This is a genomic window from Nocardia sp. NPDC050712, assembly GCF_040654295.1.
Lineage (GTDB): Bacteria > Actinomycetota > Actinomycetes > Mycobacteriales > Mycobacteriaceae > Nocardia.
In genome coordinates, this window is sequence record NZ_JBFAHT010000001.1 from 1 (window position 1) to 55,086 (window position 55,086).

A 55,086-nucleotide genomic window follows, 5' to 3' on the forward strand; every position below is an offset into this window, starting at 1 on the left:
TCGAAACCGGCGAGCAGCACGATCGGCGCGCGCTCGAGGCTGTCGTAGTCGACGGTCACGCCCTGCCCGGCAACGCGGGCGGCCAGGAAGTCCGCCCGGCGGGGCTTCGCCCCCCGGACCCCCCTCTTTTGAACCGAGTCACTTCGGCTGTTGTTGTTGGGGTCTGCGGATCGTGGGGTCGTTTTTCGAGGGAATGGAATTGGCCTGGGCAGTGGGGGTCTGCGTGATTTGTGGCGGGTTGCTTGATGAAAAGCGGTTTGGTTAGGCGAGTTCGGCTTCGTTGTAGGGGGTGGTCGGGTTTTTGGGGCGGGTGCGTTTTCCTCGGGCTATCTCGGTGGCGAGGGCGTCGAGGGGGTTGGCCAAATGGTGTAAGGGGTCGGTGAGGGTGGTCAGCCAGGATTGGGCGAGGGCTAGGCCGGTGGGGTCGAGGGTGTAGAGGCGGCGGGTGCCTTCTGGGCGGACCTGGAGGAGGTTTGCTTCTCGCAGGACTTTGAGGTGCTGGGAGACCGCGGGTTGGGAGATGGGCGTGTGGGTGCGGAGGGCGGAGACGATGGCGCCGGCGGGGTGTTCGCCGGTGGCGACTAGTTCGAGGATGTGGCGGCGGATGGGGTCGCCGAGGGCTTCGAAAATGGTGGCGGGGGTGGGCATCAGGGTTCGGGGGTGTCTTCGGGCTCGGTGGTGTAGAAGGTGAAGGTTTGGTCGGCGGCGGTGCGGGCGGCGGTAGGGTCGTCGCCGTCGGTGATGGCGGCTTCGCCCCAGCCGGTGGCGGCGGTGCGGAGGAATTCGCGGCCCTCGGGGGTGGTGTGCAAGGTGAGGGTCAGGGTGGGGTCGAGAGGTTCGTCGGTCGACAGGTGCATGCCCAGGCCGAGGAAGGAGAGGTCCCAGCCAAGGCCGACTGCGCCGGGGCCGTACTGCGTCCAGAAATCGGGGTCCACCGGGGCCTCGTGGATGAGTTCGAGTTCAGTGCCGTCGGCGGTGGGGGTCAGGGTGATCGACAGCCAGGACACCTGCGGGCCCATTTCCCAGGTGACGGCGAAATGTTTTGGCGCGTCACAGGTTTCGACGACGCCGTTGGCGTTGCCTTCGAGCTGGTAGTGGCCGCCGACCTCGAGGGAGCCGGTGACGGGCAGGAACCAGCGGGGGATGCGCTCGATATCGGTCAGCGCGTCCCACAGGTCGGCCTGGTCGGTGGGGTAGACGCGGCGGGCCACGGCGATGCGGGTGGGCGTGCCGGCGCGGGCGCCGGTCCGCACCTCGCGGGTGACGAGTCCGGCGAGGGCGGTGGGATCGGAAAGCAAGGACATGACGGCCTCCTAATATAAGTTGCTACTTATATTAGCGGACGCCGCGCCGGTTAGGGGCTGGGCTGGGGCAGATCGACCTGGCAGTCGTCGACCTTCGGATTCATCCCGAGGTAGTTCAGCGGGCCGGCGACGATGGTGACGGCGATGGTGCCGGTGCTCGCGCAATTGGCCGGGGCGCTGTCGAAATAGTCGCGTTGCGCGGCGGCGACCAGGCCGATGAGCAGCCAGGCCAGGACCAGGACCGCGATCACGCCGCCGAGCCGGGAGCGGCCGCCCCGGCGCATCCGCCGATTGTCGTTCGCATAGGTTCTCATCGTCGTATCTCCTTCTTGCCCGAGCCGGTGCCGGCTCGTGGACTGGTGCGATAGGCGTTGCGGGCGACCAGCGCCAGCACGACATCGGCCGGATCGGCACCGAGTTCGCCCGCGATCTGCGCGGCGGTGGGCATGCGGCCCAGGCGCCGATACAGCACGGCGACGGCCGGGCCGATCGACTGCTGGACGCGGTCCAGCCGCCGCGGCGGCCGCACCGCCCAGTGCAGCTCGCGGAACGAGCGGCGAACCACATCGGTGATCGTGGGTATCGCGCAGCGCAGGAACGGGGCGCCGCGGCGGGGGTCGTAGCGATCGAGGGCCTGCACCAGCCCCGAGCGGGCGGTGTACAGCACGGCCTGCGCGGGCGCCGTGTGGCCGGTGAACTTGCGGGCGATGTGCTCGGCCAGTGGCAGGTAGCACGTGATCAGTTCCTCCCGCAGCACAATTCGGCGCGGATCGTCGCGGCGCAACCCGGTGAGTTCGGCGAACAACGACTCGACGTCGGTGTAGCGGTCCCGGCCCGGCCGGGAAAGGCTTGATGTCGACTGAATGCTCATCGGGGTGCCTCGGATTCGGCGAAGATCGACGGCGATTTCGGCCGGCGGTCACAGCGCGCGGCCGGGGATTCCCTCAGTAGACACCGGTCGCACAGTGATGTCAACGGTGTAGGTCTACACTATGAACATAGCTGGGATCCATTGCGGCAAGGGGGCTTTCCCGTGTTCAGCCCCCGTAGTCCGGGCGGCCCCGTCCGGCACACCCTGGCGGGGCTGGTATGGGCCCTCACCTTCGCCTATCTCCTCGCCGAACTCGTCACCGCCACGGCATGGACGACCGGCTACAGCTTCCGGCGCGACACCATCAGCGATCTCGGGGTCACGGTCTGCGGCCCGCACGAGTGCTCGCCCCTGCACCTGGTCATGAACGCCACCTTTGTGGCGCTCGGGCTGGTAACCATCGTGGGGGCCATCGGTTTTCGCGACTACCTGCCGCACGGGCCCCGGCAGTGGACGATCGTCGCCCTCGCGGTCGTCATCGGCCTGAGCACCGCCGCGACCGGCGTCTTCCCCTCCAACGACGGGATCGTCGTGCACTTCCTGGCGGTGCTGCCGGCCTTCGTCTCCCGGCATATCGTGCTGATCCTGCTCACGGTCTGGCTGTGGCGGCAACGCCGGCTCGTCGCGGTGTGGTCGGCGTTGTGCGCGGCGACCGGAATCACCGGCACCGTGCTGCTGGCCGTCGGTGGGATACAGATCGGTATCACCGAGCGACTCGCCTTCTACCCGCTGCCGGCCTGGATGGCCGTGGTCGGCGCCGCGATCGCGGCCGCGCCGCTGCGGAACGCGTTGCGGCAGCGCCGGGTCAACGTCGTAGCCCTACACTCGCCACCGTGATGGCTGAAACCCCGAGAGCCCGTGCGAATGCCAAGTCCGGCCCGGTCACTCGCGACACGGTGCTCGCGGCCGCGCTGGCGATCGTCGACCGGGACGGCGTCGACGGGCTGTCGATGCGGCGGCTGGCCGAGGCGGTGCGGCGCGATCCGATGGTGGTCTATCGGCACGTGCCGAACAAGGCCGCGGTTCTCGACGGGATCGCCGAGGTGGTGTTCGCCCAGCTGCGGGTGGACGCCACCGACCCGGACTGGATCGCCCAATTGCGCACGGTCGCCCGGGAATTCCGGCTGATGGCGCTGCGGCATCCGAAGGTGGTGCCGCTGTTGGTGACCCGGCCGCTGTCGACGCCGCTGGGGCAGCGCCCGGTAGCGGTGCTGCGGCCCCTGGAAGATGTGCTGGCGTTGCTGATCGGAGCCGGGTTCGCCGGGCCGGACGCGCTGCACGTCTATCGCGCGCTGTTCGGATTCCTCTACGGCCATGTTCTGAACGAACTCCAGGAGGTCGTGGAGCGGCCGGAGGAAACCGACGACGTGCTGCGGCTCGGCCTGCACCGCTTGCCGCTCGCGGACTTCCCGCTGCTGCGCGGTCTGGCCTCGGACCTGGCCTCCTACGACGGCGCCGCCGAACTCGAACGCGGCCTGGACATTCTGCTGGCCGGGTTGGCCGCCACCTTGCCGCATCGCGGCCGGTAGTCGCGCTCAACGGGGCTCGAATCCACCTTCGGATTCCCCAATCGACTCTGCCGCAACTTCTTCCGTGCGCCCCGCGCTGTCGCTCGATGGCATGGTCGTGGCCAGACCGGTGAGCAGGGTGTCGAGTCCGCGTTCGAGTTCGGCGACACCGTCGTAGGCCGCCAGATCGGCGGCGAGACCGCGCAGCAGCGGGAATTCGCCGATCGGCAAGCGGTACAGGCCCAGGCGCAGTAGATCGGTCGACTCCTCGGGACGTTCCACGATTTCCTGGAGCTCGGTGAGGACGTGGCCGTAGAGAAACCCGAACAGCGCGCGATAGATGTGCAGGGCGTCGGTATCGCTGAAATCGGCGCGGGTGAGCAGGGTCAGGATGTGCTCCAGCGGCCGCAGTGTCCCCAGCGGCCGCAGCCCCAGCGGGGTAGCCAGTGGGTGAGTCACCAACAGCGGCACCACATTCGGGTGATCCACGGCCAGCCGCCGGAAGTCGCGCGCGATGAGCCGCAACTGGTGGCGCCAATCGGGGTCGGTGGTGTCCACCGTCAGCTGTTCCAGCACCACCTCCGCGACGCCGTCGAGCACGGCCGCCTTGTTCGCGGCATGCCGATACAGCACCATCGGGTCGCGCCCGAGCGCTTGGCCGAGCCGTCGCATCGAGAGCTGGTCGACGCTGTCGCGGTCGATGATCTCGAGTGCGGCCGCCAGAATCGCGGCGCGGGTGAGCGGGCTGTTCCGGGCGGCCCCAGCCATAGCGGTCCCTACCTGGTTTCCTGCGCGGTATCGCGCTGGAACTCCAGTACACGCTCCCGGCGGAGCCGTGTCAACGATGTAGGTCTACAAGTCTCGAGCGCCGCTACTGGTCGGCCTCCGCCGCGAAGCGGGCGGCGATCTCGGTGGCGCTCACCCGGGCGAGCTCGACCAGGAAGGGGACGCGCTCGGGGATCATCAGGGTGGTGGGTCCGCGCAGGCCGAGGGCGAAACGGCACCGGCCGGCGGGGTCGAGGATGGGGACGCCGATGGTGCGGAAGCCGGGGTCGAGTTCCTCGTCGTTGTAGGCGTAGCCGCGTTCGCGGGTGACGGCGAGTTCGCGGCGCAGTTCCTCGGGACCGGACACCGAGCGGTCGGTGCCCTCGTCGTAGGGGAGCGCGTCCAACTCCTCGGGGGTGGCCTCGGAGAAGGCGAGCAGGGCTTTGCCGAGTGCGCTGGCGTGCAACGGAAGCCGGACACCCTGGAGCCGATGGCCGTCGGATTCGCGCCAGCGGCTGGTGCCGAGCAGAACGGCGTGGATGCTGTGCCGCACGGCGATCGAGGCGTTCGCGCCGGTGGTGTTGGCGAGCTGTTCCAGGCAGGGTTCGGCCAGGTAGATCCGGTGCTGGCGATAGGCGATCTGCCCGTATTCGACCAGCGCGCCGCCCATGCGGTAGCGGCTGGATTCCTCGTTCTTCTCCAGGAAGCCGGCGGTCACGAGCGCGTTGAGCAGGCGGTGCGTGGTGCTCACGGCCAGGCCCTGCTGGCGGGCGATCTCCGAGACGCCGCGCTCGTCGCCGGCCCGGAAGCATTCCAGGACCGACAGGGCACGGGCGACGGTCTGCACACCGGAGGCTTCCACGGCAGCGACGGTAACACAGCCGATTCGCCGTGCACCGCCGATCTTTCCACTATCCGGAAAGGTACGTAGCGGTTGGAAGCCATTGCTGTCAAGCCTTCCGATCCTTGGAAAGCATTACCTCGCCGCGGCACCGGCGAATCCCTACTGTCCCAAGTCATCGACCGCCATCGCGTTCGATTCTCGACTCGGAAGAGGTGCCCCCATGTTCCGCACGCGCCGGCCACACCGTTGGCGTCTCGCGCTCGCGCTAGCCCCCATCGTCGCTGTCGTCGCGGCGTGTGGGTCCGGATCCGCCACCGACGCGGCGAATTCCGAGCTGGTGCTCAAGGTGGTCGACCCGGGCAACTCCGGCCCGATCGCCGTCGGCAAGCGCGACGGCACCTTCGACAAGGCACTCGCCCCGCTGGGCGCGCGCATCGAATGGGTGACCACCACACCGGGCTTCAGCTCGATGCTGAAGCTGTTCAACACCGAGGAACTCGACGTCTCGGGCGCGGCCTTCAGCCCCGTGGTGGGCGCGCTGTCCAAGGACGTGGGCGTGCGCATCGTGGCCGTCCAGGATCCGGCCGGCAAGGATCAGAGCGGCCTCATCGCCCACCCGAACTCCGGCGTGCGCACGGTCGCGGACCTGGTGGGCAAGCGGGTCGCGGTGAATCCGGCGGGCAAGGGCGAGTACATCCTGCTCAAGGCGCTCGCCCAGGCGGGAGTCCCGGCGGACAAGGTGACCCGGGTCCCGTTGCAGCAGAAGGAGGCCGCCTCGGCCTTCGCCACCGGCAAGGTCGACGCCTGGGCCTCGTTCCTGGTGCCGTACCAGGAGGCCAAGGCCAACGGTGGCATCGAGCTCGCCACCGAGCAGAGCCTCGGTTCCAAGGACAACTCGGTGGTGGTGTTCCGCACCGAGATCCTCGACAAGCGACCGGATGTCGCGGCCAAGTACCTCGAGGTGCTGCAGGGCCTGACCGCGCAGCAGCGGGCGAACCCGGCCGGCTTCGAGAACGTCTTCGAGCAGACCGGTCCGCGCGCCCTGAGCGGTCAGCGTCTGGCCGACGCCGTGCGGGTCGGCGCGGAGGCGACCCAGCCGCGCCTGCCCAAGGATTCGGACGCCACCGATCTCTCCGATGTGGTGAACCTGTTCGCCGACAACGGCGTCATCGCCCGCAAGATCACCGCCGCGGACATCTTCTACGACCTGAAGTCCAAGCTGAGCCCGGACCAGCTGACCGCGCTGAAGGAGCGCTGACATGGCTGTCCTCGTCGCCGCGCCGCTGCCGGACACCGCGCTGGCCGCACCCCGCGCCCGGGTCGAGAAGTCCAGGCCCGCCTGGCTTTCGGTGCCGCTGCGCTTCCTGCTGCCGACGCTGATCATCGCGGCCTGGTGGATCGGCTCGGCGACGGGGGCACTGGAACCTCAGGTGCTGGCCGGGCCGGGCAAGGTGTGGACGGCGTTCACCGAACTGCTCGGTACCGGGCAGCTGGTGGATTTCGCGCTGGCCTCCTTCACCCGCGCCGCCCTCGGGGTGGCGCTTGGCGTCGGCCTCGGGCTGCTGCTCGGGCTGGTGGCCGGATTGTCCAGCCTCGGTGAGGAACTCGTGGATTCGACCATGCAGATCGTGCGGGCGGTGCCGTTCCTGGCGCTGGTGCCGCTGTTCATCGCGTGGTTCGGTATCGACGAGCTGTACAAGGTACTGCTGATCGCGGTGGCCACGATCGCGCCGATGTACGCCTACACCTACCTGGGTGTGCGCAACGTCGACCGCAAGGTGGTCGAGGCCGCCCGCGGGTTCGGGCTGACCGGGGTGCGCCTGGTGCTCGAGGTGATCCTGCCGTCCGCGCTGCCCGGCGTGCTGATGGCCCTGCGGGTGTGCCTGTCGATCAGCATCACCGGCCTGATCGCCGCCGAGCAGGTGGGCACCACCGAGGGCGTCGGCTACCTGGTGACCCTGGCCCAGGAATACAACCGCACCGACTACATGGTGCTGTGCGTGGTGCTCTACGCGCTGCTCGGCCTGATCTTCGACGGGCTGGTGCGGATCGCGGAGAAGTACGCCATGCCGTGGCGGCGGCAGGTGGCCATCCGATGACCACCGTCGAGAGCCCGGTCGCCGTCTCGATCGGCGGGCTGCGAAAAGCCTTCGGGGACAAGGTCGTGCTGGATGGCATCGACCTGACCATCCGGCGCGGTGAGTTCGTGGTGCTGCTCGGGCCCAGCGGCACCGGCAAGACGACGCTGCTGCGCCTGCTCACCGGCCTGGAGCTGCCCGACGCCGGGCAGGTGCTGGTGCCGGCGGCCCGCACCACCGTCTACCAGGAACCCCGGCTGATCCCGTCCAAGCGGGTCCTGGCCAATGTCATTGTCGGCCAGCGCCGTTCCCGCGAGACGCGGGCGGCCGGCGTGCGCGCGCTGGCCGAGGTGCACCTGGACGGGAAGGCCCGGCAGTGGCCGGCCACCCTGTCCGGCGGTGAAGCCCAGCGCGCCGCCCTGGCCCGCGCGCTCGTCCGGGAACCCGAATTACTGCTGCTCGACGAGCCATTCGCCGCGCTGGACGCGCTGACCCGGTTGCAGATGCAGGACCTGGTCGCCGATCTGGTGGCGCGGCACCGGCCCGCGGTGCTCATGGTGACCCACGACGTGGACGAGGCGGTCCGGCTGGCCGACCGCGTGCTGGTCCTGGACCGCGGGCGCTTCGCCATCGACACCGAGATCGACCTTCCGCACCCGCGCGATCGCACCGATCCGGCGGCGCTGCGCTATCAGGCGGCCTTCCTCGCCCAGCTGGGCGTCGGCCGCACCACCGAAAACCTCAGGAGCACTTCATGACCGACACCCTCTGGTACACGCGCTGCCCCGTCCCCACCGCCAGCGGCCTGGCGCACAGCCTCGGCTGGCTGGACGAGACCGCCGCCGGCAGCGGCCTGAAGTTCGGGGTGCTGCAGGACGCCGGGCCGGAACTGGCGGGCTTCCACTTCTCGCACCAGCTGTCCGGGCTGGTCCGCGAGGGCGGCAATGTGCCCGCGCTGGCGGCGCGCGCGCAGGGTTCGCCGACCCGGCTGATCGGCCTGACCTGGATCGACGAGGCGCAGGCGATCCTGGTCGGCCCGCAGTCGCAGGTGGCCTCGGCCGCGGATCTGGCGGGCCTGCGGATCGGCGTTCCGGCCTGGGCGCAGGATCAGGCGCGCAGTTTCCCGCGCGCCATGGCGCTGCACGGGTTCGCGAACGCGCTGCGGCCGGGTGGGCTGACCCTCGCCGACGTGCGCGTGGTCGAGGTCGGCGTGGAGCGGGATCCGCAGGTGCGCACCGAGATTCAGGAACGCCGGCGCAGCGTCACCTGGGGCGTCGAGGAACTGCTCGACGGCACGGTGGATGCCATCTACGTGAAGGGCGCGCGGGCGCAGGAGGTGGCGCGCGAGCACGGGCTGCGCGTCGCGGTCGATCTGGACGCCGGCGACAGCAAGCGTCTGCGGGTGAACAACGGCACCCCGCGGCCGATCACCGTGCATCAGGAACTGCTCGACACCCGGCCCGAAGTGGTGGTCGGATTCCTGGCGCAGAGCCTGCGCGCCGCGGACTGGGCGGCCGGTGATCTGGACGGCGTCCGCACGGTGTTGCAGCGCGAAACCCTCTCCGGCCCCGAAGGAGTCGTGGCCGCCTACGGCGCGGAGTTCCATCGTGGCCTGCACCCGTCGCTGTCGGAGGAGCGGATCGACCTGCTCGGTGTGCAGAAGCAGTTCCTCTACACCCACGGTTTCCTGGCCGCCGATTTCGATCTCGAATCCTGGGTCGCGCCCGAACCGCTGGCGCAGGCCCGCGCCCTCGTAGCGGCCGGGACGGTGGCCGCATGACCGAATACCTGTGGCGGCTGCCGAGTCATGGCGACGGCCGCCGGGCGAACCCGGACCTGCGGTTGCGCGGCGGCTTCGGTGGACCCGCGCCGGTGACCCCGGCCACCGATCTGCGACCGGAGCGCTTCGGGCCCTTCGACGACCTGCATCAGATCATCGACGCGGTCGAATTGACCGGCTTGGACGGCCTTCTCGTGCCCTACGATCCGCTGGGCGAGGAGTCCTGGATCGTGGCCGGCGGCGCGCTGCGGGCCACCCGGTACGCGCGGGTGGTCGTCGAATTCCACCCGGCCTTCGGCACTCCCGTGTACGCGGCCAAGGTTTCGGCCACCCTGCAACGACTTTCGGCGGGCCGGCTGGGCTGGCGGCTCGCGGTGGACACCGACGCCACCGACGAGCGGGCCCGCGGCGATCGGGTCGGCGGCGACGCGCGGTACGCGCGGGCCGCGGAGTTCCTGACCGTCGCCAAGGGCGTCTGGAACGAGACTCCCATCGCCGGAGCGGGTTTCAAAGGCACCGGCTTCGAGTACTCGGGCGACTTCTACGACGTGATCGACGGCGGATTCCGCGGCATTCTGTCGGGCCTGTCGTTCCCGGAGGTCCAGCTCACCGGGACTTCGGCCGCGGCCCTGGAGCTTTCGGCACAGCACGGCGACCTGCACGTGTTCACCGAGTCCCGGGACGGCTGCACCGCCGCGCTCGCCGACCTGCGCGGCCGGGCCGAGGCGCACGGCCGTCAGGTGCGCGCCGGGCTGGAGTTGCCGGTGATCGCGCGCGAGACCGAGGACGAGGCCTGGGCGCGCGTCGAAAGGCAGTGGCGCGAAATACATCCCGACGGTCCCGACGCGGCCACGCTGAGCCTGGGCGACGGCCGCTGGGCCGGCTTCGCCGAACTCGGCTACCCGCAGGACATCGGCCTGGTCGGCAGCTATGAGCAGGTCGCCCGCCAGCTCCAGGTGTACGCGGCGATCGGCATCGACAGCATCGTGCTGTCCGGTCATCCGCACATCGAAGAGGTGCATCGCGCCGGTGAGCACCTGCTGCATCTCGCCGATCCGGCCGGACGCGTTCTGAAGGAGGTCACCGCATGACCATCGACATCTATTGGCGCATCGGCATGGAAGGCGACCACGCGTCGCTGCGCACCCCGCGCCGCTACAACCGCGGGCATGCCGGGGGCTACGGGCCGGGCAATATCGCCCCCGCCATCCGGGACGGCGAACTCGACGGTTACGGCTATATCGACCACGTCGCCGCGGTGGCCCGCGCCTCGGAGTCGGCCGGATTCCTGGGCGGGCTGCTGCCGTCCTTCCCGGTCACCGAGGACCCGTGGGCGGTCGCGGCGGCCCTGGCCCGCGAAACCACCACCTACCGGTTCATGGTCGCCTTCCAGCCCGGCTTCCTGCACCCGGTGCAGGCCGCCCGGATGTCGGCCAGTCTGCAACGCGCCACCGGCGGCCGCCTGGTCTACAACATCATCAGCGGTGGCGGCGGCCCGGCCCAATTGTGGTGGGGCGACAAGGTTTCCCACGACGATCGCTATGCCCGCACCAGCGAGTTCCTGGATGTGCTGCGCGGCGTATGGGACGGCGAGCCGTACACCCACGACGGGCGCTTCTTCCGCACCGACCAGGCCGCGCTGCCGCCGGGCCTGGCCGGGCAGCCGTTCCCGGAGGTCTACTTCTCCGGTTCCTCGGGTGCCGCGGTGCAGGCCGCCGGCCGCCACGCCGACTACTACCTGTCCTGGCTGGAGCCGTTCGCGGACCTGCGCGCCAAGATCGACGGTGTCCGCGCGCACGCCGAGAAAGTCGGTCGCACACCGAAGTTCGCGGTCCGCATCGATATCGTCGCCCGGCACACCGAGGAGGCCGCCTGGGCCGAAATCGAGAAGGGCTGGGCCTTCGTCGACCGCGACGCCGCCAATCGTGCCGCGCAGGGCGATTCGGTGGGCGCGGCGCGCATTCAAGGCTGGGTGCCCGAAACCATCACCGGGTACCGGGATCTGGAGGTGCAGCCCAATGTGTGGTGCGGCTTCAGCCTGATCCGCGGTGGACCCGCCTTCGGCCTGGTCGGCAGCTACGAGCAGGTCGCCGAACGGCTGGACCAGCTGACCGAACTGGGCGTCGACGCCTTCATCCTCGCGGGCAACCCGCATTTGGAGGAGGCCTACCGCGTGGGCGAAGAGGTGCTGCCGCTGCTCGGCCGCTCCCGCCTGACGACGCCCGAACCCGTCTCCGCGCTGACCCTCGTGCGCTGAGCCGGCCTTCCCCTTCCGTACTCGACCGTGGAGCAGACATGACCACCACCGAAATCCGGCTCTCGGCGGCCGTGACCGATTTCCTCGCCACCGCGACCCGCGACGCCGAGAAGGTGTTCCGGGTGCTGCGTGAGAGCGGCACCGTGACCGGCAACGGCACCGTCAACTTCGTCGAGCGCGTGCCCGGCGAGGACCTGGCCATCGCGCTGAACGAGCCCGGCCCCTGGGCCGACGACCGCACCGTGCGCCCGGTGCTGGCGACCTTCGACGGAGAAGTGCTGTCCGGCACCGGATCCGCGGGCTTCGTCACCGGCTACGCGAAGGTGTTCCGGGCGCATCCGGAGATCACCTCCGTGGTGCACGTGCATTCGCCGTGGCTGGGCGGGTGGGCGCAGACCCACCGCACCTTCCCCATCCGCTACGCGGCCGTGCAGCGCCTCACGCTGTCCCGGGAGATTCCGCCGCACATCGATCGCAGCATCGGTGCGGGCGAATTCATCCTGCGGCAGCTGGCCGCCGACCCGGATCTCATCGCCATCTTCGAGGCCAACGGCGGCGCGAACGTGCTCGGTCGCGGCGGGCTGCTGGAACTGGGCAAGCTCGTCGTCCTGCTGGAGGAGGGCGCGCAGTACCAGGCCATCGCCGAAACCCTGGGCGGGTCCGCCGAATTCGACCCGTCCAACCTGGCGGTGCAGTGGGGCCGGACCGGCCTCGCCGACGAGGCCCGGCGCCGCGGCCTGATCTGACCCACCCACACGTTAGAAGGAACTCTCCATGCCCATTCGTATCGGCTACTTCCCGCACAACAACTCGCTGTTCGTGCTGCGGCACCGCGGCATCGTGGAACGCACCCTCCCGGACGTGGAGTGGGTGGACCTGCGCGCGCTGCCCGAGTCGCCCCGCGTCGACGTGAAAACCGCGCTGCCGTCCCTGCATTCGGATTGGCTGTTCACCGAGGGCGGCTACGACGTCATCGGCACCGGCTTCACCCCGCCCGTCACCGCGCTGGCCAACGACCGCGATGTGGTCTACCTCGGCATCTCCGGACCGCGCATCGAGAACGGCCGCCTGGTCGCCGAGGCCGGCAGCGGAATCGAATCGGTGGCCGATCTGAAGGGCAAGCGGGTCGGCATCGCGCACGGCTCCTGGCAGACCACCCTGCTGCTGTTCGCGCTGGACAAGGCGGGTCTGGGCTGGGCCGACATCGAGCCGGTCGACACCGACGTGAATGGCGGAACCGCGCTGCTGAACGGCGATCTCGACGCCTGGGTGGGCGCCTACCCGGGTCTGGCCGCCATCGAGGCCGCCGCCGAACTGCGCACCCTGGTCGACACCGAATCGGTGTTCAGCCATCCGTCGCTGTGGTTCACCCGCCGCGAGTTCGCCGAGAACAATCGCGCGGCCCTGGAGGCGATCATCGCCGCGCTCCAGGAATCCGACGCCTGGATCACCGAGAACCCGCGTGCCGCGGCGCAGTACTTCGTCGACGATATCGTCGCGCGCGGCGGCACGGCCGACCTCGACGCGTGGGAAGCCGCCCTGCGGGGACGGCCCTTCGGGGTGAACCCGGTCTCCGAGGCCTTCCTGGACGAGCAGCAGCACGCCGCCGATCTGCTGGCGGCCAACGGCCTGATCCCCAAGAGTGTCCCGGTGCGCGCGGCGGTACTGCCGTGGATCAGTGAGTACGTCGCCGCTACCCAGCCGGCTTCCGTCGCGGGTTGAGGGGTTGCCCGGCATCCGAAATCGGATGCCGGGCAACGCGGTCAGCGGACGGGGCGGTCGCCGAGGATGGCGGCGCGCTCCATCACCCGGCGCTGCGGGAAGTAGTCGTTGACGGCGTAGTGCTGGGTGGCGCGGTTGTCCCAGAACGCGATCGAGCCTGCCGCCCAGTGGAATCGGACCTGGTACTCCGGAATACGGGCCTGCTGGAACAGTTCCCGCAGCAGCTGCTCGCCCTCGTCCGGGTCCAGGCCGGCGATATGGGTGGTGAAGACGGCGTTGACGAACAGCGTCTTGCGGCCGGTGCGCGGGTGCGCGCGCACCACCGGGTGCGCCACCGGCGGGAATTCGGCTTGGCGGCGGGCGAGTTCGTCCGCGCTGAGAAAGCGGCCGAAGGGCAGGGTGAAGTCGTGCACCGCGTCCAGGTTCTCGATGCGGGCCTGGAGGTCGGCGGGCAGGTTGTCGTAGGCAGCCGCCATATCGGCGAACAGGGTGTCGCCGCCGGCGGCGGGCACCTCGAGGGCACGCAGCACCGAGCCGAGCGCGGGCCGCTCACGCCAGGTGACATCGGTGTGCCAGGCGTTCTCGACGCCCGGGTTCTCCGCGTCCTTGGCGAAGCGGACGATCTCGGGCACCTCGCCCTGCGGCAGGAAGGGATGCACCTCGAGCTCGCCCCACAGGCGCGCGAAGTCGCGATGCTGTGTGCCGCTGAGGTTCTGGTCGCGGAAGAACAGCACCTTCCACTCCAGCAGCGCGCGGTCGAGTTCGGCGAACAGTTCCGGGCCCACGGGCTCGCGCAGGTCGATACCCGAGATCTCGGCGCCGATCAGATTCGTCTGCGGGGTCAGGGTGAAGAGCTCGTAGGGGGCGCTGTCCGCGCCGCCGGGTAGCCGGTGCAGAGTGCGGGGGCCGGCGGACAGGGCGCGGCCGGTCAGCGTGTCGCCGAGGGCGGCGTAGGCGGCGGTCATAGTGATCCTTGTTTCGTTGGGGGACTGGGGATTCGGGGTGGCCAGGGGGCGTGCAGGATGGCGGTCGCGGCGTCGACCAGGACGTCGAGGCCGAGGTCGGCGAGATGACCGGGCGGGTCGGGTTCCTGCAGGCGGCGTTCCCGGTCGGCCAGCGCGGTGATGACGAGCATCGCGACCAGGCGCATGCGTTCGTCGAAGATCTCCCGGGCCAGGCCGTCGAGCGCGCGCGCCAGGGCGGCGACGACGAGCCGGACGCTCTCGGCCTCGGGGCGTCGCATGGTGTTGATGACGGGGTCGAACTGTGGGCGCCACAGGGTTTCGGCGATGAAGCGCAGATACCAGCTCGGTTCGCCCGCGCGTTCGTGCAGGGTCGCGGCCAAGGGCTCGACCAGGGCACGCACCAGGTCGGTGACCTCGGGGTCCGAGCCGAGCGCGGTCAGCCGCGCCAGGCGCTGCGCGTTGACCGTGGTCATCCGCCACACGTAGACCGCCTCGACCAGCGCTTCCTTGCTGCCGTAGTGATAGGCGACCGCCGAGGTATTGCGCTGCCCCGCGGCGACGGCGATCTGCCGCAGCGACACCGAGTCGATGCCGAACTCGGCGAACAGCCGTTCCGCCGCGGCCAGGATCTGTGCTTTCGCCGCCATGTTCCGAAGTTAACGCGGATGCGTTAAGAAGCGGACGGATTCGTTCACCGGGATCTTTATTCGGCGGCGGCCCTTCGACGTTGGTATACGCGCGCGACAACGGGGGAGCCGAGGCCGTGCAGCAGGACGCTGCCGGCGACGGTGAGGACCATGGCGGTCAGCGCGAGGTCGGCGCCGTCGTCCTGGAGTTTGTTGAAGGCGAGCAGGGCGAACACGATCGAGGTGGTGCCCCGAGGGCCGAGGCAGCCGATGAGCAGGGTCTCGATCCAGGTCAGGCGGGAACCGATCAGCGACAGGGCGATCGGCACGATTCGCAGGACGGTCAGCACGGCGGCACAGAACAGCCACAGCCGCCAGTCGCCGATCTCACCCAGGATGTAGACGGCGACGGCGCCGAAGGCGAACCACATCACGATGGTGAGCAGGAAGCCGACGTCGTCGATGAGTTCGAGTTCGCGGTGGTGCTCGCCGGGTCGGCGCAGGCGGTGGATCGCGAGGCCGCAGAGGAAGGCGGCGACGAAACCGTTGCCGCCGACGCTGGTCGCGAGCGCGTAGGTCAGCAGCGGGGCGGCCACCAGGATCATGCGCTTGGCCTGTGCGTTGGTCAGCCCGGTGCGATCGGCGTTGTCGAGCAGCCAAGCGAGCGCCGCGCCGACCAGCACGCCGACGCCGAAGGCTTTGAGCGCGGCCGGGATCGCGGTCGCCAGGGCCTGCCCCGGCGTCTGGTGCTGGGTCAGATCCCCGGCGAGGATCAGGGCGAAAATGAAGACGGGGGAGATGATGCCGTCGTTGTAGCCACTCTCCACATTGAGTATGTCGCGGACCCGGGTCGGCAGGCGGCGGTCGCGCAGGATGGCGGTGGCGGGCGCGAAATCGATCGGCACGACCACGCAGGCGATGACGAGCAATACCGCCCAGCCGTGGCCTGGCAGCACCCACAGGCCGAGCCCGACGGCGGCGGCCAGACTCAGCGGCAGAGCGATCAGCAGGACGCGCAGCGCCTGCTTCGGATTGCGGCCGAGAAGTCCGCCCCGCACCTCGGTGGCATCGACGAAAAGCAGGATCGCCAGCACGATTTCGGCGGTGTGCAGCGCCACCTCGGTATTCAGGGTGGCGTCGATGCTGTTGCTGGTGGTCGCGCCGACCAGCGCACCGGCGGCCACGATCACCACCGCGGGGCTGACCCGCCAGGTGTCGAGCTTGGCGGCCAGCAGGCCCCAGATGACGATCGTTGCGGTGATAGCTAGGACCGAAGCAACCATCTCGCTATCTTTTCACCCCGGGCGAGTTCGGCGTGCGAGATGACACCCGTCACGCGCAGTTGACTGAAATTTCAGTCAGGATTAGCTTGGTGGTTGCCGAAACGAGGAGGACAGCATGCGGCGGCGCACATTCGTCCAGACATCGATGGCTGCGATCAGCAGTTTTCTACTGACAGGCTGCGGTGACGAGGCCGCGGACGACGACGGGAGACAGTGGATGATGCCCGAGGAGGGGGACCCGCACGCGCGGACCTGGATGGCGTTCGGCGCGAGCGATCGCATCTGGGGCGCGGATCTGGTGCCGGAGGTGCGACGGAATCTGGCCGCCATCGCCACCGCGATCGCGCGGTTCGAGCCGGTGTCCATGCTGGTGCGGCCCGAGGAGCTGGAACTGGCCCGCGGCCTGATGGGCGGTGCGAATATCGACCTGGTGCCCGCGGCGATCGACGATCTGTGGATGCGCGACACCGGCCCGGTGTTCGTCCGCGGCGCGAACGGCCGGGCGGGCGTCGACTTCAACTTCAACGGCTGGGGCGACAAACAGGACCATCGCCGCGACGCGAAGGTCGCGCGGCTCGTCACCGAGCGCGCCGGGGTCGAACGCCTGAGCACCGACCTCGTGCTCGAGGGCGGCGGCATCGAGGTGGACGGCGCGGGCACCGCGATCATCACCGAGAGCTGCGTGCTCAACAACAACCGCAATCCGGGCTGGAAGAAGCCCGATGTCGAGGCCGAGCTGGCCTATCTGCTCGGGATCGAGAAGGTGATCTGGCTGCCCGGCATCGCCGGGGCCGACATCACCGACGGGCACACCGACTTCTACGCGCGGTTCACCAGCCCCGGCGTGGTCGTCGCGGGACTGGACAACGACCCGGAGTCGTTCGACTACGCCGTCACCCGGCGCCACCTCGACATCCTGCAGCAGGCCACCGACGTGCACGGGCGCCCGCTGCGCGTGGAGATCCTCGAGGGGCCGTCCACCGTGCGCGAGACCTTCGCCGACGACGATTTCGCCGCCGGATACATCAACTTCTACGTCTGCAACGGCGCGGTGATCGCCCCCGAGTTCGGCGACCCCGTCACCGATCCGGCCACCCGCGCCACCCTGGCCCGGCTGTTCCCCGACCGGGAGATCGTGCAGCTGAACATCGACGGCATCGCGGCCGGTGGTGGCGGCATCCACTGCACCACCCAGCAGGAACCGGCCGCCTGACCCTACTGTGAGGAATCGTGTCAGAGCGTCGAACCCAGATCCTCGAAGCCGCCGTCGGCGTGATCGCCCAGGACGGCGTCCGCGGCCTGCGCGTGGAGAAACTCGCCGCGGCGGCGGGCGTCTCCACGGCGCTCATCTACTACCACTTCAAGGACCGCGCGGGCATCCTGTCCGCCGCGCTCGAGCACATCAACCACCGGGCGCTGAGCTACACCGAGCCGCCCGGCGCCGGCCCGCGCGAGCGCGTCGAGGCCATGCTGCTGCTCGAATTGCAGGGCGCCGAGCACGTCCGTGAGACCAGCGTCGCCTGGGGCGAGCTGCGCGCGAGCGCCGTCTTCAACCCTGATCTCCGTGCCCCGCTCCGGGCCACCACCGAAGCCTGGAACTCCGACATCGCCGAGCTGATCCGCGCGGCGCGGGCCGCGGGCGCCTGCGCCGCCGGCGTGGACGCCGCGAGCAGCGCCGAACGGCTCACCACCCTGGTCGAAGGCCTGAGCGAACGCTGGCACAGCGGATCGCTCACCCTCGACCGGGCCCGTGAACTCCTCACCGAGGCAATAGCTCTCGAACTCGACCGCTGACGCCGCCGAATTCCGCTTGCAGCTACCTATTGGCTATTTCATGTTTGTATAGCAAGGTGGGTGGGGAGCTCGGCGTGGCCAGTACTTCGACTGTTTCAAAAGAGGAGTCCTATGTACTACAGCAGCGGCAATTACGAGGCGTTCGCGCGACCGCGCAAACCCGAGGGCGTCGAGGACAAAACGGCGTGGTTCGTCGGGGCGGGGCTGGCCTCGATGTCGGGCGCGGCCTTTCTCATCCGGGACGGCCGGATGCCGGGTAACAAGATCACCCTGTTCGAAGAGCTGAAGCTGCCGGGCGGCGCGCTCGACGGCATCAAGGAGCCGAAGAAGGGTTTCGTGATCCGGGGCGGGCGCGAAATGGAGAACCATTTCGAATGCCTGTGGGACCTGTTCCGCTCGATTCCCTCGATGGAGCTCGAGGACGCGAGCGTGCTGGACGAGTTCTACTGGCTGAACAAGGACGACCCGAATTCCTCGCTCCAGCGCGCCACCGTGCGGCGCGGCGAGGACGCGCACACCGACGGCAAATTCACCCTCAGTGATCGCGCCCAGAAGGATGTCGTCAAGGTCTTCCTCGCCACCCGCGAGGAGATGGAGAACAAGCGCATCGACGAGGTGTTCTCGAAGGACTTCCTGGAGAGCAACTTCTGGATGTACTGGCGCACCATGTTCGCCTTCGAGGAATGGCACAGCGCGCTGGAGATGAAGCTCTATCTGCACCGCTTCATCCACCACATCGGCGGCCTGCCGGACTTCTCGGCGCTCAAATTCACCAAGTACAACCAGTACGAATCGCTGGTGCTGCCGCTGTACCGCTGGCTGCTGGACCAGGGCGTGACCTTCCGGTTCGACACCACGGTGACCGATGTCGACTTCGACCTCACCGCCGATCGCAAGCAAGCCACCCGGCTGCACTGGGTCTCCGAGGGTGACGTGGGCGGCATCGATCTGGGCCCGGACGACCTGCTGTTCATGACCATCGGCTCGCTGACCGAGAATTCCGACGAGGGCGATCACCACACCCCGGCGAAACTCGACGAGGGCCCCGCGCCGGCCTGGGACCTGTGGCGCAAGATCTCGGCCAAGGACCCGGCGTTCGGCCGCCCGGAGGTATTCGCGGGCGATATCTCCAAGACCAAATGGGAGTCGGCGACCGTCACCACGCTCGACGAGCGAATTCCGCGCTATATCCAGAAGATCTGTAAGCGCGATCCTTTCAGCGGCAAGGTCGTCACCGGCGGCATCGTCACCGTGCGGGACTCGTCCTGGCTGATGAGCTGGACGGTGAATCGGCAGCCGCATTTCAAGCAGCAGCCCAAGGATCAGATCGTGGTGTGGGTCTACTCGCTGTTCGTCGATGTCCCCGGCGACTACGTGAAGAAGACGATGCAGGAGTGCGCCGGCGAGGAGATCACCCAGGAATGGCTGTATCACCTCGGGGTGCCGGAGGCCGAGATTCCGGAGATGGCCGCGAGCGCCGCCAAGACGGTGCCGTGCATGATGCCCTATGTCACCGCGTTCTTCATGCCCCGCCAGGCCGGTGACCGGCCGGACGTGGTGCCCGAGAATTCGGTGAATTTCGCCTTCATCGGCCAGTTCTCCGAGACCAGCCGCGATTGCATCTTCACCACCGAGTATTCGGTGCGCACCGGGATGGAGGCGGCCTATCGGCTGCTCGATCTCGAACGCGGCGTGCCCGAGGTCTTCAATTCGACCTACGACATCCGCAAACTGCTGGCGGCGACGAGCCGCCTGCGCGACGGCAAGGAACTGCGGCTGCCCGGACCGTCACTCGTGCGCAAGAAGCTCACGGCGAAGCTGGACTCCACCGAGATCGGCGAGATGCTCAAGGAGTACGAGCTGCTGCCGGACGAATAGCGGTTACAGGCCGGCGATCCGGGTGAAGACGGCGCTCGCGCTGTCCTGGCGCAGGTAGACGTCGGCGGGCTGATCGCGGTAGTGCTCGATACCGGAGACCGGCAGGTAGTTGTAGTCGACCACGGTTAGGTCGAGTGGACCGGCCGGCGCGATCAGCTCCACCTCCAGCCCTTCGGGCGGCGGCGCGTAGAACTGGATGCCCTTGTGCGGTACGGGATTCAGTTCACGCCCCGCCACCCGCAAGGCCTGCGGTGCGACGGGGTAGCGCAGGGCGAGGCTGGGCGCGGCCCGCTGCGAGCGCAGCCGCAGGCGCAGTGTTCGTTTACCGGAATCGGTGGTGTCGGAGATGATTTCGGCGGTCGGCGCGGGCAGGGCCTGGGTGGGTGCGGGCGCACTGGCGACGGCATCGGCCCAGAGCGCGGCGAACGGCTGTCCCGGGGCGCTGTCCTCGACGAAGGCATCGGTCCAGCGGTCGGCCGGTGATCGCGAAATCCACTGCGCCTGATCCCGATCAGCGTCCAGCGCGTAGACGAGCTGGGATGTCATGGGGTGCCGCTCGTCGAGGGGATCGAGGGCCAGGCCGGTCGCGGTGAGCGCGGCGGCGAGCAGCAGCGCGGTCGCGGGGACGGCCCAGCCGTGCCGCGCGGGCCAGGTGTGGGTGAGCGTCAGGGTGAGCAGACCGCCGAGCAGGACGATGGTCGGGGTGGCGAGGAACGGTGCGGCGACCAGGCCGGTTTGCAGGGGCGCCCAGACGCCGAGACCGAGGAAGACGGCCGCGGGCAGCAGGAACACGGTCAGGACGGGCAGCCGCCACCGGTGTGGCGTGACGAAGGTGGCCGCGACACCTAAGGCCGCGGCGACTGTCGGAACGACGACCACCTGCGCGGCGGCCGGCGCGGCGAAGGCGAACAGCGCCGCGACCAGGCTCGAGCAGCACAGCAGTCCGGCCGCGGTCGCGGTGGGACCCAGCCAGCGGCGGGACAGCGCGAACCAGGTGGCGAGCACGGCGACCGAGAGCACGATGACGGCCGCGTAGTAGAACTCCGGCCGGTACGGATCGACGAACAGCGGCTGGTACTCGGGCCGCGCGGCCTTCGCCGCCGCCCAGAGCCCGTACACCGCGGCCATGGCGGCCGGGACGGCCACCAACAGCAGTGCCGCGGAACCGAATACCCGCTTGACGCTGGTCTCGCCCGCCTGCCGGACGCGCCAGATCACCCAGCCGGTGCTACCCGCGCCGAGCACCGCCAGCACGACGATCACCCAGATCGGCAGCACCAGCAGGATTCCGAACGGCAGCGGGAAGTAGGCGGGATCGTCCGCGGCGGACGATCCCGCGAGATCCCGGTCGCCGAGCTCGCGGGTCAGTGCGAGGGTGTTCGCGCCCATCTGCTGGAGCGTCGCCCGGTCGACGTGGGCTGGATCGTCGAAAGGGTTGTGGTAGTACGCACTTCGCCCGGCGTAGGCGAAATCCAGCACGCGCGGCCCGGCCGATTCGAAGGCGGCGAAATCGGTATTGCTGGAGGTCTGTTCGCCGGCCAGCGCGGTGGACAGCGAGTCGGCGTTCGGGCGCGGGGCGGCCCCGGCGAGCGTGCGGACCAGGTCGCCGTCGGGCCGGGTGGACCGCCACATGAACACCGGGCCACCGGCGCCGCGCGCCTCGTGATTGATGATCACGCTGCCGCGCAGATCCGGGTGCGCGGTGACGAACGCCTCAGCGCCGAGCAGGCCGGGTTCCTCGGCATCGGTGAGCAGCGCGACCACGTCGTTGCGCAGGGTGGCGCCGCCGGCCCGCAGCGCGCGCAGGGTTTCCAGGACCGTGGCCACGCCGACGCCGTCGTCGTTCGCGCCCGGACTGGAGGCGACGGAATCGTAGTGCGCCGCAAGGTAGATGGTGCCGGTCGAAGCGGTGCCGGGCAGTCGGGCGACGATATTGTCGGCCCGGCCCATCCCGAAGACATCGCGCGCCAGCGCGCCCGGATATCGCCCGATGCCCGTCTGAATCTCGGTTTGCAGGCCCAGTTCTCGCAGCCGGCCGGCGAGATCGTCACGCACCCGGTCGTGTTCGGCCGTGCCGACCGGGTGCGGCCGCTGAGCGATGGCCTGCACCACCTGGAAGGCCCGGCCCGCGCTGAAGACGTCCGCGGCGGCCGATTCGGGGAGATGGCCGTGCGGTTGTTGCTCCCAGGCGGTGGCGGCGGCCACCGCGAGCAGGAACACGAACGCCAGGAAACCGGAAAGCCGCTGTCCTATCCGCACTCTCCCAGCGTAGCCCGCCGCACCGGCGGGCGGCCGGGCTCAGCGCAGGGCCAGCGCGACGAACTGGGTGCTCTGCTTATCGCTGAAGTTGTCGTCGCTGACCAGCAGCAGGGTGCGCTCGCCGGAGGGCAGGCGCGGACCCCAGGTCAGGCCCTCGATGTTGTCGACGGTGCGCAGACCGAGCTCGTTCAGGTCGGCGAGCAGGCGTTTGGCGACGGGACGCGCGCCGGCCAACGGCTGGTCAAGGACATTGGTGGCAGCGCCGAGATCGGCCTCGAAGATCCGGACCCGGTTGCCCGCGCCCTCGACGAAACCGCGTTCCACCACCAGGTATTTCGCCGGATCGAGCGGGTCGGCGGCGAGGATCGAGGTGACGCCGTTGCTGCCGGGGCCCGCGGTGAACACCGGCTCCACCGGATAGGCGTACTGGGCCAGCAACTGACCGGTGCGCGCCTGCACGGTGATCCGGGTCAGGGCGCCGGTCGTGGCGGTGGGCATCGGCCCGTCCGGCAGCAGCGGCGACTCCAGCGCGGTGACGAACAGCGTCCCGCCCGCGGCGAAGGTGGCGGCTTCCAGCGCGCCGTTGCGCTGCGGGCCGGAGTCCGGCCGCATCCGCTCGTTGTCCGGGAGCGGCAACTCGGCCGCGTGCGACCCGTCGGGCCGCGCCACCCGGACCGAGGGATCGAGCAGGCCCTCCGGCGCGCGCTCGCCCTCCTGGGTCCAGAAATAGTCGCCGGTCCAGGGGTCGACCCGGATTTCCTCCGGGTCGACCGTGTTCTGCGGATAGGTCGCACCGGCGCCGTCCCGCAGCGGCCGGGTGCCGGTGAACTCGATCGGGCCGATCCCGTTGCTGTCCACGGTGATCCGCGCGGTGTAGAAGCGCGCGGGCTGCAAGGCCGAACGGTCGTCGCTGATCAGCACGTACTCACCGAGCCGCGGCAAGGCGTCGAGGCCGGAGAGCCCGCCCACCGTGCTGCCCTGGAACTCGAAACCGAACGGGACGACCCGCTCGCCGAGCAGCCGGACCGGGGCGGGCGCGGCGGTGGCGGACGGCGCGAGCACCGCGGTCAGCGCGCACGCGAGAAACAGCAGACGAGTTCGCATGCGCGCCAAACTAACCGGGCTATCGGGCCGGAACGTGAACGCCGGGCAAAACCCCGCTACCGCGCGTCGGCCCGCTTCGGCAGCTTCCAGCCCGGGCGCGGGTAGTGGCAGGTGTAGCCGTTGGGGAACTTCTCCAGGTAGTCCTGGTGCTCCGGTTCGGCCTCCCAGAACGCGCTCGCCGGGGTCACCTCGGTGACGACCTTGCCGGGCCACAGGCCCGAGGCGTCGACGTCGGCGATGGTGTCCTCGGCCACCCGCTTCTGCTCGTCGTCGAGGTAGAAGATGGCGGAGCGGTAGCTGCTGCCCAGGTCGTTGCCCTGGCGGTCCCGGGTGGTCGGGTCGTGGATCTGGAACAGGAACTCCAGCAGCGCCCGGTAGTCGGTCTGTGCCGGGTCGTAGCTGATTTCCACGGCTTCGGCATGACCGGGATGGTTGCGGTAGGTGGCGTGCTCGTTCTGCCCGCCGGTGTAGCCGACCCGTGTCGACAACACTCCGGGCTGCTTGCGGATCAGGTCCTGCATGCCCCAGAAGCAGCCGCCGGCCAGGATCGCTTTGCGCGTGTCGGTCACGCTTCCTCCTCGGTGAAGTGAGTCCGGTACTCCCTATACAACCAGCGGCGGTGCCCCGATAGTTCCGAGACCGGTAGCTTGCCCTTGGTGAGCATTGGTTACGACGCCATCGTCGGTGCGATACACGCCCGGCACGGTCCGCCGCCGGCTGCTGATTGACGATTCCGGCCCGGCCGGTGACCATGAACCATGGGCAACGGCAGGGTGTACGTTCGGCGAACCGCCGGAGTCGGTCGAGCCCGGGTGGTTTGAGCGGTGCGTGACGAATCCGATGTGGCACAGGCCCAGGTCTTCTACGAGCTGCTGAGCGCCGAGGCCGCCACTCTCACCGCGGCGCTCTCGGCCCGGCTGAACCGGCGCGGGCTGCCCCGGGCGAGCACCGAATCGCAGCTGTTGCGGCGGGAACTGCGCGAGGTGCAACGCTGTCTCGACCAGCTGCGCGCGCGGTATCCGGAGGTGCTCAGGCCGTCCGGCTGAACAGCCGGCCCGCCAGATCGACGCCCGTCACCGCGCCCCGCTCGTCGCGGCTGAAGTAGCCGCGGTGCCCGCTGAACGCGCCACTGGTGATCACGTACTCGTCGCCGTCACCGGGGAGCAGGCCGAACTCGAACGGCGCGTGATCGGCCGGTAGTTCCTCCTCGGCGGCGGCCCGGAGCTCCGGCTTGATCAGCACCTCCAGGCTCAGCACCGCGCCGTCGGACCGGATGTCGAAGGTCATGGCGTCGTTCTCGTAGTGCCCGGTCACCTCGGCCGCGCGGACCGCGTCGAACGGGATCGGTTCCGGGTCGCGGTCCAGCAGGCCCAGGTAGTGCTCCAGCGCCCAGCGCACGACGGCCTGGTTGGCGGGAATGCCGTCCGGGCCCGCGTTGGCCACCACGATCAGGGCGAAATCGCGGTCGGGGACGAGCAGCAGTTCGCCGAACTGGCCGATGCTGGAGCCGCCGTGCCCGACGGTCTGCACGCCGTCGATCTCGCGCAGGAACCAGCAGGTGCCGAAGGCGTCCCCGAGCGAGCTGCCGCGCAACGCGACCGTCGGGTCCTGCATCCGGCGTACCGTGCCCGCCGGCAGGATCGGCGCACCGTCACCGAGATGGAAACGGGCCCAGCGCAATTGATCCGACACAGAGGACGCGACGCCGCCACCCGGATTGTTGGCCCGGGTCGGCTTCCACGGGTGCGCGACGCTCAGCGTGCCGTCCGCGCCGATGTCGTGGCCGACGGCGAAGCGGCGGGTCATCGCCTCGCGCTCGGTGAAGACGGTGTTCGCCAGGCCGAGCGGCGCCAGGATGATCGAGGTCACGGCCTGCTCGTAGGTCTGGCCGGTGACCTTCTCGATGAGACGGCCCAGCACATTGAACCCGGCCTGGCTGTAGGAGGCGCGTTCGCCGGGCGCGCCGATCAGCGGTAGTTCGGCCAGCGTCGCCACGAAGTCGGCCAGCGCCCCATCGCCCTCGCCGGTGTCGTTGATGATGCTCCAGTCCAGGCCGGAGGTGTGATTGAGCAACTGCGCCAACGTGATTCGCGCGGCGGCGCGCTCTTCGGCGAGCACGAACTCGGGCAGGTAGCGCCGCACCGGCGCGTCCAGGTCGAGCACCCCGTCGGTGACCAGTCGCATGATCACGGTCGCGGTCAGCGGTTTGGTGATCGAGCCCAGCTGGAACAGCGTGTTCTCGTCCACCGGCAGCGGGTTCTCGACGCTGGTGACGCCGTGGCAGGCGAAGTGCTCGCGGCCGTTCGCCCAGACCCCGATCGCGAGCCCGGGGATCCCGAATTCGGTGGCGGTGGCCGCGGCGATCGCGCGCAATGCGGTGTCCGGCATGGTGTTCTCCTCGGTGTCCGGCGGGCCGTTCGCCCGCTGGACCTCAAGGTGCCGGGGTGCGCTGACAGCGCGCCGACAGCCCGCTGACAGGTCAGACCCAGCCGCGCCGGTTGCCCGGCATCGCCGCCTCGCCCCGCGGGTCCGGCACCACGCCGAGGATCTGGTGCAGCCCGAGGCCGCCGTCCTCGAAACCCAGTGCGGAGGCGGCCATATAGAGCCGCCAGATCCGGGCGCGGCCCGGGCCCACCAGGGAAACCGCACGGTCCCAGTCGTTTTCGAGGTTGGCGACCCACTGCCGCAGCGTCAGGGCGTAGTGCTCGCGCAGCGCGTCCACGTCGCGGACCTCGAAACCGGCGCGCTCCATGGCCAGCACGACCGCGCCGACATCGAGGAGTTCGCCGTCGGGGAAGACATAGCGGCCGATGAAGGAGCGGTTCTGCATGCGGGAGCCGCCGATGGAGGAGATCGCGTGATTGAGCAGGCGGCCCTGCGGCCGCAGCAGCGCGCGCAGCGTGTCGAAGTATTCGGCGCTGCGCTTGGTGCCGACGTGCTCGAACATGCCGATCGAGGAGATCGCGTCGAATTCCTCACCGCGCAGGTCGCGATAGTCCGACAGCCGGATCTCGACCCGGTCCCGCAGCCCGGCCGCGGCGACCCGCTCGCGGGCGAGCTCGGCCTGCTCGTGGCTGATGGTGACGCCGACCACCTGGGCGTCGTAGGTGGCCGCGGCGTGCAGCGCCATCGAACCCCAGCCACAGCCGACGTCGAGCAGCCGCATCCCGGCGCGCAGACCGAGCTTGCGGCAGATCAGATCGTGTTTCGCGCGCTGGGCGTCCACCAGTGGGACAGCCGGATTCGCGGGTGCGGCGCCGTCGTCGCCGGGTGCGACGAAGCGGGCGCAGGAGTAGGTCATGCTCTCGCCGAGCACGAGCCGGTAGAAGTCGTTGCCGACGTCGTAGTGGTGGCTGATCGCCGCCGCGTCGCGCCGCTTGGTGTGCAGACCGCCGCGCAGCGGGCGCACCTCCTCCGGCGGCGGCTTGGGGTGGTGGGTGAGCGCCCCGAGCCGCCCCGCCGCGCCGACCGCGCGCAGCGCCGCGTCCCAGCCCAGGTCGGCATCGCGCGGCGCGGACTGCTGCATGCTGCGCAGGACGGTGAAGACGTCGCCTTCGAATTCGAGTTGGCCCGAGACGTAGGCGCGGGCCAGGCCGAGTTCGCCGGGCGCCCACACCAGGTAGCTCAGCGCGTCCTTGGAACGGATGCGCATGACCCCGCGCGGCTCGGCCGCCGGCGCCATCGTGCTGCCGTCCCAGAACTCGAATCGGATCGGCGGCTGGTCGCCCAAGGCGGTGCGGAGCAGGGGCGCCAAGGTGTCGGCGACGGTCGCGGTGTTGCCCATGGCTCCACTATGGCCGGTGACCTGCGTCGCGGCGGGCAGCGACGCGGGATCAGGCGATCCGCAGCCCGGTGTCCAGGTCGCCGTCGAGCAGGGCCGCGCCGAGCGTGGTCAGCTGGTGCCGCATGGCGTTGCGGTGCCGGTGGCTCGCGATGAGCCCGGCCTCGCGCAGGATCGTGGCGTGCTCGCTCGCGGTAGCGGGGCTGACGCCGAGCCGGCGCGCGAGTTCGGTGGTGCTGCAGCCTTCGGCGATCTCCTGCAATGCGGCGGCGCGGGTGCGGCCGAGCAGGGAATTGAGCGCCTCGTTGGGTGTGCGCGGGCCCCACGCTGTCGCGAAGTCGGCGATATCGCGAATGGCGGGGACGATCAGGGTCAGCGGCGCGGTCTCGTCGACGGAGGAGTGCAGCAGCACCGGTTCCGGCCAGACGAACAGCGCGGGCACCAGCACCAGCCCGCGGCCGCGCAGGTGGCGGTCGCGGCAGGCCTTGCGGGTGGCGACCTCGAGAATCGGCGCGCGCCAGCGCGCGTAGGGGGCGAGCGTGGCGAACAGCCCTTCCACGCCCTCGGTCGCCATGGTGCGGGCCATCCGGTCGACGGCGACCTCGAGGTAGGACTGGACATGGTTCCAGCGATCGGCGAACGCGACCGCGTGGAAGGACTCGAACGCGGCCGCCACCTCGCCCAGCGTGCGGTTGTCGCGATCCGGCAGGTTCGCCGCCCAGCTGGGTATCGGCGTCGACCGGGTGAGGAATTCGTCGCTCGGACCGACCGGGATCTCGCTCACACAGGCGACTTCGCGGCGCAGCTCCTCGCGCGAGGCCAGGTGCAGCGCGGTGATGCCCTCGGCGAGGGTGCGCGCACCCCGGGTCGGGGTGATCAGGTCGAGGAAACAGCCGTCGGCGGGCGCGAGATCGGCGAGCATGCCGAAGTTCTCGGGCATGGCGGTCACCACCTGGGACCGCCAGCCGTCGAAAAGCACTGTGCGACTGCGCTGCACGGTCCGGGTGGCCAGCAGCGTCTCGCCGAGCGCGCCCAGCGGGGCCCCGATCCGCACCCGCAGCAGATCGTCGGGCGTGAAGTGCAGTCGCTTCATCCGAGGCCTCGCAATCTCTTCCCGATCACGCTACTCGGGCTCACCAGCGCCCGTGGCCCGGCGCGGGATTGAACGGATCCAGCGCGATCAGCATCTCGGGCACCGATGGCGGTTCGGCCGGTGCCGGCTCGGTGCGGCGGAACCGCGCGCCCCGCAACCACTCCCGTCCCCGCCGCCACAGTTCGGTGGCACCGTCCGCCAGCACCAGCGGGGCCATCCCGTCGGCACGCACAGCTGCCTGGTTCATCATCTTCAGCCTCCTGGTTAGCTTCCGATCAGCAGCGTATGAACCGGCGGGCGGTGCGCGCACCACCATTCGGCCCTGGCCTAAACACCGAGAATCAGGGTCTTCCCGGAGGCGGTGGGCGGCCCTGGCCTGCGACGATCGGCGCTGTGAAACTTCCTGGTCTGCTTCTGCTCTCCGCGCCGCTGTGCATCGCCGGGTACGGCGTCATCCGGCTCGCGGGGCGGGTCGACGGAGAGTACGGGCCGGGGCCGGATTGGCAGGCGGCGCACCTGTTCGGGCTGCTCGGCATGGTGTTGTTCGTTCCGGTGGTGCTGAACCTGGGGCGCGAGCTGCCGCCGAGCCGGTGGCGCGACGCGACGCTCGTGCTGACGCTGGCCGGGTTGGCGGCCGGCATCGTGCAGTTTCTCGCCGATATCTCGTTCTCCGCGCTGGCCGCGAACAAGGCCGACATGTCGCGGCTGAGCGACCAGTTCTCCGAGCTGCCCGGAGTCCGGCCGCTCGTCTACACCGTGGTCCCGCCGCTGTTCTTCCTGGGACTGGTCGTGCTCACGGTGATGCTGGCCGCGCGCAGGCAGCTGCCGAAGTGGAGCCCACCGCTGGTGCTGGTGGGCGTCCTCCTCGGTGCGGTGGACCTCAATTTTCTCCCGCTCACCGGCGCGGCCATCCTCGTGGCATTGCTGCCCCTGGCCGAACCGAATGTGCTGGGGCGGGTGCGGTTACGCGCCGGACGGTGAGCCGAACCAGTGCGCCAGCGCGGCGCGCAGGGTGGCCGCGGCGGTGCCGGCCGGCTCGCCGATCGGCGCGGCCCAGGCGAGGTGACCGTCCGGGCGGATCAGCAGGGCATCGGCGGGCTGGTCGTCGGCCTCGGCCGCGCGGATGTCGAGGCGGGGCGCCCACTCCCGGGCGACCGCGCGGAGCTCCGGGCGATCGGCGAGATCGAGGAAGACGGGCCGGCCGGCGTGCATGAGTTCGGCGACACTCGTCGTGCCCTGCTCGGTGTGCAGTGTGAGGTCGGGGGCGAAGGCGCCGGTCAGGGCGTGGTGGTCGGCGCCCGGCATGGGATAGCGAATGTCGGAGTGGCCGACCAGGGCACCCATCCGGCGCAGCGCCGGTTCGTCTTGCAGCAGTTCCTGGATGACCTGCCGCAGTGCCTCGTCGGCTTCGTCCCGGCCGCGCCGCAGCGCCACCTGTGCCCGAGTCTGCAGCCGGGCGCGCGCCCCGGCGAAGTGGCGTTCCTCGTGGTAGGTGTCCACCAGGCCGGCCGGCGCCCAGCCCTGCACGTCGGCGGCCAGCTTCCACGCGAGGTTGACCGAATCGAGCATGCCCACATTGAGCGCGGTGCCGGTGGCGGGGAGCAGGTGCGCGGCGTCGCCGGCCAGCAGGATGCGTCCCGCGCGGTAGTTCTCGGCCTGCCGATCCTTGAAGGTGAAGCGCGACAGTCGCTTCGGGTCCGCCATCGGCAGGTCGACGCCGAGCACCCGGCGCACGCTGGCACCGAGCTCTGCCAGGGTCAGCGGCTCCTCGTCGTCGTATTCGGTGGTCTCGTTCTCGGTGGTCATCAGGCTGGTGATTCCGGACTCGGGGTCGGTCGCGAACGCGAACACGCCGGTGTCCAGCCGAGTGAAGCCCGCGTGGACCACGCCCAGCCCGGGCACGTCGATGTCGCCGTTGTCGAGCAACCGCACCGGCGCCGGCAGCGTGACCTGCGCGAGCCGGTTGACTTCCGGATAGGTGGTACCGGGGAATCCGATCCCGGCCAGCTCGCGGACGCGGCTGCGGCCGCCGTCGCATCCCACCAGGTAGCGCGCAGTCACCGCGTAAGTGCCGTCCGGGCCGCGCACTTCCGCGGTCACCGTGTCGTCGTCCTGGCGGACGCCGAGGACCTCGTGGCCGCGGCGGATCTCGGCGCCCAGGTCGCGGGCGTGCGCGTCGAGCAGTCGCTCGATCTCCCACTGCGCGATCGGCATCGCGTGCATCGGGGAATCGGTGAGCTGGGTGAGGTCCAATTGCAGCGTGCCGAACGGGAACCGCGGCGCGATGTGCGGGTCGCTGCTGAGTTCCTCGAACCGGCCCAGCAGCCCACGGAAGCGCAGGTGATCCAGGATCCGGCCGCCGATGCCGCTGGCCTTCTGGGTCTCCCGCGGCACCAGATGCTGCTCCAGCACCAGCGGCCGGACACCGGCCAGGCTGAGCTCGGCCGCCAACGTCAGGCCGGCCGGTCCGGCGCCCACGATGATCACGTCGATGTCGCTCAAGCTCTGCTCCCAAATCTCTACCGGTGTTGCCATCGGCGGGCAATTCTGCGGCAGGACCGGGGTCTTGCCGCAAGCCCCCGGGTGCGCTATATCTTTAGAAGGGGAAACGATCGCTCGGCGATGCCGTTTTCCGGATTCACGCCTCGGTGGTGCCGGGGATTCCGTCTTCCACTACATAGCTCGTCCGGGTTTCGACCGGCGCGCCCGTCCGCGTGACGAACGGAACCACGCGGAAATCGGTGCGGCACAGAGTTTTATCGAGCGTCAGCCGCAGATAGCCGCGCTGAGCATTGAAGAACTTCAGATCTGGATTGGCGGCCAGCAAGCGCCGCCCGTGCTCGGTCATGTCCGCGCCGTTGCCGTTCGTGGTGATCGAGGTGCCGGTGAATTCGGCCCCGACCACGGGCGATTCGGGGCGGGCGAAATCACTGCGGAGGTTGCCCGCGCAGTTCTCGTGCTTGTCGCCGGTGAGCACGACCAGATTCCGCACCTGCCGCCGCGCCGCCGTGCCCAGCACGGTGTTGCGATCGGCGACATAGCCGTCCCAGGCGTCGGTGGACACCCGGACATCCGGGCCGGGGTCGGTATCGACCTCGCCCAAGGCGACCTGGTTGCCGAGCACCTGCCAGCGCGCGGGCGAGGTGGTCAGGCCGTCGACCAGCCACTCCCGTTGCGGCGCACCGAGAATCGTGCGGTCGGCGGCGAAACGCTCGGCGCAGCCGGTGACCGGATTCTGGCTGCACGGGATCGCGCTGCGGTACTGCCGGGTGTCGAGCATGGTGACCTCGGCCAGATCACCGAAACGGTAGCGCCGGTGCAGGCGCATGTCCGGCCCGGCGGGCATTTGCGCCAAGCGCAGCGGCTGATGCTCGTACATCGCTTGGAAGGCAGCGGCGCGGCGGCGCAGGAACAGCGGGCCGAGCAGCGCGATATCGAAGCCGAGGCCCGGGTTGTCACCGGCCCAGTTGTTGTCGATCTCGTGGTCGTCCATGGTGACCAGCCAGGGGAACGCGGCGTGCGCGGCCTGCAACGGCAGTTCGGCCTTTGCCTGCGCGTAGCGCAGGCGATAGCCGCGCAGGTCGACGGCCTCGTCCCGCGGAAAGACATGGGGCGCGGTGCCTTCCCGGCGGTGGTTCCAGGCGCGCTCGTAGATGTAGTCGCCCAGGTGCAGCACCAGGTCGACGTCCTCGCGGCTCATGTGCTCGTAGGCGGTGTAGTAGCCCGACGCCCAGGACTGGCACGAGGCGACCGCCAAACGCAGGCGCGCCGAGGCGGATCCGGCGGCCGGGGCGGTGCGGGTGCGGCCGACCGGGGAGATCGCCGAGCCCGCGCGGAAGCGGTAGAAGTACCAGCGATCCGGTTCCAGGCCACGCACTTCCGGGTGCACGCTGTGCCCGAGTTCGCGTGCCGCGACAGCCGTGCCGCGGGTCACGACCTGCTGGAAGTTCTCGTCGTGGGCCACCTCGTAGTCCACGGTCACCGGGTGCAGCGGCATGCCGCCGTTGCCGTCCGGCGCGAGCGGCTCCGGCGCCAGCCGCGTCCACAGCACCACGCCGTCGGGCAGCGGATCACCCGAGGCGACGCCGAGGGCGAACGGATAGGTGCCACGCCAGCGCGGCGCGGGAAACACCCCGCTACTGGCCGTCGCCGCCCCGGCCAGCCCGGCGATGCCGAACGCCAGCAGGGCGCGCCGTGACAAAGACATACATCAGGGTACGTGCGCGACGGCCGAGGTGCGGCAGGTCACAGGCCGGGTCTCAGTAAGCTGACGGCTCCACTCCAACCCCGGGAAAGAGATCATGGCGCAGTTCGAGAACGTCAGTGTGGCGAAGCAGGCCAATGTGTACTTCGACGGAAAGTGCGTCAGCCATGCCCTGACCCTGGCCGACGGCACCAGCAAGTCGGTCGGCGTCATCCTGCCCGCCACCCTGACCTTCAATACCGGCGTGCCGGAGATCATGGAGCTCGTCGCGGGCGAGGCCAAGGTCACCCTGGCCGGTGCGACCGAGCCGGTCACCTACCGCGGCGGCGAATCGTTCGAGGTGCCGGGCGACAGCTCGTTCCAGATCGAGGTCCTCGACACCGTGCACTACGTCTGCCACTACGGCGGGTAGGTTTAGCCGCCGCCGATCGCGGCATGCTCGTAGCAAGAGTCATGTCCGCAATCGGAAGGAGCTACTCATGTCGGGTCGGCTGGAAGGCGTGCGAGTTCTGATCGCCACCTCGAATACCGGGGTGGAACGCGACGAACTGGTGGTGCCGCTCGGCGAACTGCGTGCCCTGGGCGCGCAGGTGGTGCATGCCGCACCGAAGAACGAGGCCGTGCAGACCTTCCGGCACGACACCCAGCCCGACGAGGAGTTCCAGCCCGACGCCGCCCTCGACGACGTCGCGGCCGCCGACTTCGAGGTGCTGGTGGTGCCCGGCGGCACGGTGAACGCCGACAAACTGCGGATCGAGGACCGCGCCCTGGCGCTGGTCAAGGACTTCGCGGGCGCGGGCAAACCGATCGCCGCGATCTGCCACGGCCCCTGGCTGCTGGTGGAGGCGGGCCTGCTGCCCCGCAAGACGCTGACCTCCTATCCGTCGCTGCGCACCGACATCACCAACGCGGGCGGCAAGTGGGTGGACGAGCCGGTGGTGCGTTCCCCCGAGGACGGCTGGCAGCTGGTCACCTCGCGTAACCCGGGCGACCTCGGCGCTTTCGTCGAGGGGATCTGCGCCGCGGTGGAATCGAAGAACTGACGGTTCGAGGCCCGGGTCGGGTACCCGGGCCTCGTCGCGTCCGGGCGATCAGCCGGCCTGCGACAGCGCGACGGCCTGACCGACCAGCGCCGCGTCGTCCACGGCGCGGGCCAGGAAACGGCCGACACTGGCACGCGACACCGTGTGCACCACCGGCTGCCGGGCGGTGGCGGGCATCGTGTCCCGCGGGTCGTCGGTCAGGTTGACCGGGCGGGCCAGCACCCAGTCCAGCCCGCTCGCCCGCACCAGCGCTTCCTGGCGCTCGGTGTCGGTGATCTGCGGCGCCAGGACCACCCGGTAGAACAGCCGATTTGCCCGGGTCAGACCGGGTTCGGAGTCACCGGCGCCGAAGGCGCTCAGTACCACCAGTTTCCGGACGCCGTGGCGGCGCATGGCGTCGACGACCGTGCGGGTGCCGCGCGAGCGCACCTGCATCGGGGTGTGCCGCGGGCCGAGAATTCTTACCCGCAGCGGGTTTTCGCTGATGCCGAGGGCGACGACGACGGCGTCGTGCCCGGCCACGGCCCGGTCCACATCGGCGGGGTCCAGCGCGTCGCCGGTCACGTAGCGCAGCCGCGGCCGGTCCGTGTCGTGCGGCGTGCGGGTGAATGCGGTGACGTCGTGGCCGGCCGACAGCAGCTGCTCGACGGCGGCGCGACCGGATCCACCGGTCGAGCCGATGACCAAAACCTTCATGGGGGCTCCTCAGGATTGGAATGGATTGCCTGACATCCAGTCTCGGAGCGGAGAGCTGGACGCACCATGCCCGGACGTCGAGGTTTCCTGCTCGATCGTCCAGCGCTGTGGACGGCCGCTCTTCGCGCGCCACATACTCGGAGCATGTTGGTCGAACCGGTGTGGCGCTCCGCGGACGCGCTCGGACAGGCGCTGCATCTGCTGCGGATGAGCGGCGTGTTCTACGGCCGCTCCGATTTCACCGAACCGTGGGGTGTCGCGCTGCCGGTCTGGCCGGACTGCGTGATGTTCCACTTCGTGGCCGCGGGCACCTGCTGGCTGGAGGTGGAACCCACTGGCGGCCAGTGGCTTTCCGCGGGCGACCTGGCCTTGGTCCCGCACGGCACCGGGCATCTGCTGAGCAGCGCGCCCGGCGTGCACGGCGTCGCCCTGGACGCGCTGCCGCGGGAGCTGGTCAGCGAGCGGTACGAGATCCTGCGCCACGGCGGCGGTGGCGAGCCGGCGACGGTGATCTGCGGCGCGGTGCGCTTCGACGATCCGGCGGCGCGGCATCTGCTGGAGCTGCTGCCGGAGGTGATCCGGGTGCGCCGCGCCGATTCCCCGCAGGGCGCGTGGATCGACGCGACCCTGAGATTCATTGCCGCGGAGGCGAAGCAGCTGCGGCCCGGCGGCGAGACGGTGATCACCCGGCTGGCCGACATCCTGGTGATCCAGGCCATCCGCTCGTGGATCGAGGAGGATCCGGCCGCGCGCACCGGCTGGCTCGGCGCCCTGCGCGACCCACGCGTCGGCCCGGCCATCGCGGCCATCCACCGCGATCCCGCCCGGCCCTGGACCTTGTCGACGCTCGCGGCGGAGGCGGCGATGTCGCGCTCGGCCTTCGCCGCGCGCTTCACCGAGCTGGTCGGCGAGCCCGCCATGCAGTACCTGACGCGCTGGCGCATGCATGTCGCGCGTACCAGCCTGGAGCGCGAGGACATCGGCGTCGGTGAACTCGCGCACCGCCTCGGTTACCAGTCCGAGGCGGCCTTCGGTCGTGCCTTCAAACGGGTGATCGGCACCTCGCCGGGTGCGGTGCGCCGACCCCGCGCGAGCTAGCGCAGTGCGTCGGCCCGCGGGTTGCGGTCCACGCTGAAGTACGTCTTGTCCTGGGGGAGTAGCCAATTCGGTCCGACGAAGAACTGGCGGGCGACGTCGTCGTCGAAGGCCAGGTAGCGCAGGTAGGCCAGCGCCGTGCCCGCGGACAGGTAGGCGTCCAGGCCGTCGACCGGCGAGAAATGGCTGACCCCATGGGCATTGGCGATCCAGGCGGGGCGTTGAAGTGCAGGTTGTACTGCCACCAGCGCACCCAGGCGAAGTCGGGGACCACGAAATCGTTGTAGCCGGTGAGGAACAGCGTCGGTACCTCGATCAGCGCGCCGACCGCCAGCGGCCCGGGCTCGATGGCCAGGACGCCGGCGACCCGCAGCTCCGGATCGATCGCGGCCGCGGCCCGCGGCAGCGCGGCCCCGGCCTGCAACGCGGCCTGACCGCCCGCGGAGTGCCCGCCGAATACCGTGCGGCCCAGGTCGATCCGGCCGTGCAGTGGGGAGCTCGGATCCCGGTTCGCGAGCACGGCCGTCGCCAGCCCGAGCGCGGGCACGTGGGCCAGGGAGTTGACGTAGTCGTACGGGATCACCACCACGAACCCGTGGCTGACCCACTGCCGCGCCAGCGCGTCGTACATGCCGGGGTTGGCGTTGATGCCGGGCACGAAGACCAGCAGCGGGGCGGGTGCGCTCAGGTCGGCCGGGTAGTAGGTGTTCACGCCGATCGGCGACTCCAGTCCGTTCGGGAACGCCTGGGTGCAGGTCGGGTTGTCGCGGTTGCCGAAGGCGTGCACCACGATGTGCTGCACCATCCCGAAGATCGAGTCCTGGCAGGGATTGGTGCGCACCGTCGTCGCGACCGGGTGCGGCCCGGTGTGCTGGAAGTAGCTCTGGGCCGTGGTTCCCGGGGCGATGTCCTCGGCCGCGGCGGCGCCGGCTCCGGCGGCGAGTGCCGCCACCGTCACCGCGAGTGCCGCCGCCGTCCGCAGCCGTGCGCGAAAGCTCATAACCAGGACCACCCTGTCCATTGCTTGTGAAACCATGCAGTCTCGAATCACAGAAGATACGCGGATGTGGCGTGCGACACAATGGCTGCCCGGGTGATCTTCCGGGGAGCACCCTCGGGCAAATCGATAGCCATGAATTTGCTTGCAGGCCATGGGCATTCGCTACCGCAGGTGATCGGCGGGCCCGGCCGCGGTGGTTGCCGGGACGCCGCCAGGGCTTCTGCCGGACATTCGTCCAGTTCAATGCCGGTGTCGGCCCGGCGCGGCGCTGTGCCGGCGAGCCCTGCCGGTCGGTCGGTGTTGATAGCATGGCGTTTCTAGCCGACCGGATGCGGGCAGCGAACCGGAATGCCACCGCGAGAGAGTCCTTTCCATGCAGTTTGAAATCGTCGAGCGGGACGAGACGTGGGTCGCCGGACTGCCGGTCCGCAGCCCCAAGCGCGCGCTCGGGGAACTGCGCGACCATGATCTCGAGGCGGCCTGGGCAGCGGTGCTGCACCAGGATCTCGGTGGTCCCCTGGCCAGTGCCTTCACCGACTACACGGGCGAGCTCGGCACCTACAACACCCAGATCGTCGGGTATCAGTGCAGCTCGTTCGACCAGGTCACCCGTGGTCACCTGGTGGCCCGGATGCCGGGCGGCACCTACGCCCGCTTCGCCTCGGTCGGCAACTTCCCGCGGGTGATGACCGACCTGTGGACCCAGATCGCCTACGCCGAGGAGCACAAGCAGATCCGGCGCACCTACACCGGTGACTTCGAGTGTTATCCGCACGCCTACAAGATCGAGCTCTACCTCGCGGTCGAGGCGTCATGACTTACACCATCGCGGTGCGCAATGCGGCGATCTACGGTGGGCTGGTGGTGCCGCGGGTGCGGCCCAGCTTCAAGGTCAGCAACAGCGATCTGATCGAGTTCCTCAAGGATCGGCTGCGCGAGCGCTCGGGCGACAAGCATCCGATGTACACGGTGTACGTCCCGGATCCGGCGGGCAATTACAACGCCATCGTCAGCTTCGAATATCGTGCGGCGGAAGAGATTCCGGTCGGTGACCTGCTGGTGCATGTGCCCAAGGGTGTGTACGCGCGGTTCGAGCCGAACGGCGATTACCACGACCCGGTCGAGGATGTCTGGGCGCAGGTCGACGACGCCACGGCCTCGGCGGAGATCACCCGGGCCTATCGGGAGGAGATCGAAATCTGGCGGGGGCCGCAGTCGGTCGAGCTCTTCATCTCGATCCTGATCTAGTTGCGGAGAGTTAACCTGATTGGAACCGACTGGTCTCCAGATTCCACCGGTAGGTCAATCATGATCGTTTGACCTGGCGGAATTTCCGATCACCCGAATAGTTTTCGGAAGATTAGCCAGACGCCTGGTCAATTCCTGTCGGATGACGGATACTGCCCTAGGCAAACTCGTTCTGACCTTTTCGAGCGATCTGCAAGCAATCGCTACGGACGCGGATTTACCACGCCCGTCAGCCCTGGATCGGAGGACGTGCGCAGGCATGAACGGTGACGTTGGTCCCGGTGGGGACTATCGGCCGCTGATCCTCGACGAGTCAGCCCCCGCGGATACCGCCATGCTCACACAGCTGCGCAAGTCGCCCCGCGTTCGTATCCACGATCTGCGCGACATGCTGCGCCTGGAACTCGGCAAGATCACCAACCCGGCGCCCGCCGCGCCCGAGGACCGCTGGGTCTACTACCCGTGGCGGCGCACCCTGGTCGGGCTGCTGGACGAGACCTCCTACCGCGCCATCCGGCTGGACCGCAACCGCAACAAGCTCACCCGCGCCGAACAGCGGCGGCTGGGCGAGCTGAGCATCGGCGTCGTCGGCCAGAGCGTCGGCCACGCCTGCGCCTACACAATCGCCCTGGAGGGCGGCTGCGGCATGCTGCGCCTGGCCGACTTCGACGAGATCGAGCTGTCCAACCTGAATCGGGTGCCGGGCAATATCTTCGACATCGGCGTGAACAAGTCCATCGTCACCGCCCGCCGCATCGCCGAACTCGACCCGTACCTGCCGGTCGAGGTGTGCGTCGCCGGCGTCACCGAGGACTCGGTGGACGAATTCCTCACCGGGCTGTCCATCGTCATCGAGGAATGCGATTCGCTCGACATCAAGTTCGCGGTCCGCGAGGGCTCGCGCCGCCAGCGCATCCCGCTGCTCATGGAGACCAGCGACCGCGGCCTGTTCGACGTCGAACGCTACGACCTGGAACCCGGGCGCCTGCCCTTCCACGGACTGCTCGGCACCACCACCGGCGCGGATCTGCGCGGGCTGAGCACCAAGGACAAGGCGCCGCACGTCATGCGCATCCTGGATCCGGCCGAGCTGTCCGTGCGGATGGCCGCCAGCCTGGTGGAAATCGACGAAACCGTCACCACCTGGCCGCAACTCGGCAGCGAAGTGCAGCTGGGCGCGGCCGTCGTGGCGACCGCGGTGCGCCGCATCGGGCTCGGGCAGAAACTGTCCTCCGGACGCGTGCGCGTCGACCTGGAACACGGGCTGGACGCGCTGGCCGAGCCGGAGCCGGTCGAGGAGGCCGCGGCCGAGGGCGGCGAGCCACCGGCCGACGTGCCGGCCACCACACCGTCGGCGCGCGTGCGGGAATGCGCGCAACGGGCACCGTCCGGTGGCAACACTCAGCCGTGGGTGCTGCGCGACAGCGACGGCGGGCTCCGGATGGATCTGGTGCGCACCGAATCCTCGGCGCTCGACATCGGTTACCGCGGCAGCGCCGTCGCGATCGGCGCGGCCCTACACAACGCCCGGGCCGCCGCGGCCGCCCACGGCATGCTCGGCCCGCATCGCGTCGTCCAGGACGACGCCAGCGCCCTGAGCGCGCTGCTGGAGTTCGGGTCCGGCGACGACGCGCTGCTGGCCCGCGACTACCCGGCCGCGCTGGCCCGCGAGACCAACCGGCGCCTGGGCAACGGCGCGGCGCTCTCCGAGCAGGTGCTCGCGAGTCTGGCCGCGGCCGCCGCCGCCGAGGGCGCCACCATCCGCTACGTCACCGGCAGCGCCGATCTCGACCAGGCCGCCGACCTGCTCGGCAACTCCGACCGCATCCGCTATCTCACGCCCCGGCTGCACGAGGAGTTGTTCGCCGAACTGCGCTGGCCCGGGGAGGACCCGCTGACCGGAATCGACGTCCGCAGCCTGGAGCTGACACCGGTCGAACAGGCCAAGATGCGGATGGCCCGGCGCTCGGATGTGATGACCCGGCTGCGCGAGTGGTCGGCCGGCAACGCCCTCGGCGAATACACCCGGGACCGGGTCAATTCCAGCTCCGCGGTGCTCGCGGTGACGCTGCCGTATTCCGGCGGCGCGCCCGGTCTCGCCGACTACGCGACCGCCGGCGCGGCCACTCAGCGGGTGTGGCTGGAAGCAGGTCGCCGTGGTCTGGCCGTGCAACCTGTCTCCCCGGTGTTCCTCTACGCGCGGCACCCCGAGGAGTTGATCGCGATTTCCCCCGATTTCGCGGATACACTGACTTCACTTCAGGGCCGTTTCCTGGACCTGCTGGGAGTGCCTGAGCATGAGATCATGGCATTGGTGCTTCGCCTGAGCTACGCGGCAGCAGCCACGGTTCGCAGCAGGCGGCTTCCCTCCGGGGAGGGCAGCCGGCAGGGCCGGTGGGGCGGGTCGGAACAGCCGGGCGCGGGCGACCGCAGCTAGCACGATCGGAGACAGGGTGCCTCGCCGAACGCTCGACTCGTTGGTGACCGAAGTCGCCGCCGAGTTGATGGGCGTCGACGCCACGACCATGGTGGCGGCGAGCGAACGCGTGCTGGCCAAACTGGTCGAGCATTTCGACGTCGACTTCAGCTATCTGCGCCACACCGAGCGCGAACGCCGGGCCACCGTGCTGATCGCCGAGTGGCCACACCGTCCCGAGGTCCCCGACCCGGATCCGCTGAAGGTCGTCTTCTTCGAACACGCGGACTCGGTCTTCCGCGAGCTCGAGCACGCCGTCGAGCCGATCATCGTGCGGCCCGACGTGCAGACCGCCGATTATCAGGAGACGATCCGGCGGTCCTCCGGCATCCCGACCGTCGCCATGGCGGCGGTGCCGCTGGTCTCGCGCGGCGAATCCACCGGCGTGCTCGGCTTCATCAAACAGGGCGACCGGGATTGGAGCACCCGGGAACTCAACGTGCTCAAGGCGATCGCCGCGCTGTTCGCGCAGGTGCAGGCCCGGGTGGTGGCCGAAGAGCGGTTGCGCTACATCGCCCTGCACGACGACCTGACCGGGCTGGCCAACCGGCGCGCGCTGCTCGAGCACATGGAGGACCGGTTGCGCTCCGGCGCGCCCGGCCCGGTGGCGGCGCTGTTCCTGGACCTGGACCGGTTGAAGGCGCTCAACGACTTCCTCGGCCACACCGCCGGAGACAACTTCATCCGCACGCTGTCCTCCCGCCTGCGGGAGAACCTCGACGGGCACGACATGATCGCCCGGCTGGGCGGCGACGAGTTCGTCATCGTGCCCGCCAAACCGATGGACGCCGTCGCGGCCGAACTCGAGGCCACCCGCATCCAGCAGCTGATCGGGCGGCGGGTGACCGTCGGCGGGGAGTCGGTCAGCCGGGGCGCGAGCGTCGGTGTGGCCGTGGGCATCCCGGGCGAGACCACGGTCGCCGATGTGCTGCGCCGCGCGGATCACGCCTTACTGTCGGCGAAATCCGGTGGCGGCAACGGGGTCGCGGTCTTCACCGACGCCATGCGCGCCCAGTTCGAGTTGCAGGACGACGTGGAACTGAACCTGCGTGGCGCGGTCTCCGACGGGTCGCTGCTGCTGCACTACCAGCCCGAGGTCGACCTGCGCACCGGCCGGATCGTCGCGCTCGAGGCGCTGGTCCGCTGGATGCATCCGACTCGCGGCCTGCTGCCGCCCGCCGCCTTCGTCACGGTCGCGGAGGCCACCAATCTCGCGGGTGAGCTGGGCCGCTGGGTGATTCGCTCGGCCTGCGCCCAGTTCGCCGAATGGCGCCGGCGCGGGCTGGCCTCGAATGTGGTGATGCGCATCAACGTGTCGCCGGTGCAGTTGGTCAGCCTGGATTTCGTGGAGCGGATCGAGGACATCCTGCGGCTGTTCGGCATCGACGGCAGTTCGGTCTGCCTGGAGATCACCGAGCACGTGGTGGTGCAGGATCTGGCCCGGACCCAGGTGACGCTGCGCGGCCTCAAGCGGATGGGCGTGCAGATCGCCATCGACGACTTCGGCACCGGATACAGCTCGCTCTCGCATCTGAAGGCGCTGCCGGTCGACGCGGTGAAGATCGACCGCGGGTTCGTGCAGCGGCTCGGCGCCAGCACCGATGACCTGGCCATCGTGAAGTCCATCATCGGGCTGGCCGGGTCCTTCGGGCTCGGCGTCGTCGGCGAGGGTGTCGAGACCGCGGTGGCGGCGCGCACGCTGGTCGGGCTGGGTTGCTATCGCGCCCAGGGGTTCCTGATCGCGCGGCCGATGCCCGCCGACGAGGTCGAGGCGCACCTCGCCGTGGGGCGGATCCCGCTGGATCTCGAACTGCCGCGGGCCGGGCGGGGTACCGCTCCGCGCTGACGGTTCTTCGTCTGCTGTTCACGCCGAGTTGCGCGGGACTACTCCCGCGCACTGCCGATCCGTTGAACGATCGGTGGGTGCGCATAGTCCAGCTGGCGAACTTCTACGGTCCGCGCTCGGGTGGACTGCGCACCGCACTGCATCACCTGGGTGCGGGGTACGTCGCGGCGGGCCACGAGGTGGTGCTGATCGTGCCCGGAGCGCGCCGCACCGAGGAGATCCTGCCCAGCGGCGCGCTGCGGATCACGCTGCCCGCCTTGCCGATTCCCGGGACCGGCGGGTATCGCGCGGCCGACCCGCGCCGGGTCGCCGATGTGCTCGCCGGACTGCGCCCGGACGTGCTCGAGGTCTCGGATCGGCTGACCCTGCGCGGTTTCGGTCGCTGGGCGCGCCGCCGCGATGTCGCCGGGGTGATGATCTCGCACGAGCGGCTGGACCGGCTGCTGGGCCAGGTGCTGCCGGGGGCCGCCGCCCGGCGGCTGGCCGACATCGCCAACCGGCGTACCGCCCGCGAGTACGACATCGTCGTCTGCACTACCGATTTCGCGCGCGCCGAGTTCCAGCGGATCGACGCGCCGAACGTCGAATTGGTGCCGCTCGGGGTGGATCTGGAGCTGTTCAGTCCGCACCGGCGCGATGGGCGGCTGCGGGCAGACCTCGGGGTCGGGGATCATCCGCTGCTGGTGCACTGCGGCCGGCTCTCGGTGGAGAAGCGGGTGGACCGCGGTATCGCGGCGATCGCCGAACTCCGCAGGGCCGGAACCGAAGTCCGCCTCGTCGTGGCCGGGGACGGGCCGCGCCGCGAGGCGCTGGAACGCCGGGCCCGCGCCGTGCCCGCCCTGTCCTCCGGCCGCTCCGCCGTCCACTTCACCGGCTTCATCACCGACCGCCGCATGGTCGCCAAACTCCTGGCCACCGCCGACATCGCCCTCGCCCCCGGCCCGCACGAAACCTTCGGCCTCGCCGCCCTGGAAGCCCTGGCGGCCGGCACCCCCGTCGTCGCCAGCCGCTCCTCCGCCCTGGCCGACATCCTCACCGCCGACTGCGGCGCCGTCGCCGCCGACGACCCCACCGCCTTCGCCCACGCCGTCACCACCGTCCTCGCCCTCCCACCCCGGGACCGCCGAAAAGCCGCCCGCACCAGGGCCGAACAATTCACCTGGCCCCGCGCCGTAGCCGGCATGCTGGCGGTTCTGGGCCGGTGATGGGGGGTGTCCCCCCAATATTGGGGGGTGTGGTGGGGAGGGAATTCGGCTATGCAGGGCGGGTGGGGCAGTAGCCTCCGGGTGAAGTGAAATGGGCTACGGATTGGGGTTCGGGTGCGCGGGATCGGGCAGCGGGGGATCGGCCGGAAGACGGTGCGAGGGGCCAAGACCCTGGTGACGGGGGCGGCCAGTGGGATCGGGCGGGCGACCGCGGTGGCCGTGGCCGAGGCGGGCGGGGAGCTGGTGCTGACCGATATCAACGCGGCCGGGCTGGCGGAGACCGAGGAGCTGATCCGGGCGCGGGGCGGGGTCGTATTGGCCAGTCGCGCACTGGATATCACCGACTACGAGGCGGTGGCGGCGTTCGCCGAGGCGGTGCACGCCGAGCATCCCAGCCTGGACGTCGTCATGAATGTGGCGGGTCATTCCATCTGGGGAACGGTGGAGAACCTGGAGCATCAGCACTGGCGGCGGATGGTCGACGTGAATCTGATGGGGCCGATCCACGTGATCGAGACCTTCGTCCCGGCGATGGTGCGCGCCGGGAAAGGCGGTGCGCTGGTGAACGTCTCGTCGGCGGCGGGCCTGATCGCGCTACCCTGGCACGCCGCCTACAGTGCCGGTAAGTACGGGATCCGGGGCGTCTCGGAGGTGCTGCGCTTCGATCTGGAGACACACGGGATCTCGGTGCACCTGGTGACGCCCGGCGCGGTGAACACCCCGCTGGTGCACAGCGTCGAGCTGGTCGGCATCGACCGCAGCGAACCCCGAGTCGAGCGCCTCGCAAAGCGATTCACCAAGCACGCCGTGCCGCCGGAGCGGGTGGCGCAGGCGATCCTCAAAGGCATCGAGCACAACCGGTTCATCGTCTACACCTCGCCCGACATCCGGTTCGCCTACTGGTGGGCCCGGAAGTTCGCGCTCCCTTACGAACTCGTGATCCGTCAGATGAGCGCGCGCTTCAACCGGTTGCTGACTGCGTCCCGGGCTGGCAGTTGACGACGGGTTTGCCGGGCGGGCAGTTGATGTGGGTGTCGAGCACGACGGCGCCCGGGCCCTGCGCGCCGAGCTGATCGCGCTCGTTGACCAGTTTGCAGCTGCCCAGCGACAGGCAGCCGCAGCCGATGCACCCGGTCAGGTTGTCGCGCAGGCGAGTCAGCTGGGTGATGCGGTCGTCGAGGTCGCTGCGCCAGGTGGTGGACAGCGTCTCCCAGTCACGGCGGGTGGGGGTGCGGCCCTCGGGGAGCTTGTCCAGGGCGGCGCGAATGTCACTGAGCGGGATACCGACTCGCTGCGAGATCCGGATGAAGGCGACGCGGCGTAACGTCTCTCGGGCGTAGCGGCGCTGATTGCCGCTGGTCCGGCGGCTGGTGATCAGGCCCTCGCGTTCGTAGAAGTGCAACGCGGAAACAGCGACTCCGCTACGCTCGGACAGCTGCCCGGGGGTCAGCTCCTTCGTTCGCCAATCGGCAGTGGTCATGCACGCTCCTCCATTCACCTAAACAATACTTCAGGTTAGGGGAGGCTGGGGGCAGAATCGGACCAGCGGCCCGTAACGGCACGACATCCGTGCGAATTCCGTGCTCAGCGGCCTCCGGCGAACTACGGTCGGGTGATGGGAGCAGACGCACAGGCACGCGGCGCCGAATCACGTCTCGGCGTGACCTCCGAGGTCGGAACCCTGCGCACGGTGCTGCTGCACCGGCCGGGCGACGAGCTGCGGCGGCTGACCCCGCGCAACAACGACCAATTGCTGTTCGACGGGATCCCCTGGGTGGAGCGCGCGCAGCAGGAGCACGACACATTCGCTGGAGTGTTGCGCGATCACGGCGTCGAGGTGCTGCTGCTGGCCGATCTGCTCGCCGAGACCCTCGAGGTCAGCGGCGCCGCCCGGATCCAGGGCATCACCTCGGCCGTGGACGCCCGCAAGCTCGGGCACGCGCTGGCCGACGAGCTGGCCGCCTTCCTGCGCGGCGTCCCCGCCCGGGACTTGGCCGACCTGCTGATGGCCGGCATGACCTTCGACGAACTACCCTTCGGCCCGGACGCCGCCTCCCTGGTGCGCCGGATGCACCACGGCGGGGATTTCGTCATCGCCCCGCTGCCGAATCTGCTGTTCACCCGCGATTCCTCGTTCTGGGTCGGCCCGCGGGTGGCGATCACCTCCCTGGCGCTGCCCGCCCGGATGCGCGAAACCTCGCTCACCGACCTCATTTACGCCTTCCATCCGCGCTTCCTCGGTGTGCGCCGGGCCTACGAATCCCATACCGCGCCGATCGAGGGCGGTGACGTGCTGCTGCTCGCCCCCGGCGTGGTGGCGGTCGGCGTCGGCGAGCGCACCTCACCCGCCGGCGCGGAAGCGCTGGCGCGCAGCCTGTTCGACGACGATCTCGCGCACACCGTGCTGGTGGTGCCGATCGCGCAGAACCGCGCCACCATGCACCTGGACACCGTCTGCACCATGGTCGACACCGACGCCGTGGTGATGTACCCCGCCGTGCGGGACACCCTGCAGGCGTTCACCATTCACCGTGAGGACGACGGCGGCGTCACCATGCGCGGCCCGGACCCGTTCCTGCCGGCCGCCGCCGAGGCGATGGGCATCGGGAAACTGCGGGTCATCGACACCGGACTCGACGGCGTCACCGCCGAACGCGAACAATGGGACGACGGCAACAACACCCTGGCCGTCGCGCCGGGCGTGGTCCTGGCCTACGAGCGCAACGAAATGACCAATGTGCGGCTCGCCGACGCCGGAATCGAGGTGCTGCGGATTCCCGGATCCGAGCTCGGCTCCGGTCGCGGCGGCCCACGCTGTATGTCCTGTCCACTATCCCGAGATGCTGTGTGAGCCCGCCATGTTCGCCCTGACCATCGACCACGAGTCGTCTGTGCCCCCGTACGAGCAACTGCGGCTGGGGGTGCTGGCCCAGGTCCGTTCGGGAGAGCTGACCGCGGGCACGAAGATCCCGACGGTGCGCGCGCTGGCCGCGCAGCTCGGGCTGGCGCCGAATACGGTGGCCCGCGCCTATCGCGAGCTGGAGGCCGACGGCGTGCTGGAGACGCGCGGGCGGCAGGGTTCGTTCATCGCCTCCTCCGGCGATCCGACCCGGGACGCGGCCGGCCGCGCAGCCACCGACTACGTGGCGGCGATCCGCCGGCTCGGCGTCGACGACGACACCGCGGTGCGCTACATCAGGTCGGCGCTGGAGGCTTAACGCCAGCTGGGCAGCCAGAGATGGTCGTGCCAATTCGACTGGGTGATCGGCAGCGCCGTGAGAATCGGCCACAGCCAGATGAAGTTCGCGATCACCAGCCCCAGGTACAGGCAGATCGTCAGCAAGCCGAGACTGCGCCGCTCGCTCGGCAGATAGGTGCCGGCCGGGCTGCGCGGAATCGTCCAGCCGGGTCTGCGCAGCACGAAATCCCGGGCCGGGCCGAGTAAGTCACCGAGGACCAGCGCCACGCCCATCATCAGGAAGGGCGCCAGCGCGACCGCGTAGAAGTAGTACATCTGCCGGTCCAGGGTGAGGAACCAGGGCAGCAGGGCCGCGCCGTATCCGGTGAGCACCGCGGCGTAGCGCCAGTCCCGCCGCACGGCGGTGCGCCAGATCATCCAGCCGAGCACCGGGAACGCGACCCACCAGATGGCGGGGGTGCCGATCAGCATGACGGCTTTCACGCACTGCGAGGCGCCGCAGCCGGTGACATTGGTGTCGGCGTAGTAGTAGAGCATCGGCCGCAGGCCCATCGGCCAGGTCCACGGCTTGGACTCCCACGGGTGATGATTGCCGGCCGAATTGGTCAGGGTCTCATGGAAATGCAGCGATTCGCCGCTGTAGAACCACAGCGAGCGCAGGGCGTCGGGAAGGAACGACCAGGTTCCGCCGGTGCCGACCTGGTTGCCGACCGCGTACCGGTAGACCCCGTCCTCGCTGGCGAACCAGGCCCAATACGTCGTGAGATACACCCCGATCGGAATCAGCACGATCGCGTACAGCGCGGGCCCGACATCGCGCACCAGCGTGCCGAGCCACGGCCGGCGCACCCCGTAGGCCCGCCGCGCGGACACGTCGAAGGCGACGCTCAGCAGCCCGAACGCGGCGATGAAATAGATGCCGGACCACTTGGTGCCGCAGGCCAGCCCGAGCAGCACACCCGCCCCGAAACGCCACCAGCGCACGCCTAGTCGTGGCCCCCACTCGGTCGCGGTGATGCGGCGCTGCATGTCCACCAGCGCCATGCGTCTGCGCACCTCGTCGCGATCGACGATGAGACAGCCGAAGGCCGCGGTGACGAACAGCGCCATGAAGATATCGAGCATGCCGATGCGCGAGGACACGAACAGCAGGCCGTCGGCGATGGTCAGGATGCCCGCGATCGCCCCGATCAGCGTGGAGCGGGCCAGCCGCCGCACGATCCGCACGATCAGCAGCACCAGGATCGTGCCCGCCAGGGCCGCGGTGAACCGCCAGCCCCACCCGTTGTAGCCGAACAGCCATTCGCCGATCGCGATCATCTGCTTGCCGACCGGGGGATGCACCACCAGGCCGTAGCCGGGGTTGTCCTCCACGCCGCCGCCGGTGAGCATCTGCCAAGCCTGTGGGGCGTAATGCTTCTCGTCGAAGACCGGCGTCCCCGCGTCGGTCGGATAGTTCAGCATGGTGAACCGCGTGACCGCCGCGATCACCGTCAGGAACGCCGTCACCAGCCAGCCGCGCACCGTGTCGGTCGGCCCGAAATCGAGGGAGGGGCGTAGCGGTGCGGGACTCGACCACGAAGGCACGGCCCCGAACGGTGCGGTCGCGCGGGAGGTCACCTGGGTCACGCCCCGATGTTATTCGGTCCGGCGGACAAGGTCGCGCACCGGCAACCGCGCCGTCCCGAGGAATCGTGGCCACCAGGCGCTTTTCGGCGCACACCGCCGGGCGGCGCCGGACAGGCGAACGGGCATGCGAGCGCGGCGCACTAGGCTCGGGTCGGTCCGGCGCGCGCCGGACCTGACGTTCAGACGGGAGAGCGGTGGCGGAGGACTCGACAGCGACCGGCCGGCTGGTGCTGGCGGCGACGCCGATGGGCGATGTCGGGGACGCGTCACAGCGCCTGCGCGACGCGTTGGCCTCGGCCGACGTCGTCGCCGCCGAGGACACCCGGCGCACCAAGACGCTGGCCAAGGCGCTCGCGGTGGAGATCACCGGCCGGGTGGTGAGCTTCTACGACCACGTGGAGGCCGCGCGGATCCCGGCGCTGCTCGCCGATATCGAGGCCGGGCGCACGGTGCTGCTGGTCACCGATGCCGGCATGCCGTCGGTGAGCGATCCCGGGTATCGCCTGGTCGCGGCCTGCGTCGAGCAGGACCTGCCGGTGACCTGCCTGCCCGGCCCGTCCGCGGTGACCACCGCGCTGGCCCTGTCCGGCCTGCCGGTGGAGCGTTTCTGCTTCGACGGTTTCGCGCCCCGCAAGGGCGGTCAGCGCCGGGAGTGGTTGCGCACCTTGGCCACCGAACCCCGCGCCTGTGTCTTCTTCGAGGCCCCGCACCGCCTCGACGATTGCCTGGCCGACGCGGTCACGGTGCTCGGCCCCGACCGCCGCGCCGCCGTCTGCCGCGAGCTCACCAAGACCTATGAGGAGGTCAAACGCGGCACCCTGGCCGAACTCGCCGCCTGGGCCGCGGACGGTGTCCGGGGCGAGATCACGGTCGTGCTCGAGGGCGCACAGCCGAAGTCCGCCGATCCGGTCGACCTCGTCGAGGAGGTGGAAGCGCTGACCGCCGCGGGCCTGCGTCTCAAAGACGCCTGCGCGCACGTGGCCGGCGCGAACAACGCCTCGCGTAAAGAGCTCTACGACACGGTGCTGGCCGCGCGCCGCGACGACGCGGACGACTGATCCGGTCCAGTGTTTCCCAGCCGGTCCTGGCCGTCCCGGGGCGCCGGCGTGGATGATCGGTGTATGACCACTCTCGAAAGCAAGGCCAAGGCTTTTCTCCAGCTGCACCAGCCCGGTGATCCGGTGGTGCTCCCGACCGTGTGGGACGCGTGGTCGGCGCACCTCGCGGTCGCCGCGGGGTTCCCGGCGCTGACGATCGGCAGTCACCCGTTGGCCGACTCGATCGGCCGTAAGGACAACGAGGGCATGACCTTCGCGGAGGCGCTGACCCGGGTCCGGCAGATCACCGAGGCGGTCGACGTGCCGATCTCGCTCGACATCGAATCCGGCTACGGCCTGGATCCCGCGCAGCTCATCGAAGGGCTGCTGGACGTGGGCGTGGTCGGCCTGAACATCGAGGACACCGTGCACAGCGAGGAGGGCCGCCTGCGCACCGCCGAGGAGCACGCGGCGTTCGTGGGTGAACTGCGCCGCTACGCCGACGCCGCGGGTGTGCACGTGGTCGTCAACGCCCGCACCGACCTGTTCGTCCGTCAAGACGGTGACGAGGCCGACCGGGTGGACCGCGCCATCGCGCGGCTGAAGCTGGCCGCCGAAGCGGGCGCGGATGTGCTGTACCCGGTGGGCCGGCACTCCGACGCCGACCTGCGCCGCCTCACCAGCGAACTCCCGTTGCCCGTCAACGCGATCGGTGTTCCCGGCCAGCCCGCGAAGGCCTACTTCGCCGAGCACGGCGTGGCCCGCGTCAGTTTCGGCCCGTTCCTGCAGGCCGCGCTGGCCGAGGAGACCAACCGCCTGCTCGACGGCTGGAAGTAGGAACTCCCCGTCGTTCCGGCCCGCCCGGGCCGGAACGACGCGGGGCTACTTCTTCTTCGGGTCGCCGTAGCGCGGGTAGACCGGCTCCGGTGCGGGCAGTGCGACGCCCGCGACCAGCGGGGTGGCGATGTCGGTGAAGACCCGGCCGTCCTGCGCGAGCAGGGCCAGGATCTTGGCGGCGGAACCGGGCAGGACCGGCTGCACCAGGATGGCCACGATGCGGACCACCTCGAGGGTCACGTAGAGCACGGTGGCCATGCGCGCGAGATCCTCGGGGGTGCCGGACTTGCGCAGCGTCCAGGGCGCCTGCGCGGAGAAGTACCGGTTGGTCTCGGCGAGCACCTTCCAGATCGTGTCCAGCGCCAAATGCATCTGCTGGGCGTCGTATTCGACCCGCACCTTGTCCAGCAGCGCGTTCGCCTGGTCGAGCAGGGCGCGATCCTCGGCGGTGAACTCACCCGGCGTGGGCACCTGGGCGTCGCAGTTCTTGTTCACCATGGTGAGGCTGCGCTGCACCAGGTTGCCGAACTCGTTGGCCAGGTCGGCGTTGATGCGCGAGACGATCGCCTCGTGGCTGTAGCTGCCGTCCTGCCCGTAGGAGATCTCCCGCAGCAGGAAGAAGCGGACCGCGTCCAGGCCGTACTCGGCGACCAGTTCCAGCGGGTCGACGGTGTTGCCGACCGACTTCGACATCTTCTCGCCCTTGTTGTACAGAAACCCGTGCACGAACACGCGTTTCGGCAGCGCGATGCCCGCCGACATCAGGAACGCCGGCCAGTACACGGTGTGGAAGCGGGTGATGTCCTTGCCGATGATGTGCAGATCGGCGGGCCAGAACCGCTGGAACGCGGCCGAATCCGTCGCGGGGAAGCCGACGCCGGTGAGGTAGTTGGTGAGCGCGTCCACCCAGACGTACATCACGTGATCGGGCTCGCCGGGCACCGGCACACCCCAGTCGAAGGTGGTGCGCGAGATCGACAGGTCCTTCAGGCCGGCCTTCACATAGCTCGTCATCTCGTTGCGAGCCGTGCTGGGCGCGATGAATTCCGGGTGCTCCTCGTAGAGCGCGAGCAGCCGGTCCTGGTAGGCCGAGAGCCGGAAGAAGTAGTTCGACTCCTCGGTCCATTCGACCGGGGTCTTGGTTTCGGTGGAGATGCGGCTGCCGTTTTCGAGCAGCGTGGTTTCCTCGTCGGTGTAGAACGCCTCGTCGCGCACCGAGTACCAGCCCGAGTAATTGCCCAGGTAGATATCGCCGTTGGCGAGCATCCGGTTCCAGATCTCGACGCAGGCGCGGCGATGATCCTCGTCGGTGGTGCGGATGAATCGGTCGTAGGTGACCTCGAGCGCCTTGTCCAGCGCCTCGAACACATCGGAGTTGCGCGCCGCCAGTTCTTCGACGGGGATGCCCTCGGTGAGCGCGGCCTGCTGCATTTTCTGGCCGTGCTCGTCGGTGCCGGTCATGAAGAAGACGTCGTACCCGTCGAGCCGCTTGAATCGGGCGATGGCATCGGTGGAGATGTACTCGTAGGCATGCCCGATATGCGGCGCACCGTTCGGGTAGGCGATGGCCGTGGTGACATAGAAGGCGGGGCGGTCGACTTCGCTCATGGTGTGTCTACTGTAATGGCCGTGCTATTCGACGCTCACGTGAATATCCCCGTAACCGAGGTGCAGGCATGAGCGGCAAACGGCCCGCACCGGATTTGCCGGAACCGCTCGCGCCGCTCGTCGACGCGCATACCCATCTGGACGCGTGCGGTGCGACCGACGCCGAGTCGACCAGGGTGATCGTCGACCGGGCCGCCTCGGTCGGCGTCGGCACCATCGTGACCGTGGCCGACGACCTGACGGCCGCGCAGTGGGCGGTGCGGGCCGCGAACTGGGATTCCCGGGTCTACGCCGCAGTCGCGCTGCACCCGACCCGCGCCAACGCGCTCGACGACGACGCGAAGGCGGAGCTGGAGCGCCTGGCCGCCGATCCGCGCGTGGTCGCCGTCGGCGAAACCGGGCTGGACTACTACTGGCCCGGCAAGCTGGAGGGTTGCGCCGATATCGAGACCCAGGTCGAGGGTTTCCGCTGGCACATCGATCTGGCCAAGCGGCTGCGCAAGCCGCTGATGATCCACAATCGCGAAGCCGATCATGATCTGCTCGCCGTGCTGCTGGACGAGGGCGCGCCGGAAAAGGTGATCTTCCACTGCTTCTCGTCCGACACGAATATGGCGCTGTCGTGTGTGGCCGAGGGCTATCTGCTGAGTTTCTCGGGCACCGTCAGTTTCAAGAACGCCCACGAACTGCGCGAAGCCGCCAAGGTGGTGCCGGACGAGGCGATTCTGGTGGAGACCGACGCGCCGTATCTGACGCCGCATCCGTTCCGCGGTGCGCCGAACGAGTCGTATTGCCTGCCTTACACCGTGCGCGCGCTGGCGGAGGTGCGCGAACAGGATCCACTGGAGCTCGCGAAGATCACCACGGCGAACGCCCGGCGGGTTTACGGGATCTAGTCCGTCGCCGAGCGGACCCCTGGTGTTACCCCCGTAAGAGGGCTTGATTCGCTATTTGTGTCGCAGATCACTATTCTGGCTCCCGTTCGTGATTTACCTGCGGCTCCGATATTTGATCGTGATGTTTCAAAGCCGCAGTTACACGCCCTGCGGTTGTCCACTCCCTCTCCTCTCGTTATCGTCCTGTGACCATGTCCCCATTAACGCGGATCAACCAGTCACGCTCGCCGCTGCTGTACGCAGCGGTCGCAGCGTTGCTGATGACGTTGATCGTCGGTTCCGCGCTGGCGATCGTGAACCGCAAGCACGTCACCGTCGTCGTCGACGGCGCCCAGGTGACCCAGGCGACCATGTCCCGCAATGTCGCGGGCGTGCTGCGCGCCGCCGGCTTCGACGTCACCGACCGCGACTCGGTGCGCCCGGGGCTGGCCGCCGCCGTCGCCGACGGCGCCACCATCGTGCTGAATCGGGCCCGCGAGGTCACGCTGACCATCGACGGCAAGCCGCAGCAGGTATGGACCACCGGTCTCACCGCGGGTGAGGCGCTGGACCAGTTGAAGATCCCGAACGATCGCTTCGTGGCGCCCGCCCGCACCGCGCCGCTGCCGCTGGCCGGCGCGACGCTGCAGGTCGCCAGCCCGCGGCCGGTCGCGCTGCTGGACGGCCTCGGCGCCTTCGTCGACGTCCGCATCGCCGGGCGCACCATCGGGGAAGCCCTTGCCACGGCGGGCATTCCGCTGATCGAGCAGGACAGCGTCGAGCCCGCCGCCGACACCGCGCTGACCGAGGGGATGCGAATCACGGTGACCCGCAAGCGGGTCGAGAACGTGACCGAGACGCTGCCGCTGGATCCGCCGGAGAACGTCATCGAAGACCCCAGCATGAATATGAGCCGGACGATCGTGGAGAACAAGGGCGTGCCCGGTATCCACGATGTCACCTTCGCGGTCACCAAGGTCAACGGCCAGGAGGTGGACCGGAAGCCGGTCGCTTCGAATGTCACCGTGCCCGCGCAGCCGAAAACTGTGCGCAAGGGCGCCAAGCCCGGCACCGAGGTGCCCACGGTGAAGGACGGCGCGATCTGGGACGCGCTCGCCCGCTGCGAAGCGACCGGCAACTGGTCGATCAATACCGGCAACGGCTACTACGGCGGTTTGCAGTTCGATCAGAGCACCTGGGAGCGCCAGGGCGGGTTGAAGTACGCGCCCCGTGCCGATCTCGCCACCCGGGAAGAGCAGATCGCGATCGGGGAAGTGACGCGCGGGCGGCAGGGCTGGGGCGCCTGGCCCGCCTGCACCAGCCGGCTCGGCATGTGAGCGTCCTTGTGCGCCGGTATAAGAAACCCTGTGGGTTCTCTAAATAGCCCGGGAATAACCAAAACTCAACTGTACGCTCGTCCAGGTTTGTTAATGGGTCGGGTGTAGAGGGGTTTTCGATGCGAAGAGTTCCCGGTTGGCAGCGTGCGATCGCGATTGCCGCGCTGTCCGCCAGTTCCGCGTTGCTGGTGCATGTCGCGCCCGCGCACGCGGAGACGCCCGGGGCGGTGATCTCGGCGACGGCCAAGCCCGGCGGCTGGCGGGGGATGCCCGACGGTACGGCGAGCTCGGTGCTCGACTACTGGATGACCGGCTCGGACGGAACTCCGAAACCCGCCAGCGGCGCGCTCTTCGTTCCCGCGGGCACGCCGCCGCCCGGCGGCTGGCCGATCATGGCCTACGACCACGGCACCAGCGGGCTCGGCCCGGGCTGCGGCGGTCAGTCCAACCCGCGCGGCACCCGCGAGGACGCGATCATCCAGCGCATGGTGGGCCTGGGCTTCGCCGTCGTCGCGCCCGACTACCTCGGTCTCGGCAACTTCGACACCGGCGCGCACCCGTACCTGGAACAGCGCACCGAAGCCACCGCGACCATCGATCTGCTGCGCGCGGCCCGCGCCACCCACGCCGAACTCTCCCGGACCTGGGGCGTGATCGGCTTCTCCCAGGGCGGCCAGGCCGCGCTGGGCACCGGCCACCTGCAAGCCACCTACGCACCCGACCTGGACTTCCGCGGCACCATCGCGGTCGACCCGGAGTCCGACGTGGAGAAGGTGCTGCCGCTGGCCGGTCCGGCCATCCCGCGGGTCGAGGGCACCGACGGCATGCTCGGCTTCTACGTGTCCATCCTGGCCGGGCTGCGCGAAGCGCGCCCCGACGTGGACGTCGACAGCTATCTGACCCCGCTGGGCAAGCAGGTGCTCGACGACGCCGGCTCGGAATGCTTCGCCGGAATCTACACCCGGGTCAAGGGCCTGAGCATCGGTGAACTCATGGCGAAGCCGCTGGCGGACGAGCGCATCCGCGCCGCGATCAACGAGTACCTGACCGTCCCGACCAGCGGTTACGACGCACCGATCCTGTTGCTGATCAACGTGACCGACAAGACCGTGCCCTCGCCGCTGCACGGTGCGCTGGCCGCGCAGCTCGCGGGCAACGGCGTGCGCTTCGACACCATCACCGGTACCGGTGAGCACTGTGAACTGAACCCGGCCATGCTCGCGGGCATCGACGGCTTCCTGGCGACCATCAAGGCCACCCCCGCCCAGGCCTGAGCCCGGGCGATCCCGAACTCGCCGTGGCCGAGACTCCCCGTCCGCCACGGCGCGCTCCGGCCGGGACCCGTACGCGCCGTGCGGGTCCCGGCCGGTACTTTCCCGCTGGCTTGCCGTCCGGTAACGGGGTGCTTCCGACCTGCGATTTCCCAGGTAGCGGGGGCCGAGGAAAGGCATGGCGATGAACTTCGTCAACGGGATCGCGAACGCGGCGTACCAGTACCTGATCGGAGCGCCGGAAGACGTGTGGATGGGCTGGCTGCGGTTCGCGTTCGGGCTGTAGATCGGATCGGAGCACAGGCACCGCACCCGCCGGGCGGCCGGTGCGGGGTTGGTAGGTTCTTGTGGTGTCCGAATCTGAGGTTTCCGCTCGTGGGAGCGCCGCACTGCTGGGTCCCGCCGAGGTGCGCACGCTGGCCGAGCGGTTCGGCGTCCGGCCGACCAAGCAGCTCGGACAGAACTTCGTGCACGACGCGAACACGGTCCGGCGCATCGTCTCGGCCGCCGGGGTGGGGCGCTCGGACATCGTCCTCGAGGTCGGCCCCGGCCTGGGTTCGCTGACCCT

54 protein-coding genes and 1 pseudogene (1 of these 55 only partly in view) are annotated in these 55,086 nt (G+C 69.6%); 32 read left to right on the plus strand and 23 right to left on the minus strand.

Going from position 1 to position 55,086, the window contains the following annotated elements:
- Positions 1–261: 261 nt before the first annotated feature.
- From AB0H76_RS00005 to AB0H76_RS00020, 4 genes are read right to left on the minus strand one after another with little or no spacing between them, the layout of a single operon-like run.
- A complete protein-coding gene (locus tag AB0H76_RS00005; protein ID WP_357315065.1) occupies positions 262–648 on the minus strand; it encodes a metalloregulator ArsR/SmtB family transcription factor in 387 nt (128 codons plus the stop codon).
- Complete coding sequence (locus tag AB0H76_RS00010) at positions 648–1,304, minus strand: SRPBCC family protein (RefSeq protein WP_357315068.1); 657 nt, start codon at positions 1,302–1,304, stop codon at positions 648–650. The genes AB0H76_RS00005 and AB0H76_RS00010 overlap by 1 nt, the downstream gene beginning before the upstream one ends.
- A 50-nt stretch (positions 1,305–1,354) precedes the next feature.
- The gene (locus tag AB0H76_RS00015) at positions 1,355–1,588 is read right to left on the minus strand and encodes a hypothetical protein (RefSeq protein WP_357320223.1); all 234 of its coding nucleotides are present in this window, start codon (positions 1,586–1,588) and stop codon (positions 1,355–1,357) included.
- Between the two features lie 26 nt (positions 1,589–1,614).
- A complete protein-coding gene (locus AB0H76_RS00020; protein WP_357315071.1) occupies positions 1,615–2,175 on the minus strand; it encodes a sigma factor in 561 nt (186 codons plus the stop codon).
- A 162-nt stretch (positions 2,176–2,337) separates the two neighbouring features.
- Here AB0H76_RS00020 and AB0H76_RS00025 point away from each other — a divergent pair, with 162 nt between their 5' ends.
- Both AB0H76_RS00025 and AB0H76_RS00030 read left to right on the plus strand, forming a co-directional pair.
- Positions 2,338–3,012 (plus strand): DUF998 domain-containing protein, encoded by a 675-nt coding sequence (locus AB0H76_RS00025; RefSeq protein WP_357315074.1) that lies wholly within the window; start codon positions 2,338–2,340, stop codon positions 3,010–3,012.
- Positions 3,012–3,704 carry a TetR/AcrR family transcriptional regulator C-terminal domain-containing protein gene (locus tag AB0H76_RS00030; protein ID WP_357320226.1) on the plus strand — a complete coding sequence of 231 codons (693 nt, stop codon included), beginning with the start codon at positions 3,012–3,014 and terminating at the stop codon, positions 3,702–3,704. The genes AB0H76_RS00025 and AB0H76_RS00030 overlap by 1 nt, the downstream gene beginning before the upstream one ends.
- Before the next feature lie 6 nt (positions 3,705–3,710).
- Here AB0H76_RS00030 and AB0H76_RS00035 read toward each other — a convergent pair whose 3' ends face one another.
- Both AB0H76_RS00035 and AB0H76_RS00040 read right to left on the minus strand, forming a co-directional pair.
- Positions 3,711–4,451, minus strand: a complete 741-nt coding sequence (locus AB0H76_RS00035) for a TetR/AcrR family transcriptional regulator C-terminal domain-containing protein (RefSeq protein WP_357315077.1) — start codon at positions 4,449–4,451, stop codon at positions 3,711–3,713.
- 103 nt (positions 4,452–4,554) lie between these two features.
- The gene (locus tag AB0H76_RS00040; protein WP_357315079.1) at positions 4,555–5,310 is read right to left on the minus strand and encodes an IclR family transcriptional regulator; all 756 of its coding nucleotides are present in this window, start codon (positions 5,308–5,310) and stop codon (positions 4,555–4,557) included.
- A 202-nt stretch (positions 5,311–5,512) separates the two neighbouring features.
- Here AB0H76_RS00040 and AB0H76_RS00045 point away from each other — a divergent pair, with 202 nt between their 5' ends.
- Genes AB0H76_RS00045 through AB0H76_RS00080 form a run of 8 tightly spaced genes read left to right on the plus strand, consistent with a single transcriptional unit; the run spans position 5,513 to position 13,129 of the window.
- On the plus strand, positions 5,513–6,550 hold the full coding sequence (locus AB0H76_RS00045; RefSeq protein ID WP_357315082.1) for an NrtA/SsuA/CpmA family ABC transporter substrate-binding protein: 1,038 nt from the start codon (positions 5,513–5,515) through the stop codon (positions 6,548–6,550).
- A gap of 1 nt (position 6,551) precedes the next feature.
- The gene (locus AB0H76_RS00050) at positions 6,552–7,391 is read left to right on the plus strand and encodes an ABC transporter permease (RefSeq protein WP_357315084.1); all 840 of its coding nucleotides are present in this window, start codon (positions 6,552–6,554) and stop codon (positions 7,389–7,391) included.
- Positions 7,388–8,128 carry an ATP-binding cassette domain-containing protein gene (locus AB0H76_RS00055; RefSeq protein WP_357315087.1) on the plus strand — a complete coding sequence of 247 codons (741 nt, stop codon included), beginning with the start codon at positions 7,388–7,390 and terminating at the stop codon, positions 8,126–8,128. Before AB0H76_RS00050 ends, AB0H76_RS00055 begins: the two co-directional genes overlap by 4 nt.
- Positions 8,125–9,150: an ABC transporter substrate-binding protein gene (locus AB0H76_RS00060; protein WP_357315089.1), complete on the plus strand. Its 1,026-nt coding sequence runs from the start codon at positions 8,125–8,127 to the stop codon at positions 9,148–9,150. The genes AB0H76_RS00055 and AB0H76_RS00060 overlap by 4 nt, the downstream gene beginning before the upstream one ends.
- Entirely contained in the window at positions 9,147–10,241 is a 1,095-nt protein-coding gene (locus AB0H76_RS00065) for an LLM class flavin-dependent oxidoreductase (protein WP_357315092.1), read from the plus strand. The genes AB0H76_RS00060 and AB0H76_RS00065 overlap by 4 nt, the downstream gene beginning before the upstream one ends.
- On the plus strand, positions 10,238–11,407 hold the full coding sequence (locus AB0H76_RS00070; protein ID WP_357315095.1) for an LLM class flavin-dependent oxidoreductase: 1,170 nt from the start codon (positions 10,238–10,240) through the stop codon (positions 11,405–11,407). The genes AB0H76_RS00065 and AB0H76_RS00070 overlap by 4 nt, the downstream gene beginning before the upstream one ends.
- A gap of 38 nt (positions 11,408–11,445) precedes the next feature.
- Entirely contained in the window at positions 11,446–12,153 is a 708-nt protein-coding gene (locus tag AB0H76_RS00075) for a class II aldolase/adducin family protein (protein ID WP_357315098.1), read from the plus strand.
- A gap of 28 nt (positions 12,154–12,181) precedes the next feature.
- Complete coding sequence (locus tag AB0H76_RS00080; RefSeq protein WP_357315101.1) at positions 12,182–13,129, plus strand: ABC transporter substrate-binding protein; 948 nt, start codon at positions 12,182–12,184, stop codon at positions 13,127–13,129.
- A 41-nt stretch (positions 13,130–13,170) separates the two neighbouring features.
- Here the strand turns inward: AB0H76_RS00080 and AB0H76_RS00085 are convergent, their stop codons facing one another.
- The 3 genes from AB0H76_RS00085 to AB0H76_RS00095 are packed head-to-tail and all read right to left on the minus strand — an operon-like array spanning position 13,171 to position 16,003.
- The gene (locus tag AB0H76_RS00085; RefSeq protein WP_357315103.1) at positions 13,171–14,094 is read right to left on the minus strand and encodes a TauD/TfdA family dioxygenase; all 924 of its coding nucleotides are present in this window, start codon (positions 14,092–14,094) and stop codon (positions 13,171–13,173) included.
- A complete protein-coding gene (locus tag AB0H76_RS00090; protein ID WP_357315106.1) occupies positions 14,091–14,741 on the minus strand; it encodes a TetR family transcriptional regulator in 651 nt (216 codons plus the stop codon). The genes AB0H76_RS00085 and AB0H76_RS00090 overlap by 4 nt, the downstream gene beginning before the upstream one ends.
- A gap of 56 nt (positions 14,742–14,797) precedes the next feature.
- Positions 14,798–16,003, minus strand: a complete 1,206-nt coding sequence (locus tag AB0H76_RS00095) for a cation:proton antiporter (protein ID WP_357315109.1) — start codon at positions 16,001–16,003, stop codon at positions 14,798–14,800.
- A 115-nt stretch (positions 16,004–16,118) separates the two neighbouring features.
- On the opposite strand from AB0H76_RS00095, the gene AB0H76_RS00100 reads away from it, so the two are divergent.
- From AB0H76_RS00100 to AB0H76_RS00110, 3 genes are all read left to right on the plus strand, one after another.
- Entirely contained in the window at positions 16,119–17,216 is a 1,098-nt protein-coding gene (locus tag AB0H76_RS00100) for an agmatine deiminase family protein (protein WP_357315112.1), read from the plus strand.
- 17 nt (positions 17,217–17,233) lie between these two features.
- Positions 17,234–17,797, plus strand: a complete 564-nt coding sequence (locus AB0H76_RS00105; protein ID WP_357315114.1) for a TetR/AcrR family transcriptional regulator — start codon at positions 17,234–17,236, stop codon at positions 17,795–17,797.
- Positions 17,798–17,908: 111 nt separating this feature from the next.
- Positions 17,909–19,675 carry an oleate hydratase gene (locus tag AB0H76_RS00110; protein WP_357315117.1) on the plus strand — a complete coding sequence of 589 codons (1,767 nt, stop codon included), beginning with the start codon at positions 17,909–17,911 and terminating at the stop codon, positions 19,673–19,675.
- Positions 19,676–19,678: 3 nt separating this feature from the next.
- Here AB0H76_RS00110 and AB0H76_RS00115 read toward each other — a convergent pair whose 3' ends face one another.
- Genes AB0H76_RS00115 through msrA form a run of 3 tightly spaced genes read right to left on the minus strand, consistent with a single transcriptional unit; the run spans position 19,679 to position 23,607 of the window.
- Positions 19,679–21,934: a M28 family peptidase gene (locus tag AB0H76_RS00115; protein ID WP_357315119.1), complete on the minus strand. Its 2,256-nt coding sequence runs from the start codon at positions 21,932–21,934 to the stop codon at positions 19,679–19,681.
- 39 nt (positions 21,935–21,973) lie between these two features.
- The gene (locus tag AB0H76_RS00120; protein WP_357315123.1) at positions 21,974–23,038 is read right to left on the minus strand and encodes an esterase-like activity of phytase family protein; all 1,065 of its coding nucleotides are present in this window, start codon (positions 23,036–23,038) and stop codon (positions 21,974–21,976) included.
- A 56-nt stretch (positions 23,039–23,094) separates the two neighbouring features.
- Positions 23,095–23,607, minus strand: a complete 513-nt coding sequence (gene msrA / locus AB0H76_RS00125; protein WP_357315126.1) for a peptide-methionine (S)-S-oxide reductase MsrA — start codon at positions 23,605–23,607, stop codon at positions 23,095–23,097.
- 255 nt (positions 23,608–23,862) lie between these two features.
- Here msrA and AB0H76_RS00130 point away from each other — a divergent pair, with 255 nt between their 5' ends.
- On the plus strand, positions 23,863–24,084 hold the full coding sequence (locus tag AB0H76_RS00130; RefSeq protein WP_357315129.1) for a hypothetical protein: 222 nt from the start codon (positions 23,863–23,865) through the stop codon (positions 24,082–24,084).
- Here the strand turns inward: AB0H76_RS00130 and AB0H76_RS00135 are convergent.
- The 4 genes from AB0H76_RS00135 to AB0H76_RS00150 form a co-directional block, all read right to left on the minus strand.
- On the minus strand, positions 24,068–25,426 hold the full coding sequence (locus AB0H76_RS00135) for a serine hydrolase domain-containing protein (protein ID WP_357315131.1): 1,359 nt from the start codon (positions 25,424–25,426) through the stop codon (positions 24,068–24,070). The two genes, AB0H76_RS00130 and AB0H76_RS00135, sit on opposite strands and share 17 nt — an antisense overlap.
- Before the next feature lie 91 nt (positions 25,427–25,517).
- On the minus strand, positions 25,518–26,822 hold the full coding sequence (locus tag AB0H76_RS00140; RefSeq protein WP_357315133.1) for a cyclopropane-fatty-acyl-phospholipid synthase family protein: 1,305 nt from the start codon (positions 26,820–26,822) through the stop codon (positions 25,518–25,520).
- Between the two features lie 49 nt (positions 26,823–26,871).
- Positions 26,872–27,912 carry a winged helix-turn-helix domain-containing protein gene (locus AB0H76_RS00145; RefSeq protein WP_357315135.1) on the minus strand — a complete coding sequence of 347 codons (1,041 nt, stop codon included), beginning with the start codon at positions 27,910–27,912 and terminating at the stop codon, positions 26,872–26,874.
- A gap of 40 nt (positions 27,913–27,952) precedes the next feature.
- On the minus strand, positions 27,953–28,162 hold the full coding sequence (locus AB0H76_RS00150; protein ID WP_357315137.1) for a hypothetical protein: 210 nt from the start codon (positions 28,160–28,162) through the stop codon (positions 27,953–27,955).
- Between the two features lie 143 nt (positions 28,163–28,305).
- Between AB0H76_RS00150 and AB0H76_RS00155 the strand changes: the two genes are divergently transcribed.
- Positions 28,306–28,893, plus strand: a complete 588-nt coding sequence (locus AB0H76_RS00155) for a hypothetical protein (RefSeq protein WP_357315139.1) — start codon at positions 28,306–28,308, stop codon at positions 28,891–28,893.
- Here the strand turns inward: AB0H76_RS00155 and AB0H76_RS00160 are convergent.
- Together AB0H76_RS00160 and AB0H76_RS00165 are read right to left on the minus strand one after the other, a co-directional pair.
- On the minus strand, positions 28,876–30,414 hold the full coding sequence (locus AB0H76_RS00160) for an FAD-dependent monooxygenase (protein WP_357315141.1): 1,539 nt from the start codon (positions 30,412–30,414) through the stop codon (positions 28,876–28,878). The two genes, AB0H76_RS00155 and AB0H76_RS00160, sit on opposite strands and share 18 nt — an antisense overlap.
- 136 nt (positions 30,415–30,550) lie before the next feature.
- Positions 30,551–32,119 carry an alkaline phosphatase D family protein gene (locus AB0H76_RS00165; protein WP_357315143.1) on the minus strand — a complete coding sequence of 523 codons (1,569 nt, stop codon included), beginning with the start codon at positions 32,117–32,119 and terminating at the stop codon, positions 30,551–30,553.
- Between the two features lie 94 nt (positions 32,120–32,213).
- Here AB0H76_RS00165 and AB0H76_RS00170 point away from each other — a divergent pair, with 94 nt between their 5' ends.
- Entirely contained in the window at positions 32,214–32,528 is a 315-nt protein-coding gene (locus tag AB0H76_RS00170; protein ID WP_357315145.1) for a pyrimidine/purine nucleoside phosphorylase, read from the plus strand.
- A 67-nt stretch (positions 32,529–32,595) separates the two neighbouring features.
- Positions 32,596–33,159: a DJ-1/PfpI/YhbO family deglycase/protease gene (locus tag AB0H76_RS00175; RefSeq protein ID WP_357315147.1), complete on the plus strand. Its 564-nt coding sequence runs from the start codon at positions 32,596–32,598 to the stop codon at positions 33,157–33,159.
- A 48-nt stretch (positions 33,160–33,207) separates the two neighbouring features.
- On the opposite strand, the gene AB0H76_RS00180 is transcribed toward AB0H76_RS00175, so the two are convergent.
- Positions 33,208–33,855, minus strand: coding sequence for an NAD(P)-binding oxidoreductase (locus AB0H76_RS00180; RefSeq protein WP_357315149.1), 648 nt, complete (start codon positions 33,853–33,855; stop codon positions 33,208–33,210).
- A 144-nt stretch (positions 33,856–33,999) separates the two neighbouring features.
- Between AB0H76_RS00180 and AB0H76_RS00185 the strand changes: the two genes are divergently transcribed.
- Complete coding sequence (locus AB0H76_RS00185) at positions 34,000–34,953, plus strand: AraC family transcriptional regulator (RefSeq protein ID WP_357315151.1); 954 nt, start codon at positions 34,000–34,002, stop codon at positions 34,951–34,953.
- Here the strand turns inward: AB0H76_RS00185 and AB0H76_RS00190 are convergent.
- The gene (locus tag AB0H76_RS00190; protein ID WP_357315153.1) at positions 34,898–35,950 is read right to left on the minus strand and encodes a hypothetical protein; all 1,053 of its coding nucleotides are present in this window, start codon (positions 35,948–35,950) and stop codon (positions 34,898–34,900) included. The two genes, AB0H76_RS00185 and AB0H76_RS00190, sit on opposite strands and share 56 nt — an antisense overlap.
- Positions 35,951–36,323: 373 nt before the next feature.
- On the opposite strand from AB0H76_RS00190, the gene AB0H76_RS00195 reads away from it, so the two are divergent.
- The 6 genes from AB0H76_RS00195 (at position 36,324) to AB0H76_RS00220 (ending at position 43,724) form a co-directional block, all read left to right on the plus strand.
- Positions 36,324–36,767, plus strand: a complete 444-nt coding sequence (locus AB0H76_RS00195; protein ID WP_357315155.1) for a GyrI-like domain-containing protein — start codon at positions 36,324–36,326, stop codon at positions 36,765–36,767.
- Positions 36,764–37,198 carry a GyrI-like domain-containing protein gene (locus tag AB0H76_RS00200; RefSeq protein WP_357315157.1) on the plus strand — a complete coding sequence of 145 codons (435 nt, stop codon included), beginning with the start codon at positions 36,764–36,766 and terminating at the stop codon, positions 37,196–37,198. The genes AB0H76_RS00195 and AB0H76_RS00200 overlap by 4 nt, the downstream gene beginning before the upstream one ends.
- A gap of 259 nt (positions 37,199–37,457) precedes the next feature.
- A complete protein-coding gene (locus tag AB0H76_RS00205; protein ID WP_357315159.1) occupies positions 37,458–39,635 on the plus strand; it encodes an Rv1355c family protein in 2,178 nt (725 codons plus the stop codon).
- A gap of 43 nt (positions 39,636–39,678) precedes the next feature.
- Positions 39,679–41,520: an EAL domain-containing protein gene (locus tag AB0H76_RS00210; RefSeq protein WP_357320229.1), complete on the plus strand. Its 1,842-nt coding sequence runs from the start codon at positions 39,679–39,681 to the stop codon at positions 41,518–41,520.
- 77 nt (positions 41,521–41,597) lie between these two features.
- Complete coding sequence (locus AB0H76_RS00215; RefSeq protein ID WP_357315161.1) at positions 41,598–42,725, plus strand: glycosyltransferase; 1,128 nt, start codon at positions 41,598–41,600, stop codon at positions 42,723–42,725.
- A gap of 138 nt (positions 42,726–42,863) precedes the next feature.
- Entirely contained in the window at positions 42,864–43,724 is an 861-nt protein-coding gene (locus tag AB0H76_RS00220) for an SDR family oxidoreductase (protein WP_357320232.1), read from the plus strand.
- On the opposite strand, the gene soxR is transcribed toward AB0H76_RS00220, so the two are convergent.
- Positions 43,687–44,205: a redox-sensitive transcriptional activator SoxR gene (soxR, locus tag AB0H76_RS00225; protein WP_357315163.1), complete on the minus strand. Its 519-nt coding sequence runs from the start codon at positions 44,203–44,205 to the stop codon at positions 43,687–43,689. The genes AB0H76_RS00220 and soxR overlap by 38 nt on opposite strands.
- A gap of 135 nt (positions 44,206–44,340) precedes the next feature.
- Between soxR and arcA the strand changes: the two genes are divergently transcribed.
- Positions 44,341–45,576 (plus strand): arginine deiminase, encoded by a 1,236-nt coding sequence (gene arcA / locus AB0H76_RS00230; protein ID WP_357315165.1) that lies wholly within the window; start codon positions 44,341–44,343, stop codon positions 45,574–45,576.
- 7 nt (positions 45,577–45,583) lie between these two features.
- Entirely contained in the window at positions 45,584–45,943 is a 360-nt protein-coding gene (locus tag AB0H76_RS00235) for a GntR family transcriptional regulator (RefSeq protein WP_357320234.1), read from the plus strand.
- On the opposite strand, the gene AB0H76_RS00240 is transcribed toward AB0H76_RS00235, so the two are convergent.
- Positions 45,940–47,553 (minus strand): phospholipid carrier-dependent glycosyltransferase, encoded by a 1,614-nt coding sequence (locus AB0H76_RS00240; protein ID WP_357315167.1) that lies wholly within the window; start codon positions 47,551–47,553, stop codon positions 45,940–45,942. The two genes, AB0H76_RS00235 and AB0H76_RS00240, sit on opposite strands and share 4 nt — an antisense overlap.
- 194 nt (positions 47,554–47,747) lie before the next feature.
- Here AB0H76_RS00240 and rsmI point away from each other — a divergent pair, with 194 nt between their 5' ends.
- Positions 47,748–48,611 (plus strand): 16S rRNA (cytidine(1402)-2'-O)-methyltransferase, encoded by an 864-nt coding sequence (rsmI, locus tag AB0H76_RS00245; RefSeq protein ID WP_357315169.1) that lies wholly within the window; start codon positions 47,748–47,750, stop codon positions 48,609–48,611.
- Between the two features lie 63 nt (positions 48,612–48,674).
- Positions 48,675–49,427 (plus strand): isocitrate lyase/phosphoenolpyruvate mutase family protein, encoded by a 753-nt coding sequence (locus AB0H76_RS00250; protein ID WP_357315171.1) that lies wholly within the window; start codon positions 48,675–48,677, stop codon positions 49,425–49,427.
- Positions 49,428–49,472: 45 nt separating this feature from the next.
- On the opposite strand, the pseudogene metG reads toward AB0H76_RS00250, so the two are convergent.
- Positions 49,473–51,038, minus strand: a pseudogene (gene metG, locus AB0H76_RS00255) (methionine--tRNA ligase); the annotation flags it as partial.
- Between the two features lie 65 nt (positions 51,039–51,103).
- Between metG and AB0H76_RS00260 the strand changes: the two are divergent.
- The 4 genes from AB0H76_RS00260 to rsmA form a co-directional block, all read left to right on the plus strand.
- Positions 51,104–51,931: a TatD family hydrolase gene (locus AB0H76_RS00260; RefSeq protein WP_357315173.1), complete on the plus strand. Its 828-nt coding sequence runs from the start codon at positions 51,104–51,106 to the stop codon at positions 51,929–51,931.
- A gap of 191 nt (positions 51,932–52,122) precedes the next feature.
- Positions 52,123–53,247 (plus strand): transglycosylase family protein, encoded by a 1,125-nt coding sequence (locus AB0H76_RS00265; RefSeq protein ID WP_357315175.1) that lies wholly within the window; start codon positions 52,123–52,125, stop codon positions 53,245–53,247.
- Between the two features lie 119 nt (positions 53,248–53,366).
- A complete protein-coding gene (locus AB0H76_RS00270) occupies positions 53,367–54,521 on the plus strand; it encodes a lipase family protein (protein WP_357315177.1) in 1,155 nt (384 codons plus the stop codon).
- 347 nt (positions 54,522–54,868) lie between these two features.
- Positions 54,869–55,086, plus strand: the 5' end (the start) of a protein-coding gene (gene rsmA / locus AB0H76_RS00275; RefSeq protein ID WP_357315179.1) for a 16S rRNA (adenine(1518)-N(6)/adenine(1519)-N(6))-dimethyltransferase RsmA. The gene runs 664 nt beyond the window's last position; 218 of the gene's 882 nt are visible here — the first part of the coding sequence; the start codon lies at positions 54,869–54,871; its stop codon lies beyond the right edge, outside the window.

Bases quoted from the DNA above. Each gene is read 5' to 3' on its own strand.
- AB0H76_RS00005 (WP_357315065.1), bottom strand. From the start codon at position 648: ATGCCCACCCCCGCCACCATTTTCGAAGCCCTCGGCGACCCCATCCGC.
- AB0H76_RS00010 (WP_357315068.1), bottom strand. From the start codon at position 1,304: ATGTCCTTGCTTTCCGATCCCACCGCCCTCGCCGGACTCGTCACCCGC.
- AB0H76_RS00015 (WP_357320223.1), bottom strand. From the start codon at position 1,588: ATGCGCCGGGGCGGCCGCTCCCGGCTCGGCGGCGTGATCGCGGTCCTG.
- AB0H76_RS00020 (WP_357315071.1), bottom strand. From the start codon at position 2,175: ATGAGCATTCAGTCGACATCAAGCCTTTCCCGGCCGGGCCGGGACCGC.
- AB0H76_RS00030 (WP_357320226.1), top strand. From the start codon at position 3,012: ATGGCTGAAACCCCGAGAGCCCGTGCGAATGCCAAGTCCGGCCCGGTC.
- AB0H76_RS00035 (WP_357315077.1), bottom strand. From the start codon at position 4,451: ATGGCTGGGGCCGCCCGGAACAGCCCGCTCACCCGCGCCGCGATTCTG.
- AB0H76_RS00045 (WP_357315082.1), top strand. From the start codon at position 5,513: ATGTTCCGCACGCGCCGGCCACACCGTTGGCGTCTCGCGCTCGCGCTA.
- AB0H76_RS00050 (WP_357315084.1), top strand. From the start codon at position 6,552: ATGGCTGTCCTCGTCGCCGCGCCGCTGCCGGACACCGCGCTGGCCGCA.
- AB0H76_RS00055 (WP_357315087.1), top strand. From the start codon at position 7,388: ATGACCACCGTCGAGAGCCCGGTCGCCGTCTCGATCGGCGGGCTGCGA.
- AB0H76_RS00060 (WP_357315089.1), top strand. From the start codon at position 8,125: ATGACCGACACCCTCTGGTACACGCGCTGCCCCGTCCCCACCGCCAGC.
- AB0H76_RS00065 (WP_357315092.1), top strand. From the start codon at position 9,147: ATGACCGAATACCTGTGGCGGCTGCCGAGTCATGGCGACGGCCGCCGG.
- AB0H76_RS00070 (WP_357315095.1), top strand. From the start codon at position 10,238: ATGACCATCGACATCTATTGGCGCATCGGCATGGAAGGCGACCACGCG.
- AB0H76_RS00075 (WP_357315098.1), top strand. From the start codon at position 11,446: ATGACCACCACCGAAATCCGGCTCTCGGCGGCCGTGACCGATTTCCTC.
- AB0H76_RS00080 (WP_357315101.1), top strand. From the start codon at position 12,182: ATGCCCATTCGTATCGGCTACTTCCCGCACAACAACTCGCTGTTCGTG.
- AB0H76_RS00085 (WP_357315103.1), bottom strand. From the start codon at position 14,094: ATGACCGCCGCCTACGCCGCCCTCGGCGACACGCTGACCGGCCGCGCC.
- AB0H76_RS00090 (WP_357315106.1), bottom strand. From the start codon at position 14,741: ATGGCGGCGAAAGCACAGATCCTGGCCGCGGCGGAACGGCTGTTCGCC.
- AB0H76_RS00095 (WP_357315109.1), bottom strand. From the start codon at position 16,003: ATGGTTGCTTCGGTCCTAGCTATCACCGCAACGATCGTCATCTGGGGC.
- AB0H76_RS00100 (WP_357315112.1), top strand. From the start codon at position 16,119: ATGCGGCGGCGCACATTCGTCCAGACATCGATGGCTGCGATCAGCAGT.
- AB0H76_RS00110 (WP_357315117.1), top strand. From the start codon at position 17,909: ATGTACTACAGCAGCGGCAATTACGAGGCGTTCGCGCGACCGCGCAAA.
- AB0H76_RS00120 (WP_357315123.1), bottom strand. From the start codon at position 23,038: ATGCGAACTCGTCTGCTGTTTCTCGCGTGCGCGCTGACCGCGGTGCTC.
- AB0H76_RS00135 (WP_357315131.1), bottom strand. From the start codon at position 25,426: ATGCCGGACACCGCATTGCGCGCGATCGCCGCGGCCACCGCCACCGAA.
- AB0H76_RS00140 (WP_357315133.1), bottom strand. From the start codon at position 26,822: ATGGGCAACACCGCGACCGTCGCCGACACCTTGGCGCCCCTGCTCCGC.
- AB0H76_RS00145 (WP_357315135.1), bottom strand. From the start codon at position 27,912: ATGAAGCGACTGCACTTCACGCCCGACGATCTGCTGCGGGTGCGGATC.
- AB0H76_RS00150 (WP_357315137.1), bottom strand. From the start codon at position 28,162: ATGATGAACCAGGCAGCTGTGCGTGCCGACGGGATGGCCCCGCTGGTG.
- AB0H76_RS00165 (WP_357315143.1), bottom strand. From the start codon at position 32,119: ATGTCTTTGTCACGGCGCGCCCTGCTGGCGTTCGGCATCGCCGGGCTG.
- AB0H76_RS00170 (WP_357315145.1), top strand. From the start codon at position 32,214: ATGGCGCAGTTCGAGAACGTCAGTGTGGCGAAGCAGGCCAATGTGTAC.
- AB0H76_RS00175 (WP_357315147.1), top strand. From the start codon at position 32,596: ATGTCGGGTCGGCTGGAAGGCGTGCGAGTTCTGATCGCCACCTCGAAT.
- AB0H76_RS00180 (WP_357315149.1), bottom strand. From the start codon at position 33,855: ATGAAGGTTTTGGTCATCGGCTCGACCGGTGGATCCGGTCGCGCCGCC.
- AB0H76_RS00185 (WP_357315151.1), top strand. From the start codon at position 34,000: ATGTTGGTCGAACCGGTGTGGCGCTCCGCGGACGCGCTCGGACAGGCG.
- AB0H76_RS00190 (WP_357315153.1), bottom strand. From the start codon at position 35,950: ATGAGCTTTCGCGCACGGCTGCGGACGGCGGCGGCACTCGCGGTGACG.
- AB0H76_RS00195 (WP_357315155.1), top strand. From the start codon at position 36,324: ATGCAGTTTGAAATCGTCGAGCGGGACGAGACGTGGGTCGCCGGACTG.
- AB0H76_RS00200 (WP_357315157.1), top strand. From the start codon at position 36,764: ATGACTTACACCATCGCGGTGCGCAATGCGGCGATCTACGGTGGGCTG.
- AB0H76_RS00205 (WP_357315159.1), top strand. From the start codon at position 37,458: ATGAACGGTGACGTTGGTCCCGGTGGGGACTATCGGCCGCTGATCCTC.
- soxR (WP_357315163.1), bottom strand. From the start codon at position 44,205: ATGACCACTGCCGATTGGCGAACGAAGGAGCTGACCCCCGGGCAGCTG.
- arcA (WP_357315165.1), top strand. From the start codon at position 44,341: ATGGGAGCAGACGCACAGGCACGCGGCGCCGAATCACGTCTCGGCGTG.
- AB0H76_RS00235 (WP_357320234.1), top strand. From the start codon at position 45,584: ATGTTCGCCCTGACCATCGACCACGAGTCGTCTGTGCCCCCGTACGAG.
- AB0H76_RS00250 (WP_357315171.1), top strand. From the start codon at position 48,675: ATGACCACTCTCGAAAGCAAGGCCAAGGCTTTTCTCCAGCTGCACCAG.
- AB0H76_RS00260 (WP_357315173.1), top strand. From the start codon at position 51,104: ATGAGCGGCAAACGGCCCGCACCGGATTTGCCGGAACCGCTCGCGCCG.
- AB0H76_RS00265 (WP_357315175.1), top strand. From the start codon at position 52,123: ATGTCCCCATTAACGCGGATCAACCAGTCACGCTCGCCGCTGCTGTAC.
- AB0H76_RS00270 (WP_357315177.1), top strand. From the start codon at position 53,367: ATGCGAAGAGTTCCCGGTTGGCAGCGTGCGATCGCGATTGCCGCGCTG.